50 protein-coding genes and 1 pseudogene (2 of these 51 only partly in view) are annotated in these 56594 nt (G+C 65.9%); 18 read left to right on the forward strand and 33 right to left on the reverse strand.

Translation table 11 applies throughout. From position 1 onward, the window contains the following. Window positions 1–842, forward strand: the 3' portion of a protein-coding gene (cysS, locus tag BMY03_RS12305; protein WP_038705999.1) for a cysteine--tRNA ligase. It extends 541 nt beyond the left edge of the window; 842 of the gene's 1383 nt are visible here — the last part of the coding sequence; the start codon falls outside the window, past its left edge; its stop codon occupies window positions 840–842. A 118-nt stretch (window positions 843–960) separates the two neighbouring features. On the opposite strand, the gene BMY03_RS12310 is transcribed toward cysS, so the two are convergent. The 5 genes from BMY03_RS12310 to BMY03_RS12330 form a co-directional block, all read right to left on the reverse strand. Continuing rightward, entirely contained in the window at window positions 961–2352 is a 1392-nt protein-coding gene (locus tag BMY03_RS12310; protein ID WP_094011208.1) for a sensor histidine kinase, read from the reverse strand. Next, window positions 2330–3010, reverse strand: a complete 681-nt coding sequence (locus BMY03_RS12315) for a response regulator transcription factor (protein WP_038706001.1) — start codon at window positions 3008–3010, stop codon at window positions 2330–2332. The genes BMY03_RS12310 and BMY03_RS12315 overlap by 23 nt, the downstream gene beginning before the upstream one ends. Window positions 3011–3181: 171 nt before the next feature. Beyond that, window positions 3182–4201, reverse strand: a complete 1020-nt coding sequence (locus BMY03_RS12320) for a branched-chain amino acid aminotransferase (protein WP_038706002.1) — start codon at window positions 4199–4201, stop codon at window positions 3182–3184. A 120-nt stretch (window positions 4202–4321) separates the two neighbouring features. Then, a complete protein-coding gene (locus BMY03_RS12325) occupies window positions 4322–4675 on the reverse strand; it encodes a hypothetical protein (RefSeq protein ID WP_094011257.1) in 354 nt (117 codons plus the stop codon). Further along, on the reverse strand, window positions 4672–5040 hold the full coding sequence (locus tag BMY03_RS12330; protein WP_038706003.1) for a glyoxalase superfamily protein: 369 nt from the start codon (window positions 5038–5040) through the stop codon (window positions 4672–4674). The genes BMY03_RS12325 and BMY03_RS12330 overlap by 4 nt, the downstream gene beginning before the upstream one ends. Window positions 5041–5323: 283 nt before the next feature. Between BMY03_RS12330 and BMY03_RS12335 the strand changes: the two genes are divergently transcribed. The 12 genes from BMY03_RS12335 to BMY03_RS12390 all read left to right on the forward strand — a co-directional run bounded on the left by BMY03_RS12335 (window position 5324) and on the right by BMY03_RS12390 (window position 15388). After that, complete coding sequence (locus BMY03_RS12335) at window positions 5324–6157, forward strand: urease accessory protein UreD (protein WP_038706004.1); 834 nt, start codon at window positions 5324–5326, stop codon at window positions 6155–6157. A gap of 10 nt (window positions 6158–6167) precedes the next feature. Next, entirely contained in the window at window positions 6168–6470 is a 303-nt protein-coding gene (locus BMY03_RS12340; RefSeq protein WP_038706005.1) for an urease subunit gamma, read from the forward strand. 10 nt (window positions 6471–6480) lie between these two features. Continuing rightward, window positions 6481–6798 carry an urease subunit beta gene (locus tag BMY03_RS12345; RefSeq protein ID WP_023632872.1) on the forward strand — a complete coding sequence of 106 codons (318 nt, stop codon included), beginning with the start codon at window positions 6481–6483 and terminating at the stop codon, window positions 6796–6798. Next, window positions 6795–8498 carry an urease subunit alpha gene (gene ureC / locus BMY03_RS12350; RefSeq protein ID WP_038706006.1) on the forward strand — a complete coding sequence of 568 codons (1704 nt, stop codon included), beginning with the start codon at window positions 6795–6797 and terminating at the stop codon, window positions 8496–8498. Before BMY03_RS12345 ends, ureC begins: the two co-directional genes overlap by 4 nt. A 10-nt stretch (window positions 8499–8508) precedes the next feature. Next, window positions 8509–8994, forward strand: a complete 486-nt coding sequence (gene ureE, locus BMY03_RS12355) for an urease accessory protein UreE (protein WP_038706007.1) — start codon at window positions 8509–8511, stop codon at window positions 8992–8994. 19 nt (window positions 8995–9013) lie between these two features. Then, window positions 9014–9559, forward strand: a complete 546-nt coding sequence (locus tag BMY03_RS12360) for a HupE/UreJ family protein (protein WP_038706008.1) — start codon at window positions 9014–9016, stop codon at window positions 9557–9559. After that, window positions 9559–10233, forward strand: coding sequence for an urease accessory protein UreF (locus tag BMY03_RS12365; protein WP_094011209.1), 675 nt, complete (start codon window positions 9559–9561; stop codon window positions 10231–10233). The genes BMY03_RS12360 and BMY03_RS12365 overlap by 1 nt, the downstream gene beginning before the upstream one ends. A gap of 11 nt (window positions 10234–10244) precedes the next feature. After that, the gene (gene ureG, locus BMY03_RS12370; protein WP_023632538.1) at window positions 10245–10868 is read left to right on the forward strand and encodes an urease accessory protein UreG; all 624 of its coding nucleotides are present in this window, start codon (window positions 10245–10247) and stop codon (window positions 10866–10868) included. 232 nt (window positions 10869–11100) lie between these two features. After that, window positions 11101–11337: a hypothetical protein gene (locus tag BMY03_RS12375; RefSeq protein ID WP_023632539.1), complete on the forward strand. Its 237-nt coding sequence runs from the start codon at window positions 11101–11103 to the stop codon at window positions 11335–11337. Between the two features lie 141 nt (window positions 11338–11478). Further along, window positions 11479–11994, forward strand: a complete 516-nt coding sequence (locus BMY03_RS12380) for a sigma-70 family RNA polymerase sigma factor (RefSeq protein ID WP_094011210.1) — start codon at window positions 11479–11481, stop codon at window positions 11992–11994. Further along, window positions 11991–12938, forward strand: a complete 948-nt coding sequence (locus BMY03_RS12385) for a FecR domain-containing protein (RefSeq protein WP_094011211.1) — start codon at window positions 11991–11993, stop codon at window positions 12936–12938. Before BMY03_RS12380 ends, BMY03_RS12385 begins: the two co-directional genes overlap by 4 nt. Before the next feature lie 65 nt (window positions 12939–13003). Next, window positions 13004–15388, forward strand: coding sequence for a TonB-dependent receptor (locus BMY03_RS12390; protein WP_094011212.1), 2385 nt, complete (start codon window positions 13004–13006; stop codon window positions 15386–15388). A 3-nt stretch (window positions 15389–15391) separates the two neighbouring features. Here BMY03_RS12390 and BMY03_RS12395 read toward each other — a convergent pair whose 3' ends face one another. The 7 genes and pseudogenes from BMY03_RS12395 to BMY03_RS26985 form a co-directional block, all read right to left on the reverse strand. Further along, window positions 15392–16003: a cell wall hydrolase gene (locus BMY03_RS12395; RefSeq protein ID WP_094011213.1), complete on the reverse strand. Its 612-nt coding sequence runs from the start codon at window positions 16001–16003 to the stop codon at window positions 15392–15394. A gap of 46 nt (window positions 16004–16049) precedes the next feature. Then, on the reverse strand, window positions 16050–16967 hold the full coding sequence (locus BMY03_RS12400) for an AEC family transporter (RefSeq protein WP_094011214.1): 918 nt from the start codon (window positions 16965–16967) through the stop codon (window positions 16050–16052). A gap of 133 nt (window positions 16968–17100) precedes the next feature. Beyond that, complete coding sequence (locus tag BMY03_RS12405) at window positions 17101–17964, reverse strand: LysR family transcriptional regulator (RefSeq protein ID WP_094011215.1); 864 nt, start codon at window positions 17962–17964, stop codon at window positions 17101–17103. 68 nt (window positions 17965–18032) lie between these two features. Further along, a complete protein-coding gene (locus BMY03_RS12410; protein WP_046855806.1) occupies window positions 18033–18881 on the reverse strand; it encodes an ABC transporter permease in 849 nt (282 codons plus the stop codon). After that, window positions 18878–19888: an ABC transporter substrate-binding protein gene (locus BMY03_RS12415; RefSeq protein WP_094011216.1), complete on the reverse strand. Its 1011-nt coding sequence runs from the start codon at window positions 19886–19888 to the stop codon at window positions 18878–18880. Before BMY03_RS12415 ends, BMY03_RS12410 begins: the two co-directional genes overlap by 4 nt. A 167-nt stretch (window positions 19889–20055) precedes the next feature. Further along, a complete protein-coding gene (locus tag BMY03_RS26980) occupies window positions 20056–20811 on the reverse strand; it encodes a methyl-accepting chemotaxis protein (protein ID WP_371041468.1) in 756 nt (251 codons plus the stop codon). A gap of 102 nt (window positions 20812–20913) precedes the next feature. Beyond that, window positions 20914–22203, reverse strand: a pseudogene (locus BMY03_RS26985) (methyl-accepting chemotaxis protein); the annotation flags it as partial. Window positions 22204–22465: 262 nt separating this feature from the next. Here BMY03_RS26985 and BMY03_RS12425 point away from each other — a divergent pair. Further along, window positions 22466–23785 carry a Na+/H+ antiporter family protein gene (locus BMY03_RS12425; protein ID WP_094011217.1) on the forward strand — a complete coding sequence of 440 codons (1320 nt, stop codon included), beginning with the start codon at window positions 22466–22468 and terminating at the stop codon, window positions 23783–23785. 108 nt (window positions 23786–23893) lie between these two features. Here BMY03_RS12425 and BMY03_RS12430 read toward each other — a convergent pair whose 3' ends face one another. Then, window positions 23894–24895 (reverse strand): FecR family protein, encoded by a 1002-nt coding sequence (locus tag BMY03_RS12430; protein WP_094011218.1) that lies wholly within the window; start codon window positions 24893–24895, stop codon window positions 23894–23896. A gap of 352 nt (window positions 24896–25247) precedes the next feature. Between BMY03_RS12430 and ilvA the strand changes: the two genes are divergently transcribed. Beyond that, window positions 25248–26810, forward strand: coding sequence for a threonine ammonia-lyase, biosynthetic (gene ilvA, locus BMY03_RS12435; protein ID WP_094011219.1), 1563 nt, complete (start codon window positions 25248–25250; stop codon window positions 26808–26810). 82 nt (window positions 26811–26892) lie between these two features. After that, window positions 26893–28041, forward strand: coding sequence for an L-threonine dehydrogenase (gene yiaY / locus BMY03_RS12440; RefSeq protein ID WP_094011220.1), 1149 nt, complete (start codon window positions 26893–26895; stop codon window positions 28039–28041). A gap of 227 nt (window positions 28042–28268) precedes the next feature. Here the strand turns inward: yiaY and BMY03_RS12445 are convergent, their stop codons facing one another. The 4 genes from BMY03_RS12445 to BMY03_RS12460 all read right to left on the reverse strand — a co-directional run bounded on the left by BMY03_RS12445 (window position 28269) and on the right by BMY03_RS12460 (window position 35426). After that, entirely contained in the window at window positions 28269–29462 is a 1194-nt protein-coding gene (locus BMY03_RS12445; protein ID WP_094011221.1) for a hypothetical protein, read from the reverse strand. An 87-nt stretch (window positions 29463–29549) separates the two neighbouring features. After that, complete coding sequence (locus BMY03_RS12450) at window positions 29550–30017, reverse strand: VOC family protein (RefSeq protein WP_038706019.1); 468 nt, start codon at window positions 30015–30017, stop codon at window positions 29550–29552. A gap of 143 nt (window positions 30018–30160) precedes the next feature. Further along, window positions 30161–31780 (reverse strand): NADP-dependent glyceraldehyde-3-phosphate dehydrogenase, encoded by a 1620-nt coding sequence (locus BMY03_RS12455; protein ID WP_094011222.1) that lies wholly within the window; start codon window positions 31778–31780, stop codon window positions 30161–30163. Window positions 31781–31877: 97 nt separating this feature from the next. Continuing rightward, the gene (locus BMY03_RS12460; RefSeq protein WP_094011223.1) at window positions 31878–35426 is read right to left on the reverse strand and encodes a dermonecrotic toxin domain-containing protein; all 3549 of its coding nucleotides are present in this window, start codon (window positions 35424–35426) and stop codon (window positions 31878–31880) included. A gap of 148 nt (window positions 35427–35574) precedes the next feature. Between BMY03_RS12460 and BMY03_RS12465 the strand changes: the two genes are divergently transcribed. Beyond that, window positions 35575–37818 carry a putative bifunctional diguanylate cyclase/phosphodiesterase gene (locus BMY03_RS12465; RefSeq protein ID WP_483312746.1) on the forward strand — a complete coding sequence of 748 codons (2244 nt, stop codon included), beginning with the start codon at window positions 35575–35577 and terminating at the stop codon, window positions 37816–37818. A 79-nt stretch (window positions 37819–37897) separates the two neighbouring features. Here the strand turns inward: BMY03_RS12465 and BMY03_RS12470 are convergent, their stop codons facing one another. From BMY03_RS12470 to BMY03_RS12545, 16 genes are read right to left on the reverse strand one after another with little or no spacing between them, the layout of a single operon-like run. Beyond that, complete coding sequence (locus BMY03_RS12470) at window positions 37898–38677, reverse strand: ChbG/HpnK family deacetylase (RefSeq protein WP_038706022.1); 780 nt, start codon at window positions 38675–38677, stop codon at window positions 37898–37900. After that, entirely contained in the window at window positions 38649–39821 is a 1173-nt protein-coding gene (locus BMY03_RS12475; RefSeq protein WP_094011224.1) for a GNAT family N-acetyltransferase, read from the reverse strand. The genes BMY03_RS12470 and BMY03_RS12475 overlap by 29 nt, the downstream gene beginning before the upstream one ends. A gap of 4 nt (window positions 39822–39825) precedes the next feature. Beyond that, a complete protein-coding gene (locus BMY03_RS12480) occupies window positions 39826–40515 on the reverse strand; it encodes a GNAT family N-acetyltransferase (protein WP_023632340.1) in 690 nt (229 codons plus the stop codon). A 34-nt stretch (window positions 40516–40549) separates the two neighbouring features. Further along, entirely contained in the window at window positions 40550–42460 is a 1911-nt protein-coding gene (locus tag BMY03_RS12485; protein ID WP_094011225.1) for a hypothetical protein, read from the reverse strand. Then, complete coding sequence (locus BMY03_RS12490) at window positions 42457–43761, reverse strand: oligosaccharide flippase family protein (protein ID WP_094011226.1); 1305 nt, start codon at window positions 43759–43761, stop codon at window positions 42457–42459. Before BMY03_RS12490 ends, BMY03_RS12485 begins: the two co-directional genes overlap by 4 nt. Next, a complete protein-coding gene (locus BMY03_RS12495; protein ID WP_094011227.1) occupies window positions 43758–44768 on the reverse strand; it encodes a polysaccharide deacetylase family protein in 1011 nt (336 codons plus the stop codon). The genes BMY03_RS12490 and BMY03_RS12495 overlap by 4 nt, the downstream gene beginning before the upstream one ends. Before the next feature lie 9 nt (window positions 44769–44777). After that, entirely contained in the window at window positions 44778–45914 is a 1137-nt protein-coding gene (locus BMY03_RS12500; RefSeq protein WP_094011228.1) for a glycosyltransferase, read from the reverse strand. Further along, window positions 45907–46872 (reverse strand): glycosyltransferase family 2 protein, encoded by a 966-nt coding sequence (locus BMY03_RS12505; protein WP_038706028.1) that lies wholly within the window; start codon window positions 46870–46872, stop codon window positions 45907–45909. Before BMY03_RS12505 ends, BMY03_RS12500 begins: the two co-directional genes overlap by 8 nt. Further along, window positions 46869–48239 (reverse strand): O-antigen ligase family protein, encoded by a 1371-nt coding sequence (locus tag BMY03_RS12510; RefSeq protein WP_038706029.1) that lies wholly within the window; start codon window positions 48237–48239, stop codon window positions 46869–46871. Before BMY03_RS12510 ends, BMY03_RS12505 begins: the two co-directional genes overlap by 4 nt. Then, window positions 48236–49342 carry a glycosyltransferase family 4 protein gene (locus BMY03_RS12515; protein ID WP_244891317.1) on the reverse strand — a complete coding sequence of 369 codons (1107 nt, stop codon included), beginning with the start codon at window positions 49340–49342 and terminating at the stop codon, window positions 48236–48238. Before BMY03_RS12515 ends, BMY03_RS12510 begins: the two co-directional genes overlap by 4 nt. Beyond that, entirely contained in the window at window positions 49339–50913 is a 1575-nt protein-coding gene (locus BMY03_RS12520) for a GumC family protein (RefSeq protein ID WP_023630804.1), read from the reverse strand. Before BMY03_RS12520 ends, BMY03_RS12515 begins: the two co-directional genes overlap by 4 nt. 14 nt (window positions 50914–50927) lie before the next feature. Next, window positions 50928–51947: a polysaccharide biosynthesis/export family protein gene (locus tag BMY03_RS12525; RefSeq protein WP_094011229.1), complete on the reverse strand. Its 1020-nt coding sequence runs from the start codon at window positions 51945–51947 to the stop codon at window positions 50928–50930. 22 nt (window positions 51948–51969) lie between these two features. Next, on the reverse strand, window positions 51970–52617 hold the full coding sequence (locus tag BMY03_RS12530; protein WP_023630803.1) for a CpsD/CapB family tyrosine-protein kinase: 648 nt from the start codon (window positions 52615–52617) through the stop codon (window positions 51970–51972). 1 nt (window position 52618) lies between these two features. Continuing rightward, window positions 52619–53365 carry a sugar transferase gene (locus BMY03_RS12535; protein WP_023630802.1) on the reverse strand — a complete coding sequence of 249 codons (747 nt, stop codon included), beginning with the start codon at window positions 53363–53365 and terminating at the stop codon, window positions 52619–52621. Continuing rightward, entirely contained in the window at window positions 53362–54426 is a 1065-nt protein-coding gene (locus BMY03_RS12540; RefSeq protein ID WP_038706031.1) for an NAD-dependent epimerase, read from the reverse strand. The genes BMY03_RS12535 and BMY03_RS12540 overlap by 4 nt, the downstream gene beginning before the upstream one ends. After that, window positions 54423–55772 carry a UDP-glucose dehydrogenase family protein gene (locus tag BMY03_RS12545; protein WP_023630082.1) on the reverse strand — a complete coding sequence of 450 codons (1350 nt, stop codon included), beginning with the start codon at window positions 55770–55772 and terminating at the stop codon, window positions 54423–54425. Before BMY03_RS12545 ends, BMY03_RS12540 begins: the two co-directional genes overlap by 4 nt. A 384-nt stretch (window positions 55773–56156) precedes the next feature. On the opposite strand from BMY03_RS12545, the gene BMY03_RS12550 reads away from it, so the two are divergent. Then, window positions 56157–56594, forward strand: partial view of a sulfatase-like hydrolase/transferase gene (locus BMY03_RS12550; RefSeq protein WP_094011230.1) — the 5' portion only. It continues 1272 nt past the right edge of the window; only the first 438 of its 1710 coding nucleotides appear in the window; its start codon is at window positions 56157–56159; its stop codon lies beyond the right edge, outside the window.

A 56594-nucleotide genomic window follows, 5' to 3' on the forward strand; every position in this document is an offset into this window, starting at 1 on the left:
TCGTGCTGTGGAAGGGCGTCAAGCCCGGCGAACCCTACTGGGATTCACCGTGGGGTCCGGGCCGTCCGGGCTGGCACATCGAGTGCTCGGTAATGTCCACCTGCTGCCTGGGCGAGAGCTTCGACATCCACGGTGGCGGCAGCGACCTGGAGTTCCCGCACCACGAGAACGAGATCGCCCAGAGCGAGGCGGCCACCGGCAAGCAGTACGCCAACGCCTGGATGCATTGCGGCATGATCCGTATCAACGGCGAGAAGATGTCCAAGTCATTGAACAACTTCTTCACCATCCGCGATGTGCTCGACAAGTATCACCCGGAAGTGGTGCGTTACCTGCTGGTGGCCAGCCACTACCGCAGCGCGATCAACTACTCCGAGGACAGCCTGCGCGACGCCAAGGGCGCGCTCGAGCGCTTCTACCATGCGCTGCGTGGCCTGCCGCGCGTGGCTGCCCAGGGTGGCGAGGCATTCGTCGAGCGTTTCACCGTGGCGATGAACGACGACTTCGGTACACCCGAAGCCTGCGCCGTGCTGTTCGACCTGGTGCGCGAGATCAACCGCCTGCGTGACAGCGACCCCGAGGCCGCCGCCGGCCTGGCAGGTCGTCTGCGCGAGTTGGGGGATGTGTTGGGTGTGCTGCAGCTGGAAGCCGATGACTTCCTGCGCGCCGGCGCCGAGGGCAAGGTCGATGCCGCTGAAGTGGAGGCGCTGATCCAGGCGCGTCTGCAGGCGCGCAGCGACAAGAACTGGGCTGAATCTGACCGCATCCGCGACCAGCTGGCCGCCATGGGCGTGGTGCTGGAAGACAGCAAGGGCACCACTACCTGGCGCCTGGCTGACTGATACTGCAACCGGGGCCGTTGTGCGGCCCAATCGCGGGGCAAGCCCGCTCCCACGTCGACGCATCTGCAATCGGGTGTCAGCGTGGGAGCGGGCTTGCCCCGCGATGCTTTTCAGGCTGCTACTTTACCGGCCCCGCCAGCGGGCAATGCAGCACCAGCCTTGCCCCACCCAGCGCACTGCTGGCCACCTCCAGCCCGAAGCCGTGCAGGTCGACGATCGCCGCGACGATCGACAGCCCCAGCCCGAACCCTGCGTGGCGATGGCCTTCCTCACTGCGGTAGAAGCGCTTCAACACGGCCTCGCGCTCATCCGCCGGAATCCCCGGCCCACTGTCCTCGACAGCAATATGCACGCCGGCCTCGTCCTCGTTGGCGACGATACGCACCTGTCCGCCCTCGGGGGTGAACTTGATCGCGTTGCCCACCAGGTTGGCCAGTGCTTCGAAGAGCAGTTCCCGGTCGCCATGTAGCGCCGCCAGCTGCGCAGGCTGCTCCAGGTGCAGACGGATGCCGCCATCCTCGGCCAGCGGCAGGTAGAAGTCATGAAGCTCCGCCAGCAACCCTTGCGGGTCGAGCCGGACGAATCCGGCGCGGCGCTGGCGGTCTTCCAGTTCGCTGATGCGTAGCAGCCCGCGAAAGCGGGCCATCAGCGTGTCGGTCTCGCCGATCGCCTGGTCCAGCGCCGCGCCTTCGGCGGAGTCGCTGCCGCTTTGCTGGCGGATGCGGTAGAGCTGGGCACGCAGGCGCGTCAGCGGGGTGCGCAGGTCGTGGGCGATATTGTCACAGACGCCCTTGACCTCGTGCATCAGCCGCTCGATGCGGTCAAGCATGGCGTTGACGATGGCGGCGAGCATGTCCAGTTCATCGCGCCGGGCCGACAGGGGCAGGCGGTGGGTGAGGTCGCCGGCGACGATCAGCTCGGCTTGGGCCTGGATCGCGCGGATGCGCTTGAGCGGCCTGCGCCGTAGCAGGTACCAGCCGGCGAAGCCCGGGATCAAGGTCAGCGAGATACCCCAGAGCAGAGCGTCGAGGATGATCCTCGTCACCACGAACAGCGAGCCGTTGTCGCGCACCAGCACCAGCCAGCGACCGTCCTGCACCTTGATCGCCACGGCATCGCAGCTGTCGCGGGGCAGATGGGGATCGTCGGCGTCCAGGCAACGCTTGAGCTCATGGACCTTGCCGTCCAGGCCCAGCTCCGAGGGAATTGCACGGATGCGCCCGCCGATCGGGTTGAGCTGGGTATCGAACAGGCCGTAGGCGTCGAAGCTGCGCTCCTCGAAGGCCTGGCTGGCGACCAACGCGTCGTCCAGCTGCTTGCCGCTCATGTGGGCGAACAGGTGCTGGCGTTGCAGCATCGAGTGGCGGGTGAGCTTGTTCAGGTAGCTGGTGACCTCGAAGTACAGCACCCCCATGAGGATGCTGCTCCAGGCCACGAACAGGAAACTGTATAGCGCCAGCAGACGGCTGGTGGAGGAGCTCCAGCCCTTAGACGGGTTCGGCAATGGCATAGCCGGAGCCCCGCACGGTGCGAATCAGCGGGTTCTGGCCGGGCGAGTCGATCTTCTTGCGCAGGCGGCCGATGTGCACGTCGATCAGGTTGGTGCCGGGGTCGAAGTGGTAGCCCCACACCTCCTCGAAGATCATCATCCGGGTGATCACCTGGCCGGAGTGGCGCATCAGGTACTCGAGCAGCTTGTATTCGGTGGGCAGCAGGTTCAGCGCCTGTTCGCCGCGGCGGGCTTCGTGGCTGATCAGGTCAAGCTCGAGGTCGGCGACCTGCAGGCGGGTCTGGGTCATCGGCACGCTGTTGCGGCGCAGCAGCACCTCGACCCGGGCGGCCATTTCGTCGGAGGCGAACGGTTTGGTCAGGTAGTCGTCACCGCCGGCGCGCAGGCCGCGCACGCGCTCGTCGACGTCCGACAGCGCGCTGATCATCAGGATCGGCGTGGCGATCTTCAGGTTGCGCAGGGTGGTGACGATGGTCAGGCCGTCGACCTCGGGCAGCATGCGGTCCAGGGTGATCAGGTCGTAGCCGCCGGCGATGGCCTTGGCCAGGCCTTCACGGCCATTGTCTGCCCAGTCGACTTCCAGACCGTGGCTGGACAGTTCGGCGACGATTTCCTGGGCGGTGACAGCGTCGTCTTCGATAGTCAGTACGCGAGGCATGCTGGTTCCTGGGCGGCGAGTGGAGACCTGATTGTGCCAAAGAATAGACAACCGGCGATTTAAGAAAAATTCATCTAGGCAATACTGCCGCGGCTGACGCTCAGATGGCGCAGCAGTAAAAAGAAAGGGGCGTGCCATTGCTGGCACGCCCCTTCTCATGACGGCACGGGCTTAAACGACCTTGACGATCCAGCCCGCTGGCGCCTCGACATCACCGCTCTGGATGCCGGTCAGCTCGGCATACAGCTTCTGCGTCACGGGGCCGACTTCGGTTTCGCTGTGGAATACGTGCAGCTTGCCGTTGTACTGGATGCCGCCGATTGGCGTGATCACCGCAGCGGTACCGCAGGCACCGGCTTCGACGAAACGGTCGAGCTTGTCGATTTCCACGTCGCCTTCGATGACCTTCAGGCCCAGGCGCGATTCGGCCAGTTCCATCAGCGACAAGCGGGTGATGCCCGGCAGCACCGAGACCGACTTCGGCGTGACGAATTCGTTGTTGGCGGTGATGCCGAAGAAGTTGGCCGACCCGACTTCCTCGATTTTCTTGTGGGTCAGCGGGTCAAGGTAGATGCAGTCGGCGAAGCCGGCTTTCTTGGCTTCATAGCCCGGCTGCAGGCTGGCCGCGTAGTTGCCGCCGACCTTGGCCGCGCCGGTGCCCTGCGGGGCGGCACGGTCGAAGTCGGAGATGAGGAATTTGTGCGGGGTCATGCCGCCCTTGAAGTACGAGCCGACCGGGATGGCGAAGACCGAGAAGATGAATTCAGGGGCGGTGCGCACGCCGATGTTGTCGCCGGTGCCGATCACGAATGGGCGCAGGTACAGGGCGCCTTTGCCGTGCGGTGGGACAAACTTCTCGTTGGCCTTGACCACCTGTTTGCAGGCTTCGATGAACTGTTCGGTCGACACCCGTGGCATCAGCAGACGGTCGCAGCTGCGCTGCATGCGCGCGGCATTCTGGTCCGGGCGGAACAGGTTGATCGAGCCATCCTTGCAGCGGTAGGCCTTCAGGCCTTCGAAGCACTGCTGGCCATAGTGCAGGGCGGTGGAGCCTTCACTGATGTGCAGCACGTTGTCTTCGGTCAGGGTGCCCTTGTCCCACTCGCCGTTACGCCATACGGACAGGTAACGCTTGTCGGTCTTGATGTAGTCGAAACCCAGCTTGTCCCAGTTAATGCTTTCGTTACTCATGACACCCTCATTGCTCTTGCCCGAACACGGCGGGCTGCTTTTATATGCGCACCCCGCCACCTTAATACATCCGGCGCGGATCGGGAACTGTAGGAAATCTGTAGGAGCGGGGCACATGGTTCAACGCAAGCGCCGGTTCCAGTCCCCGCCATGATCGCGCCAACATGCCTCCTCGCTGTCGAAGCGCACATGCCAGGCGACATGGTCCAGTTCGAAGCCTGCGTCACGCAGCGCCTGGGCCGTCAGCGCGATCATCCGCGCCTTGTCCGCGCCGGCCAGCGCGCGGGCCTTGTCGGTGTCATCGGTGAACACCCAGGTGATGCGCAGGCTGGCGGGGAAGTCGTCGAGGTCCACCTGGTGGGTGAGCCAGGCGAAACCGACGATCTCGCCCTGGGCAGTGGCGCAGGCTTCGGTCAAGCAGGCGACCATCTCCCGCTCCAGGCGCGCCAGGGCGCGCTTGCCGCTGGCCATCAGACGTTGTCGATCTGCTGGCAGAAGCGCAGGCGGTTGCCGAACGGGTCGGCCACCTGCATTTCCAGGCCCCAGTCGACCGCCTCGGCCTGCGGGCGGGCGTAGCCGTAGCGCTTGGCCAGCAGTTCGCACTCCAGCGCCTTGAGGTCCTCGACCCGGGCAAACACCGCCGAGCCCGGCGTGGCGTCGCCGTGGTGTTCGGACAGGTGCAGGATCAAGCCGTCGCGGTGGATCTGCATGTACAGCGGCAGGTCCGGGGCGAAGCGGTGTTCCCAGTCGAGCTGGAAGCCCAGGAAATCGAGGTAGAACTCCCGGGCCTTGTCGACCGAGAAGATCCGCAGGATCGGAATGGCGGGTGCGAATTGCATGGGGGCGTCCTTGGCTCGAAAAGGGGCAGGGTGGTCACTTTAGCCTACTTCGCCACGCCGGCAGGCACTTGAATCGCGCGTCCGGGCGTAGCCGCTCTGGCCCGCAGCCTTGCGGCATGACTGACGGTCCGAAAGTTTCATCATCGTTCATCTGCGCAGTTGGCCCGCTCCCTGCTATATCCCTCCAGCGAATATTGATCGAGTGGTCAGCCCGGCGCGCCTGCAAGCGCCCCGCGCAGGGCCCTCATCCGGCCGTCAGGCCATGGATTTCAGGGGTTTGAGGATGTCGTCGGCGCAACAGATCGACCCGCTACAGGCAGAGCCAGGCTGGCGCGCCCACCTGCGGTTGCGCTTCGTCCAGCGTGACGGCGTGACCCGGCTTGGTGCGCGCCATCATGTCGGACCTCTTTTGGTGCAGCGGCCTTTCTATCCGGAGGGAGCACCATGCCATGTCTATGTGCTGCACCCTCCAGGGGGCATCGTCGCCGGCGACCGTCTCGAGCTTGACGTCCACCTTGAGCCCGGCAGCCATGCCTTGCTCACCATGCCTGGCGCAAGCAAGTTCTACCGCAGCATCGGCCCAACAGCGCGGCTGGGCCAGCGCTTTCACCTCGCCGCCGGCAGCACCCTGGAATGGCTGCCGCAGGACAGTATCTTTTTCAACGGCGCCCGCGCTGGCCTCGACAGCCGTTTCAGCCTTGAACCCGGCGCGCGCCTGCTGGCCTGGGAGACGCTGTGTCTGGGCCGTCCGGTGATGAACGAGTGCTTCGAAGAGGGCGCGCTGGACAGCCGCCTGCGCATCGAACTGCCCGGCGAGCCGGGCCTGCACGAGCGCCTGCGCATCGAGGGTGGGCTGCTGGACAAGGTCGCCGGGCATCCGTTGCTCGCCACCTTCTGCGCAGTACCCGCCGACCAGACGGTGCTGGAGCGGGCGCGGCAGATCCTCGACGAACTCGAAACCCCAGCCGGCGCGACGCTGCTCGGCCCGCTGCTGGTGATCCGCCTGCTCGACCACGACAACCAACACCTGCAACGCAACCTGCAGCGCCTCTGGCACTTGCTGCGCCCGGCCGTGCTCGGCCTGGCACCGTGCCCGCCGCGCATTTGGGCCACCTGAGAGAGCCGCCATGGAGCTGACCCCGCGAGAGAAAGACAAATTGCTGCTGTTCACCGCCGCCTTGCTGGCCGAGCGACGACTGGCCCGTGGCCTGAAACTGAACTACCCGGAGGCGGTGGCGCTGATCAGCGCCGCAGTGCTCGAAGGCGCCCGCGATGGCCGCACGGTGGCCGAGCTGATGAGCCTCGGTCGCGAGGTGCTGGTGCGCGAGCAGGTGATGGCCGGCGTGCCGGAAATGCTGCACGACGTTCAGGTCGAGGCGACCTTCCCCGACGGCACCAAGCTGGTGACCGTGCATGAACCCATCGTTTGAGGAGGCCGGCATGATTCCAGGAGAAGTCCAGGTCGCCGCAGGCGACATCGAGCTAAATGTCGGTCGCCTGAGCGTCAGCGTCAGCGTGGCCAACCATGGCGATCGCCCGGTACAGGTGGGCTCGCACTACCACTTCTACGAAGTCAACGATGCCCTGGTGTTCGAGCGCGGGCCGACCCGAGGCTTTCGCCTGGACATCCCGGCCGGCACCGCGGTGCGCTTCGAGCCCGGGCAATCACGCACCGTGCAGTTGGTGGCTTATGCCGGCAAGCGCGAGGTGCACGGCTTTCAGGGCAAGGTGATGGGCGTGCTGGAGGAAAGGGCATGAGCCGCATTTCCCGCCAGGCCTACGCTGATATGTTCGGGCCTACCGTTGGTGACCGCGTGCGCCTGGCCGATACCGCGCTGTGGGTGGAGGTCGAGAAGGACTTCACGATCTATGGCGAGGAGGTCAAGTTCGGCGGCGGTAAAGTGATCCGCGACGGCATGGGCCAAGGCCAGATGCTCGCCGCCGAGGCCATGGATCTGGTGCTGACCAACGCGCTGATCATCGATCACTGGGGCATCGTCAAGGCCGATATCGGTGTCAAGCATGGCCGTATCGCCGCCATCGGCAAGGCCGGCAATCCTGATGTGCAGCCCGGCGTCACGGTACCGGTGGGGCCGGGCACCGAGGTCATCGCCGCCGAAGGCAAGATCGTCACCGCTGGCGGCATCGACTCGCATATCCACTTCATCTGCCCGCAGCAGGTGGAGGAGGCGCTGACCAGCGGGGTAACCACCTTCATCGGCGGCGGCACCGGCCCGGCCACCGGCACCAACGCCACCACCTGCACCCCAGGGCCCTGGTACCTGGCGCGCATGCTCCAGGCCGCCGACTGCCTGCCGATCAACATCGGCCTGCTGGGCAAGGGCAATGCCTCGCGGCCCGAAGCCCTGCGCGAGCAGATTGCCGCCGGCGCCGTGGGCCTCAAGTTGCACGAGGACTGGGGCTCGACACCAGCGGCCATCGACTGTTGCCTGGGGGTGGCCGAGGACATGGACATCCAGGTGGCGATCCACACCGATACCCTCAACGAGTCGGGCTGCATCGAGGACACCCTGGCGGCCATCGGCGAGCGCACCATCCATACCTTCCACACCGAAGGGGCGGGCGGTGGCCATGCGCCGGACATCATCCGCGCGGCCGGCCAGGCCAATGTGCTGCCATCCTCGACCAACCCGACGCTGCCCTACACCGTGAATACGGTAGACGAGCACCTCGACATGCTCATGGTCTGCCACCACCTGGACCCGAGCATCGCCGAGGACGTCGCCTTCGCCGAGTCGCGCATCCGTCGCGAGACCATCGCCGCCGAGGACATCCTCCACGACATGGGCGCCTTCGCCATGACCTCGTCCGACTCCCAGGCCATGGGCCGGGTCGGCGAGGTGGTGCTGCGCACCTGGCAGGTTGCGCACCAGATGAAGCTGCGCCGCGGCCCGCTGGCCCCGGACAGCGCCTACAGCGACAACTTTCGGGTCAAGCGCTACATCGCCAAGTACACGATCAACCCGGCGCTGACCCACGGCATCGCCCACGAGGTCGGCTCGGTGGAGGTGGGTAAACTGGCCGACCTGGTGCTGTGGGCACCGGCGTTCTTCGCGGTCAAGCCGGCGCTGGTGGTAAAGGGCGGCATGATCGCCACGGCGCCGATGGGAGATATCAATGGCTCCATTCCAACCCCGCAGCCGGTGCATTACCGGCCGATGTTCGGCGCCCTGGGGGCGGCGCGGCATGCCACGCGCATGACCTTCCTGCCCCAGGCCGCCCTGGACCGAGGCCTGCCCGCAGAGCTGAAACTGCAGAGCCTGATCGGCCTGGCCCACGGTTGCCGGCAGGTGCGCAAGGCCGACATGGTCCACAACACCCTGCAACCGCTGATCGAGGTCGACGCCCAGACCTACCAGGTGCGTGCCGACGGCGAGCTGTTGGTGTGCGAGCCGGCGCACGAGTTGCCGCTGGCACAGCGTTATTTCCTGTTCTGAAGGAGCGAACATGATTGTCCTCACACGCCGGATCACTGCAGCCCAAGCCATCACCGGCAGCGTCACCCTGAATGTCGACAGCCGCATCAAGAGCCGCCTGCGCGTCACCCTCGACGACGGCCGCGAGGCCGGGCTGATGCTCGAACGCGGCCACCTGCTGCGCGGCGGCGAATTGCTGGCCGATGCCGATGGCCAACAGGTCATTCGCGTGCTTGCCGCCCCCGAGGCGGTCTCGACTGTGCGCTGCGCCGATCCTCACCTGCTGGCCCGCGCCGCCTATCACCTGGGCAATCGCCATGTGCCGTTGCAGATCGAGCCGGGTCTGTTGCGCTTCCAGCACGACCATGTGCTCGACGACATGCTGCGTGGCCTGGGGCTGGAAGTGATCGCCGAACAGGCGCCATTCGAGCCCGAGGCCGGTGCCTACCAGAGCGCCCCCCACAGCCATTCCCATGGCCACGATCACCCGTTCGTGCGTCTTCCTGCCCATTCCTGACTTCATCCCGGAGCCCACAATGAAAAAGACTTTCGCCCTGGTTTTGCTGATGGTGGCCTTGCCGGCCTTCGCCCATCCTGGCCACGACAGCAATCCGTTGCAGGATGGCCTGCTGCACCCGCTGACCGGCCTCGATCACTTGCTGATGCTGCTCGGCACGGGTGTGCTGGCCGCCCTGACGGGGCGCAGCCTGACCTTGCCATTGGCGACCCTGGCGGCGATGTTCGGCGGCGCGGTCTGCGGCCATCTGTTCGGCGATGTGGTCGGCATGGAGCAGATGATCCTCGGCTCGCTGCTGGTGGCGGCCGCGGCCATGTTGGTGCCGAGTCGTCAGTTGCTGCTGTCGCTGATCATGCCGGTGTTCGCCCTGTTCCACGGTTGGGCCCATGGCGTGGAAGCCACCCCTAGCGCGTTCTGGCAATTCAGTGCCGGTTTTGTAACGGTCAGCGGCCTGCTACTGGCGGCGGGCTTTGGCGTAGGCTGCCTGCTGCGGCGCCATGCCGCCCTGCAGAAGGCTTTCGGCGGCGGCCTGCTGGCGGGCGCCGCGCTGGTGCTGGCCGGCTGATGCACACTGATCTGGCGCTGCTGCGCTTGCTGCAGTTGGCCAGCCCGGGTTTGCCGGTGGGCGGCTTCACCTACTCGCAAGGCCTGGAGTGGGCCGTGGAAGCCGGTTGGGTGAAGGATGCCAAAGGCTTCGCCGCCTGGCAGCGCGAGCAGTTGCACGACACCCTCGGCCACCTCGACTGGCCATTGCTGGCGCGCCTGTACAAGGCCTGCCAGGCCGAAGATGCCGACGCTTTCGCGCACTGGAGCCAGTTTCTTTTGGCCAACCGCGAGACCGCCGAACTGCGCCTGGAAGAACGGCAGCGCGGCAGCGCCCTGGCGCGTCTGCTCGATGGCTGGCAATTGGGGCAGGAGCCAGCCTGGCGCGCCAGCCTCGAGCTCAGCCAGCTGGGCGGCATGGCCTGGCTCGGGGCGCACTGGTCGATCCCGTTGCGTCAGCTCGCCCTGGGCCATGGCTTCGCCTGGCTCGAGGGTGCGGTGATGGCGGGGGTGAAGCTGGTGCCCTTCGGCCAGCAGGCCGCGCAAACCCTGCTACGCGACTTGGGCGAGGAACTGCCTGCCGTGCTTGATCATGCTCTGGGCCTTGACGACGACCAGCTCGGCGGCGGCCTGCCGCTGCTGGCCATCGCTTCATCGCGCCATGAAACCCAATACACCCGTTTGTTCCGTTCCTGAGGACAGCCACGATGCAAAACTATCAGCAACCCCTGCGTGTCGGCGTCGGCGGCCCGGTCGGTTCCGGCAAGACCGCGCTGCTTGAAGCCCTGTGCAAGGCCATGCGGGATCACTACCAGATCGCCGTGGTGACCAATGACATCTACACCAAGGAAGACCAGCGCATCCTTACCGAAGCCGGGGCCCTGGAGCCTGAGCGCATCGTCGGCGTCGAGACCGGCGGTTGCCCGCACACGGCGATCCGCGAGGACGCCTCGATGAACCTGGCGGCCGTCGAGGCGTTGGCGCGCCAGTTTGGCAACCTCGAGGTGATCTTCGTCGAGAGTGGCGGTGACAATCTGAGCGCCACCTTCAGCCCGGAGCTGGCCGACCTGACCATCTATGTGATCGATGTCGCCGAGGGCGAGAAGATCCCGCGCAAGGGCGGACCGGGCATCACCAAGTCGGACTTCCTGGTGATCAACAAGACCGACCTCGCGCCCTATGTGGGGGCGTCGCTGGAGGTGATGGAACGTGACACCCGGCGCATGCGCCCGGAGCGGCCGTGGACGTTCAGCAACCTGAAGAAAGGCGAGGGGCTGCAGGCAGTGATCGATTTCATTGTCGAGCGCGGGATGCTGGGGGTTGCGCGCTAGCCATGAGACCGAGCGCAGCCCACACCGCGCTGCGTTAACGGTTGCGGCGCTTCACCTGGGTGCCAGTACGTCCTCAAGGACGATTTCCTACGAGTTAATGAAGCGCTTTCACGTGGCGAAGTGACTTCTTCCTAACGCTGCCTGGCAGGAACAGAAGATAGAGTCAACCGGGCTGCAGGAGGAGCGCTTCGCCTGTGCAAATCAAACCGGGAAATCACTGAAAGGACACTGTATGAAAAAGATCGTACTGGTCGCGTCGCTGGCAGCCGCAAGCTTGACCCAGATGGCTTATGGCAGCCAACCGGCGGGCTCTCCAAAGGGCACCCCAGCGCTCATCCAAAGCAGCATGGCGGCAAAAAGCCTGCCGGTTGACGCCCCGTTTATTGGTGACATGGGATCAAGCGCATGCCCGGGCAGGACCGCCCGCACTTCTACCGGCGACTGCCAGCCGCCTGCTGAATTCGATTGATAAAGCGTGGCGCGGACCGCCTTGTGAAATACCCGACCTGCGGTGAATCCAGCCCTATGCCCGGCCAGCGCGATGCTATTGGCCAATGCATTGAGGTCAATTAGAATAAATATCATTTACACCTGCAGCAGCGTGCCATTGATGACTGAGTCCACCGCGGCCCCTGAACCCACGCTAAGCGCTCTTTATCGGGCACATCGCGGTTGGCTGCACGGCTGGCTCCTGCGACGCCTGGGCGACACCTGGACGGCTGCCGACCTGACCCAGGACACCTTCCTGCGCGTGCTGGCCGCTCAGCAGTCCCAGACCCTGGCCAGCCTGCGCGAGCCCAGGGCGTATCTGCTCACCGTAGGCCGTCGGCTATTGGTCAACCACTTTCGACGACGTTCGCTTGAGCATGCCTATCTCGAGGCGCTGCGCCAGTTGCCCGAGGCGCTGGCGCCATCACCTGAGCAGCGCTGGGTGCTCTTAGAGACCCTGCAGGCCCTTGATGAACTGCTGGATGGCTTGCCCCGCCCGGTGCGCCAGGCGTTTATCTGGTCACAGCTGGAGGGCCTGGACTACGCCAGTATCGCCACCCGCCTGCGGGTCAGTGAGCGCACGGTCAAGCGCTACATGGTCAGGGCCTACGAGCATTGCTTGCTGGTGGCGCTGTGAACGCGCGCACCGATGACGCGGCGCGGCGCCTGGCTCGCGAGGCGGCGCAATGGCTGGCCTTGCAGGATGCCGGTGGCTTGAGTGCCGAGCAGCGCGACAGCCTGAGTCGCTGGCGTGAGCGCAGTGCTGCCCATGAGGCGCTGTGGCAGAAGGCCGAGGCGCTGCGCGAGCGCTTCAGCCAGGTGCCGGCACCGTTGGCGGCGACCTGCCTGGACCGCCCCGATCCAGACCGCCGTCGCTTGTTGGGGCAGGCCCTTGCCGTGGGCACCCTGGTGCCACTGGGGTGGTTGGGTTATCGGCAATTGCCGGTCGATAGCTGGCGTGCCGACCTGCGCACCGCCACCGGCGAGCGTCGCGGCCTGACGTTGCCTGATGGCAGCCGCTTGCAGTTGAATACGGCCAGCGCGGTGAACCTCGATTTCAGCCTCGGTCGGCAGCAGGTGCAACTGGTCGCCGGCGAGATCGCCGTGGACAGCGCCGGCTCGCTGCAGGTACAGACCCGGCAGGGCTTGTTGCGCGCAGGGGGGGCGAGCTTCTGCGTGCGCCTGGGCGGGCGGGGTTGCACCGTTTCGGTCAGCCGTGGCCAGGTCGATCTGCAACCGTTGTCCGGCCCAGGCGCGCGGGTGGATGCCGGACAGCGTGCGCTGCTCGGGGCCAGCGGCATCGGTGCCTTACAGCCATTCGATGCGCAGTTGCCAGGCTGGCAGCAGGGATTGCTGCTGGCCAACAACCAGCGGCTGGGCGAGTTGTTGCGTGAGCTTCGCCGCTATCGCCCTGGTTTGCTGCGTTGGGACCCGGCGTTGGAGCGCCTTGCGGTGACCGGCACCTTCCAGTTGGACGACACTGACCGCATCCTTGCATTGCTGGCCGCGAGCCTGCCGTTGGTGGTGCATTACCGCACTCGTTACTGGGTGTCGCTGACACCGCGCGAAAATACTGCCTGACGGCTGTCCCTTTTTTCCTGCTCACCGGTCATTCAGGGCATCACCCTCCAACAAGAGCATTGCGGATGTCCCTGAACCCTCTGATTCGCCCCTTGTCCACGCCTGTGCTGTTGCTTGCCCTGGGTTTGCCGGGGATGTCCTGGGCCGATGACGCGCCACGGCGCAGCTACCAGATCCCGGCAGGCAGCCTGGCCGCTGCGCTGACTCGCTTTGCCGGCCAGGCCGGGGTCAACCTCTCGGTAGACCCGGCGCTGGTGGCCGGGCACGGCAGCAATGGGCTTGCCGGCGAGTACGCTGTCGAAGAGGGCTTCACGGCATTGCTGCGGGGCTCGGGCCTGCACCTGGTGCCCGCCGGGCAGGGCGGCTACACCCTGATGCGCCAGATAGCGCCGGGTGACGGCGCCCATGAGCTGCCCAGTACCACTATCAATGGCCAGGGCATCGGCTCGGCCAGTGATTCCTACGCGGGCGGCCAGGTGTCGCGGCGCGGCAGCCAGGGCCTGCTGGGCGAGCGAGACTACATGGACACGCCTTTCAACATCACCTCCTACACCAGCGAGCTGTTACAGAACCAGCAGGCGCGGACCCTGGCCGACGCGGTGGCCAACGACCCGTCCGTACGCACCACCAACCCGTCCGCCGGGCGCTTCGAGCAGTTCTCGGTGCGCGGCTTCAGCCTGTACAACAGTGATGTCGCCTACGGTGGCCTGTATGGGGTGCTGCCCACCTACTCCATCGACATGGAAATGGTCGACCGCGTCGATATCCTCAAAGGGCCCGGTGCCTTGCTGGGCGGGCTGGCACCCAATGGCAGCGTTGGCGGAGGAGTCAACATAGAACCCAAGCGCGCGGGCGAGACGCCGCTGACCGAGTTCACCGCGCTGTATGCCTCGGCCGGTCAGGGGGGAGGGCATGTGGACATCGGCCGGCGTTTCGGCGAAGGGCAGCGTTTCGGCCTGCGTCTGAATGCGGTGCGTCAGGCCGGCGATACAGAATGGGAGCACCAGCGCCTGGAGCGCGAGGCCTCGGTGCTGGGCTTCGATGTGCGCGGCGAGCGCCTGCGCCTGTCGCTGGATGTCGGGCATCAGCAGCGCGATGTCGACGCGCCTATGGAGCGGGTTGGCCTGAATCCTGGGGTCAATGTGCCGCACGCCAAGGCCATCCACCACAACTTCGCCCAACCTTGGAGCTACTCGCGGGCCGAGGACACTTTCGGCGCGGTGCGCGGCGAATACGATGTCAGCGATAACTGGATGGTCCATGGCGCGCTGGGGGCGCGCAAAGGTGACTACGACTTCCTGCGCCACGCGGTGCAGGTCACCAATGATGCCGGGCGCTTCAGCGTCAGCCCTCGGGCATTCCAGCGCGAGGAAAAAGTGATCACCGGTACTGTCGGGGTGCGGGGCTGGTTCGATACCGGCGCGGTCGGCCATACCCTGAACATCAGCCTCAATCGCTTCGACATGACCTTCGACAATAGCGGCGCGCGCTATGCCGCAGGTGTGAGCAATCTGTTCGACCCGGTGGCCCTGGCTGCGCCCGGCACTACGACGGCGCTGGACAACCCGACCCACACCAAGACGCTGCTCTCCAGCCTGGCTCTGGCCGACACCCTGAGCCTGGCCGAAGACCGCGTGCTGCTCACCCTCGGCGCCCGGCTGCAGCGGGTCGAGGTCGACAGTTCCGAGCCTGGCGAGCCCGACCAGCGTTACGACGAACATGCCACCTCGCCGGCCCTGGGGCTGGTGTGGCGCAGCAGCGAGCGGTTGTCGCTGTATCTGAACTACATGGAGGGGCTGACCCAGGGCCAGGTGGCGCCGGAGACGGCGAACAACGCCGGCAAGGTGTTCGCGCCCTATCGCAGCAAGCAGGTGGAGGTGGGCGCCAAGTACGACGCCGGCAGCTTCAGCACCACCCTGAGCCTGTTCCGTATCGACAAGCCGGCCTACTACACCGATGCGCAGGACAACCTGCGGGCCGATGGCGAGCAACGCAACCAAGGGCTAGAACTGAACTTGTTCGGCGAACCCCTGGCCGGCGTGCGCCTGCTCGGCGGGGCGATGCTGCTGGACGCCGAACAGACCCGCACCGCCGACGGGCGCAACGATGGCAACCGGGCCATCGGCGCGCCGATCGTCAACGCCAATCTGGGCGTGGAGTGGGACCTGCCGGCGGTGGCCGGGTTGACGCTCGGCGCCCGGGTGATCCACACCGGCAACCAATACCTGGATGCGGCCAACCAGCAGAAGATCGATGCCTGGCAGCGCTATGACCTGGGCGCGCGCTATGCGCTGAAACTGGGCGGCAAGGCGATCACCTTGCGCGCCAGCGTGGAAAATGTGCTCGACAAGACGTACTGGGCTTCGGCGAACGTGCCGGAAGGCACCGCCACTGGCCTGACCTTGTCGACGCCACGCACCTGGCTGGTATCGGCGACGGTCGGGTTCTAATGTCTAGCGGGCCAGGGCCTGGTTCGGTTTGTAGAACAGGAAATGCGTGGTCTGGGCCGTCTTGCGATAGGCCTTGGCCCAGTCGGGGCGGACGCTGCGGTCATGGAAATACAGGGCGCCGCCGGTGGGGTCCTTGAGCTGCTGGTTGAGTGCCTTGCGGGCGATTTCCTTGGCCACCGCGTAGCGCTCCGCTTCTTCGACCTGGTCGGGGCGCCCGTCGCACCACCAGGAAAACTGGCAGCTCTTGCTCTCCACCCCCTGCTTGACCACCGCGCAGATGCTGTCGGGAAAGCCTTCGTGGCCGAGGCGATTGAGCACCACGCTGGCCACCGCGCTCATGTCCTCGGCGTCGGCGCCCTTGGCTTCCCAGTAGATGGTGCGGGCCAGGCAGGTGATGCTGTCGTCCATCGGCGCCTGGCCTGCCGGGTCGACGGCCTGGACTTCACCGGGGGTCAGGGTTTCCTGTTTTTTGGGAGGTGGGGCATCCTCGACCACCTTCTCCTCGAGCACCTGCGCCTTGTCTTCGGCAACCGCGGCCTGTTGGTTGTCGGCGGCGAGGAGGGGGCCTGCAAACAGGGTCAGGGACAGACCGAACAGCATCCACGCAAGGCGCATGATCGAGACTCCGCGAGAGGGCTGTCCACAGTCTAGCCGTTCGGGTTCAATTCAGTGTCAGGCTCAGCACCAGGGGCAGGGTCGCGGCGGCGGCGATGGTCTGCAGGGCGATGATGGTGGCCATCAACGGGGCGTTGCCGCCCATCTGCCGGGCCATCACATAGGACGACGAGGCGGTGGGCAGCGCCTGGAACAGCACCGCCACCACCGCGGCCTGGCCACTCAGCCCGAGCAACCGGCACAGGCCCCAGGTGGCCACCGGCATGACCAGGAACTTGAACAGCGACGCGGCCAGCACCGGTCTGAGCTGCTGCCCCAGCCGCGCCCCGCCGAGCGCCGCGCCCACGCACAGCAGGCCCAGCGGCAACGCTGCCTGGCCCAGGGCCTTGACCGTGGGCTCCAGGCCGGCCGGCAGGCCGAGGGCGGTTACCCGCAGCAACAGGCCAGCCGCGCAGCCGATGATCAACGGGTTGGCGAAGATCGCCTTGAGCACCGTGGTCGGTGAGCTGTGGCGTGCGCTGAAGCGGGCGAACACCAGTACGCAGAGCAGGTTGACCAGCGGCACGATGGCTGCGTTGGCCACCGCCGCGAGGGCGATGCCGGCAGTGCCGTAGAGGCCGGAGGCCAGGGTCGCGCCGATATAGTTGTTGAAGCGCACGCCACCCTGGAACACCGAGGTAAAGTCGCCGCCGTCATGGCTGGCGACGCCTTGGTAGAGCACCAGCAGCAGGGCGCCGAGCAGGGTAGAGAGCATCAGCACGCCGACCATGCCCAGTACCGGCACGCCGTCGAGGTTGGCGGTGGCCAGGCCGTGCAGGAACAACGACGGCAGCAGTACGTAATAGCTCAGGCGTTCGGCGCCGGGCCAGAAGGTTTCGGCGAGAAAGCCACGGACCCGCAGCCAGGTGCCCAGGGCGATGAGCAGGATGATCGGGACGAGCGTAGTGAGCAGCAGGTGGAGCATGGCGGGTGGTCCGTGGCCGGGTACGGGCACAGACTAGCGGAGTTGAGTGAGCAGAAAAAACGGTGTTTTTCTTGAGTGACCGTTGAGAAAAAATGCATTGTTCATGACAGCTGCGCGGCGCTTTCGCCAGCGTTCATGCCTCGAGTGCGGTCTTCAATACCGCACTCAGGTGTCGCCGCTGGCTCTTTTCATGTTCCAGCAGCACCATGCGCCGGGTCAGTTGCGGTTCACCGAAGGGCAGCACGGTGGCGGCTGGCAGCCGTTCGAGGTCGTCGTCGCTCATGGGGATCACCGCCACCCCGAGCCCCATGGCCGCCATTCGCGCCAGGGCCTCCTGGCTGTCCAGCTCCATCTGCTCGTTGACCTGCAGGCGCTGACGACGCAGTTCCTGTTCGATCTGGCGGCCGGCCCAGGCGCGTTTGTCGAAGCGCAGGAACGGCTGGCTGGCGAGCAGCGCCGACAGGCTCTGGCCCGCCAGATCCGGGCTGGCGATGGCCCAGAAGCGGTCCTCGAACAGCGGCGTGTACTGCAGGCTTTGCGGGTAGGGGCTGACCGGTTCGGTGGTGATTGCCGCGTCCAGCTCGCCATCTTCGACCCGCCGGGCGAGTTCCGCAGACATGCCCGACACCACGCTGACATGCAGCTCGGGGTGGTGAGCCTTGATCCACACCAGAGCCCTGGGCAGGCGCCGGGCGAGCACGGTGTGGATCGCCCCGATACGCAGGCGACCGCGCAGGCTCGGGCCGCTGGCCAGGGTGTCGGCCAGTTCGTCGTAGGCAGCCAAGATGCCTTCGGCGCGGGCCACCGCCAGCTGCCCGGCCTCGGTCAGCATTACCTGGCGGCGGCTGCGGTCGAACAGGGCGACCTGCAATTCGTCTTCCAGGGTCTTGATGTGCAGGCTCACCGCCGAGGGCGTCAGGCTGAGCAGGTCGGCGGCGCGGGCGAAGGTGCCATGGCGGGCGATGGTGACCAGGGTGCGCAGGGCTTTGAGGGACACGCGGGGCTCCGGTTCTTGACGTGGCAGGCTCACCTTGTCGAGGGCGCTACGATACGCGAATGCGCGCCTCAACGCCCGGGGCGTCCGTATGCCTGGCTGATGCGGTCGATCACCATGGCCAGCGCGACGATCGCCAGGCCCGCCTCGACGCCCTGGCCAACGTTCAGGGTCTGGATACCGGCCAGCACGTCCTCGCCCAGCCCGCGGGCGCCGATCATCGAAGCTACCACCACCATCGACAGGGCCATCATCACCGACTGGTTGAGCCCGGCCATGATGCTCGGCAGGGCCAGCGGCAGGGCGATGCGCCGCAGCCGTTGCCAGCGGCTGGCGCCCAGGCCATGGGCGGCCTGCAGCAGCGACGGGTCGATCTGCGCCAGGCCCAGTTCGGTCAGGCGCACCAGCGGCGGCAGGGCGTAGATCAGCGTGGCGAACACCGCCGGCACCTTGCCCAGGCCGAACAGCATCAGCACCGGAATCAGGTAGACGAAGGCCGGCAGGGTCTGCATCACGTCGAGGACCGGCAGGATCAGGCGCCGGGCCAGCGGGCGGGTGGCCAGCAGGATGCCCAGCGGCACCCCGATCAGTACGCACAGGCCGGTGCTGACCAGCACCAGGGCGAGGGTCTGCAGTAGCTTGTCCCACAGCCCGAGCATGCCGATCAGCGCCAGCAGCAGTGGCAGCATCAACGCCCGGGCCAGGCTGCGGCTGGCATGCCAGGCCAGCAGGCCGACCAGCACCAGCAGCAGCCACCAGGGCAGCAGCCGCAGCAGGTTTTCCAGGCCTAGCAGCAGTTGCAGCAACTGGTCGGAGACGGTGCGCAGATGATCGCCATAGTGCAGTACCAACCAGTCGACCAGACGGTTGACCCAGGCGGCGAAAGAGAATTGCAGGGCTTCGGGAAAACCACCGCTCACAGGCCGGCCTCGACCTTGGCGGCGTGTTCGGCGGGCAGCCAGGCCTTCCACACCGCAGGGTTGTCACGCAGGAAGGCGATCGCCGCGTCGCGGGGTTTCTGCCGGGTTTCGCTCATGCGGGCGAGTGCCTTGTTCAGGGTGTCGATGGGCAGGTCGACCTTCTCGAACACGGCGACCAGTTCCGGGTGGGCGTCACGAAACGCCTTGGACACACCGATGGAGAGCTTGGCCGGCAGCGATTGGCTGCCTTTGGGAGCAGGATTGGCGGGATCTGTGAGGGTGGCCCAGGCGGCTGCATCGAACGGAGGTTCTTCGAGGCGTACCAGGTCGTAGCGGCCCATCAGCGGAGTAGGGCTCCAGTAGTAGAACAGCACGGGCTTGCCGAGCTTGATCTTGGCGGCGATCTCGGCGTCGAGCGCCGCGCCGGTGCCGCTGCGGAAGTTGTTGTACAGCCTGTCCAGGCCATAGGCCTTGAGTTTCTGGCTGTTGACGGTCTCGGAAGTCCAGCCGCTGGGGCTGTTGAGGAAGCGGCCCTTGTCGGGCGCCTCGGGGTCTTTGAATACCTGGGGGTAGCGCTTGAGGTCGTCGACGCTGCGCAGGTCCGGCGCTAGCGGTTCGAGGTTGCGTGCCGGGTCGCCCTTGATGACGTAGGCCGGTACCCACCAGCCTTCCTGCGCGTTCTTTACCGTGTCGCCCAGGGCGAACACCTGGCCGGCCTGCTCGGCCTTGACCCAGGCGGGGCTGCGCCCGGCCCATTCCTCGGCGATCACTTGCAGGTCGTTGCGCGCCAGGGCCACTTCCATGCTCACGGTGCTGCCGGGCAGGGTGTCGGTGGGGTAGCCGTAGCCACGTTCGACGATCAGGCGCAGGATCTCGGTGGTCAGTGCACCGCTTTCCCAGCCGATGGCGCCGAAGTGGATGGGTTGCTCGGCCGCAGCGGCGGAGTCGGTGCTGGCCAGGCCGAAGGCAAGGAGCAGGCTGGCCAGCAGGGTAGGAACTTTCTTCATCGGGGCCTCGTCGGTGCCGGTCCGTGGGTTCCGGCAAGAGTGTAGACGACGAGGTTTTTCAGCTATGGGCGATGGGCTGCGGGGTGTGGCGATAGCTTTGTAGTGCCTGTCAAATCGAGCGCCGCCCGCGCGGCGTTCGGTCTGACAGGCACTGCAACTCTAAAGGCTTAAACGCGGAACTGATCCATCAACCCCTGCTGCTGGTTGGCCAGGCTGTTGAGCGATTGGCTGACCCGCGCCGATTCGTTGGCCTGGCCGCTCAGCGACTCGGTCACGTCACGGATGGTGGCGACGTTGCTGTTGATCTCCTCGGCCACCGCGCTCTGTTCCTCGGCGGCGCTGGCGATCTGCAGGTTCATGTCGGTGATCACGGTCACCGCCTGGCCGATGCGCTGCAGCGCGGTAACGGCCTGGCCGACCTGTTCAACACCGCCCTGGGCCTGGCGATGGCTGCTGTCCATGGCGCCCACCACTTCCTGGGTGCCGGCCTGCAGGGCCTCGATCACCTGGCGGGTTTCCTCTACCGACTCCTGGGTGCGGCGCGCCAGGTTGCGCACTTCGTCGGCGACCACGGCGAAACCGCGGCCAGCCTCGCCGGCGCGGGCCGCTTCGATCGCGGCGTTGAGCGCCAACAGGTTGGTCTGCTCGGCGATCGAGCGGATTACCTCGAGCACCGAACCGATCTTCTCGCTGTTGCGTGCCAGGCCCTCGACCTGGGCCATGGCGCCGCTCATGTCGGCGGCCAGGGTGTCGATGCTGGTGGTGGTGCGGTCGATCACCGCCAGGCCTTCGCGGGTGGCCTGGTCGGCTTCACGCGCGGCCTGGGCGGCCTGGGCGGCGCTGCGGGCGACATCCTGGGCGGTGGCGCTCATCTCGTGGGAGGCGGTGGCCACCTGGTCGACCTGGCGGTATTGCTGCTCCATGCCGGCGCTGGTTTCGGCGGCGATGGCCGCGGACTGGTCGGCGGTGCCGCGCGCGGCCTGGACCGAGCGCTTGACCTCGGCGATGGTCGGCTGCAGCTTGTCGAGGAAGCGGTTGAACCAGCCGGCCAGCTCGCCAAGCTCGTCCTGCTTGTCGTATTGCAGGCGGCGGGTCAGGTCGCCCTCGCCGCTGGCGATGTCCTTGAGCATGGCTGCCACGCCAAGAATCGGCCGGGTCACGCCGCGGGCCATCAGCCACACCAGCAGCAGGCCGGTGATGGCGGCGGCCAGGCCCAGGCCCAGTTCGAGCAGGGTGCCGCTGGTGTTGAGGGCGTCGAGTTCAACCTTGAGCGCCTCGGCCGGCCCGGTCAGGGCACTTTCCGGCACGTCCAGCAGCACGCCCCAGGGCTTGCCGCCAGGGATCGGCTCGAACGCAGCCAGCACTTTCAGGCGCTGCTGATCGTGGAGGATCTGCAGTTTGCCTTCGGCGAGCTTGCGCACCAGTTCCGCGCCCTGGGTCCGGTCGACCTGATCGAAGCGCTGGGCCAGCTTGCCGGCATCGGCGCTGTAGCCGGCCAGCAGGCCCACGGGGCTGAGGATGCCGACCGTGGTCTGGCCCTCGTAGAGGCTGCGGCTGGCGGTCTGGCTCAACGCCTGCAGGCTATTGAGGTTGATGTCGATGGACAGGGTGGCGATGACCTTGTCGCCGGCCTTGAGCGGGAAGACGATGCTGGTCATCAGCACGCGCTGGCCGTCGATGTCATAGAAGTACGGCTCGACCACGCACACGGTGCCGGTACTGCGCGGGCACACCCACCAGGTGTTGGCCGGCTGGCCACTGGGGCCGATCTCGGTGTTGGCCATGTCGTGCTCGGGCAGCGCCATCGAGGTCAGCTGGCCGACCCGCGGCTGCGACCAGTACAGGGCGAAGCGCCCGGTCTCGTTGCTGCCCAGTTCGCCCTGGCCGGCGAACAGCTTGTCCTTGCCATCCAGCGCGCCCGGTTCGAACACCAGCGACAGGCCGAGCAGGTCGGGGTTGGCCTGCAGCGCGGCACGCACCTGGGCGGTCATGTCCTGGCGCAGGTCGTAGGCGTCGAGGAAGCGTTTCTCGGCCTGTTCACGCAGGAACAGCACCTGACGGGCGAAACCGGCGCCGTACTGGTAGGCGTCCATGAACTGACGGCGGATGTTCAGGGCCTGGACCTCGCCCTGGGACTCGATGCGCGACTGCGCCGAGTCGGAGAGCATGCGCATGCTGCTGGCTTTGACCAGGTCCGAACTGTGGTCCATGCGGTACAGCGAAAGGCCGACGAGGAGGGTGACGATGGCCGCCAGGCACAGGCCCGCCAGCAGGGTGATCTTCCATTGGATGGAGAGTTGTCGCAGCAAAGGCATGGGGAAAATCCCTTGTAATAGGTTTGATGCTGCCGACTGTGTCGGCGTGCTCGGATTTTTCTTTATTCAAACGTTCAATTAAACCCTGCGACTTTCGTCTATTTCCTACATAGGGCCGCGGCGCAGACGCTTTTGACTTCTGCCGGTCTGTGCTTCAGAGTGTGCGCCCTTCATAACAACATCCCCTGGTCCGGCCACTGCCTGCGCGCAGTCTGTCGCCGGAATACCCGCTTTTTGTCTGTCGTAACGAGGTTTGCACACCATGAATGCAGTGATTGCCGCGGTCGGGCTCATGCTGATCCTGAGCCTGTCCCGCGTGCATGTGGTCATCGCCCTGATCATCGGCGCCCTGGCCGGAGGCCTGGTCGGTGGGCTGGGTATCGAGGGCACGCTCAAGGCCTTCAATGGTGGCCTGGGTGGCGGTGCCACGGTGGCTTTGTCGTATGCGTTGCTCGGCGCCTTCGCGGTGGCCATCGCCAAGTCGGGCCTGGCCCATGCCCTGGCCGATCGGGCGCTGGCGATGATCGATCGCCAGGGCCATGCCGACGGTGGCAAGGTCAAGTGGCTGCTGATCGGCCTGATGCTGGTGGTGGCGGTGTCGTCGCAGAACATCCTGCCGATCCACATCGCCTTCATCCCGTTGCTGGTGCCGCCGCTGCTGTACGTGCTGACCCGTCTGCGCATCGACCGCCGGCTGATCGCCTGCGTGATCACCTTCGGCCTGATCACCCCGTACATGTTCCTGCCGGTCGGTTTCGGCAACATCTTCCTCAACGAGATCCTGCTGGCCAACGTCGCCCGCGCCGGTGTCGACGTGAGCGGGGTCAATGTCACCCACGCCATGGCCATTCCCGCCGCAGGCATGCTCGCCGGCCTGTTGCTGGCGGTGTTCTTCAGCTACCGAAAGAAACGTGACTACGACCTGGCGCGGATCGAGCAGGTCGAGCAAGTCAGCGTGCAGTACAACCCGGTGACCCTGCTGGTGGCCGCGGTGGCGATCGCCGCGGCATTCATCATCCAGCTGTGGCTGGACTCGATGATCATCGGCGCGATGGTCGGCTTCCTGATCTTCTCGCTGTCAGGCATCGTGCGTTGGAAGGACACCGACGACCTGTTCACCGAAGGCATGAAGATGATGGCGATGATCGGCTTCATCATGATCGCCGCCTCCGGCTTCGCCGAAGTGATGAAGGCCACCGGCGAGGTGAAAAGCCTGGTGGAGACCTCGGCGCAGTGGATCGAGCACAGCAAGGGCATTGGTGCCTTGCTGATGCTGCTGGTGGGTCTGTTGGTGACCATGGGCATCGGCTCGTCGTTCTCCACCGTGCCGATCCTGGCGGCGATCTTCGTGCCGCTGTGCGTGCAGCTGGGCTTCGATCCGCTGGCCACCGTGTGCATCGTCGGTACTGCCGGTGCCCTGGGTGATGCCGGTTCGCCGGCTTCGGACTCGACCCTGGGGCCGACCTCCGGGCTGAACGTGGATGGCCAGCACCACCATATCTGGGACACCGTGGTGCCGACGTTCCTGCACTACAACCTACCGCTGCTGGCGTTTGGCTGGTTTGCGGCGATGACGCTCTGATTCCGAGGGGCCAGCGTGGGAGCGGGCTAGCCCCGCGATCACCGGCGAAGCCGGTGCCATATGGTGCATCGCTCCCACGCGCCGCTGGGGAGCACAGGCGGCCCCTGGTCAGCCGCGGGTCGGCGCTGGCACGATGCGGTTGAGGACGGTACTGCCGTCCTTGCTGCGGGTCAGGTACACCGGCAGCACCTTGGGCAGCGTGTCGACCAGGCGTTCGACCTCGCGGGTGCTGTAGACGCCACTGATGCGAATGCTCGCGGTGCTGTCGTCGGCCAGCATCAGCGGCTTGTCCAGGTAGCGATTGATCACTGGCAACGCCTGGCCGAGGCTGAGGTTGTCCAGCACCAGCCTGCCACTGCGCCAGGCCAGGCTGTTGGCGTAGTCGTCGCTCTGGTTCAGCTCGGGCTCGAAATCGCCCTTGTGGTAGCTGGCCTGCATGCCCGGGCCAAGGCGATAGCCGCCGGCGTTGCCACCGCTGCTGACCAGCACCGAACCTTCCACCAGCGTCACCTTGACCTGGTCTTCGTATTTCCACACGTTGAACTGGGTCCCGGTGACCCGGGTCTGGCCGTTTGCGGCGTGGACGATGAACGGGTGGCTGCTGTCGTGGGTGACCTTGAAGAACGCCTCGCCCTTGATCAGGGTGACTTGGCGCTCATCCTTGAAGTTGAGGAAGCGCAGCTCGCTGTGGAGATTCAGCTCGACGCTGCTGCCGTCGCTCAGACGCACCTGCCGCAGGTGGTCGCTGGCTTCGAAATGCTGGTAGCTGTTGGGCAGCCAACCCTGTTCCCAGCCGACCCAGCCGGCCAGCGGCAGGGCGAGCAGGGCGACAGCTGCGGCGGAGGCGAACGGGCGCCACTGGCGCGTCGCCACCGGGCGCCGCACGGGCAGCGGGACCACCTGGGCGCTGCGCGGCAGCAGGTCGGCGGTGTCCCAGATCTCCAGCATCGCCTGGTATTCCTCGGCATGCCGCGGGTCGGCCGCCAACCACTGGCCGAACGCCTCGCGCTCGACCGCCGTGCAATCGTCGGCGTGCAGGCGCATGCACCAATGCGCGGCGGCATCGGTGATTGCATCGTCTTCGCTTGGAATGTGGCGGTCGTGGTTCATCGCGGCTCCCGGTTTTGCGGCATTCTACCCCCGGGCGGGGGTTCCGAGAACGAGTTAATGGCGAATGACTATCAATTGTGCAGTTTTTCGTCGTATCTGCGGTTGGATTTCATCTGCGACTGGGCAGGCACTTCGTGAGCATCGACAAGGGCGGTAGCGCCAAGCCTTGACTTTTTCTCGCGCCACACGCTAGTTTCCCAGCCCATGAACCTATTCCCGCAGTACAGCGCCCTCAGCATTATTACCGCCATTATCAGATTGGCGGGCTAGCGCACACATGCACTGAACCCGCCCTGGAGGCGGGTTTCTTCTCTCTGACTCCTGGGCACGACAAAAAAACCAGGAGTCATCGATGACCAGTTTCAGCGCCACCCCTCGCACCCCGGCAACCCCCCGGCAACTGCTGTCCGAGCAAGTGCGCCGGATTCTCTCGGCGCCGGTCTACGACCTGGCCATCGAAACCCCCTTGCAAGCGGCGCCGGCCCTGTCGGCCAGCCTGGGCAACCAGGTCCTGCTCAAGCGCGAAGACCTGCAACCGACGTTCTCCTTCAAGATCCGCGGCGCCTACACCCGTCTGTCACGGCTGACTCCCGAACAGCGCGCCCGCGGCGTGATCACCGCTTCGGCCGGCAACCATGCCCAGGGTGTGGCCCTGGCCGCGTCGCACCTGGGCATCAAGGCCACCATCGTCATGCCGACCACCACCCCTTCGCTCAAGGTCGAAGGCGTGCGCTCACGGGGTGGCCATGTGGTGCTGCACGGCGAGAGCTTCCCGCACGCATTGGCCCATGCCCTGCAACTGGCCGATCGCGACGGCGCCACCTTCGTACCGCCGTTCGACGATCCCGACGTCATCGCCGGCCAGGGTACCGTGGCCATGGAGATCCTGCGCCAGCACCCGGGCCCGTTGCATGCGATCTTCGTCCCCGTCGGCGGCGGTGGCCTGGTCGCCGGGATCGCCGCCTACGTCAAGTACCTGCGCCCGGAGGTCAAGGTGATCGGCGTCGAACCGCAAGACTCCAACTGCCTGCAGGCCGCAATGGCCGCAGGCGAGCGGGTGGTCCTGCCGCAGGTCGGCACCTTTGCCGACGGGGTGGCGGTGGCGCAGGTGGGGGCGCACTGCTTCGAGCTGTGTCGCCACTTCGTCGACGAGGTGGTGACGGTCGGCAGCGATGAACTGTGTGCCGCGATCAAGGACATCTACGACGACACCCGCTCGATCACCGAGCCTTCCGGGGCCCTGGCAGTGGCCGGTATCAAGCGCTACGTGGCGCGCGAAGGGCTGCAAGGGCAGACCCTGGTGGCCATCGACTCGGGCGCTAACGTCAACTTCGACCGCCTGCGCCACGTGGCCGAGCGCGCCGAACTGGGCGAGCAGCGCGAGGCGATCATCGCCGTGACCATCCCCGAGCGTCCCGGCAGTTTCCGCGCGTTCTGCCTGGCCCTGGGCAAGCGCCAGATCACCGAGTTCAACTATCGCTACTACCCTGGCAAGGAGGCGCGCCTGTTCGTCGGCGTGCAGACCCACCCGCAGCAGGATCCGCGGCAACAGTTGCTGGCCAGCCTGGGCGAACAGGGCTACCAGGTGCTCGACCTGACCGACAACGAACTGGCCAAGCTGCATGTGCGCCACACCGTCGGCGGCCACGCGGCACCCGGCGCCGGCGAGCGCGTGCTGCGCTTCGAGTTCCCCGAGCGCCCGGGCGCATTGCTGGGGTTCCTCGAACGCTTGGGCAAGCGCTGGAACATCAGCCTGTTCCACTACCGCAACCACGGCGCGGCACAAGCGCGGGTGTTCGCCGGGCTGGAAGTGCCCGAGGACGAGCTGGCCGGGCTGCCACGGGCACTGGACGAGATGGGGTACCAGTACTGGGACGAGACGGAGAACCCGGCGTATCGGTTGTTCATGGGGTAGGCCGGCTTGCGCTGGATCAATGCCCACCTGTCCATTCCGGCGGATGCTGACAACCTACCGTCAGCCTGAGAGGACCCCGGCCATGAGCAGAACGTTCTTCATCCCCGCCGTAAACATCATGGGCATCGACTGCCTGGAAGAGGCGATGGCGGCGATTGCCGGCTACGGCCTGCGCAAGGCGCTGATCGTCACCGACGTCGGGCTGGCCAAGGCCGGTGTGGCCGAGCGCATAGCCGGCATGCTGGCCATGCGCGACATCGATTCGCGGGTCTTCGACGGCGCCAAGCCCAACCCGAGCATCGCCAACGTCGAGACGGGCCTGGCGATGCTGCGTCGCGAGGGCTGCGACTGCGTGATCTCCCTGGGCGGTGGCTCGCCCCACGACTGCGCCAAGGGCATCGCGCTGTGCGCCACCAACGGCGGGCATATCAGCGACTACGAGGGCGTTGACCGCTCGAGCAAGCCGCAGCTGCCGCTGATCGCGATCAACACCACGGCGGGCACCGCCAGCGAGATGACTCGCTTCTGCATCATCACCGACGAGGCGCGCCACGTGAAAATGGCCATCGTCGACCGCAACGTCACGCCGATCCTGTCGGTGAACGATCCGGCGCTGATGGTCGGCATGCCCAAGGGGCTCACCGCGGCCACGGGCATGGATGCCTTGACCCACGCCATCGAGGCCTATGTGTCCACCGCCGCCACGCCGATCACCGATGCCTGCGCGCTGAAGGCCATCAGTCTGGTCAGTGCCAACCTGCGCCAGGCGGTTGCCGACGGCGGTGACCTGGTGGCGCGGGAGAACATGGCCTACGCCCAGTTCCTCGCGGGCATGGCGTTCAACAATGCCTCGCTGGGCTATGTACATGCCATGGCCCACCAGCTGGGTGGCTTCTACGACTTGCCCCATGGCGTGTGCAACGCGGTGCTGCTGCCCCATGTGCAGCGCTTCAATGCCAAGGTCAGCGCCGCGCGCCTGCGTGATGTGGCCAAGGCCATGGGGGTGAAGGTCTGCGCGCTGGACGCCGAGCAGGGGGCCGGCGCTGCGATTTCGGCCATCGAGCACCTGGCGGCGGCCATCGGCATCCCGGCCGGGCTGGCGGAACTGGGGGCCAAGGTCGAGGATGTACCGGTGCTGGCGGCCAATGCGTTGAAGGATGCCTGCGGGCTGACCAATCCACGGGTGGCCAGCCAGGTGGAGATCGAAACGATCTTCAAGGCGGCGTTCTAGGGTCTGTACGAAATGTGTCTGCGCGAAGGCCAGACAAGGCGAAACGGGGGAGGAACGGCCGGGGTCGCGCCCGACTGTACTGGAGTACATGAGCATTCCGAGCCCCGTTTCAATGCAGTATGGGCGAGTGCAGATGCATTTCGCACAGAGCCTGGCCTGGTCGAGTCATCGCGGGGCAGGCCCGCTCCCACAAGGGCCGCGAGGGCTGGCTCTTGTGAGACTTCCCTTCAGCGTTCGCGCATGAAGAACCCGGCCACATACTTGCGGAAGGTGTCCAGGCTCTTGAAGTCGGCATAGCGCTTGAAATTCTCGGCATCCGGCTCGGGCCCGATCGGCTGCTCCAGCAGCGACACCGACAGTACCCGGTCCTGGTCCGACGTCAGCACCAGTTCATCCATCACCTGGCCGCCGATCACCGGGCGGCGCATCAGCACCTTGACGCCCTTGCCGGCCATCCAGTCGATCAGCGACACCAGCGCCTTGAGCGGCTCGCGTTCTTCATCGCGGTACACCGGGAACAGATGCCCGCGCGATAGCACCGGCACGCTGGCGACGTGGATCAATTCGTAGAAATGGCTGCCGGCGGTGGCCGGAGAGTACAGCGCAAGGGCCAGCAGTGGCCCGCTGGCGCGGTTACCGCCCCAGTACTGGTGGTGGCCCTGGAAGTCGAAGCCATCCTCGCTGCGGTTGTTGAACAACTTGCGCCCCTTGACTTGGTCCACGCAGTCGAGCAGCAGGCCGTGCCGACGGTGGTTGCCGAACACCGTGGCCTCGCGCAGGCGCGCCTTGAGCATCATCATGTGCTTCATGTCCAGGCGGGTTTCCAGGTAGTTGCTGGCGGGCACCCGCTCCAGCAGCGGGTAGCGGCTGGCGACAGTGCGCAGGTCGGCGAACTGCGCGGTGAGGTCCTTTTTTAGGTGGGTGGCGTAGACGTTCAGGCCGCTGGCCTCGATCCAGGTCAGCAGCAGCGACAGCAGGCGCTGCTGTTCGCGGCGCTCGCCGGGCTCGCGCGGCGTTGCGGGTGCCTCGCCGTCACTGGCGCGGCGATAGTCGCCGAGCAGGCGCAGTGGCGCATCCGGCGCCAGCCAGGCGGCCGGGGCGGCGTTTTCATCGGCGCGTTCGCCGGCCTCACGCTCATCCTTGCTGAACGGGCAGCCTGGGGTGTGCTCGGGAGTTTCGGGGTTGTTGCGCAGGAACAGGGTGCCGGTGCTGCCGTTCAACGAGACGTTGAGCACCGGCAGGGCATCCTTGCGGCAGTCGCAGGCCAGCCATTGGTTGGCGCTGCGTATCTTCATCAGCCATTGGTTAGCCTGCAACAGGCGCGGGCCGGTGAGGGTGCCACGGGCAAAGTCCACCAGCAGTTCGTCCTCTGCCGGGGTCAGGCTGCGCACCAGGGCGCCGGATTTTTCGATGATTCGCATTGAGGGGCAGCTCCAAGCTACAAGCCTCAAGCTTCAAGCAAAGCGCGGCGGCTTTCAACTTGAAGCTTGCGGCCTGGAGCCCGCCGCTCACTGGCCGCCGAACAGTTTGGCGGCACGGGCACGGATTTCCTCGGGGCTGAGGTCTTCCTTGTGGGTGGAGACGAACCACATGTTGTTGAACGGATCCTTCAGGGTGCCGCTGCGGTCGCCGTAGAACTGGTCCTGGACTTCACGTATTGCTATCGCGCCAGCGCTCAAGGCCTGGGCATAGACTTTGTCGCAGTCCTCGACATACAGGTGCAGACCGACTGCGGGAGTCTCGATGGTCTCGCTGGGCTTGAGGCCGCCCTCCATGTCGCAGGGCGAGCCGAGCATCAGCGAGGAGTCGCCGATTTTCAACTCGGCATGGCCTATGCTGCCGTCAGGGCCTTCGAGGCGGAACATCTCGACGGCGCCAAAGGCCTTCTTGTAGAACTCGATGGCCTTGGCGGCGTCCTTGATGCCGAGATACGGGGTCAGGCTGTGCTGGCCTTCGGGGATGGGCTTGGCTGCCATTTGCGTAATCTCCTTTCACGTGGGGTGGGTTGCAACGCCGTGGTGATTAGAGTCGCTCATGAGCCTGGAAAATCGACACTTGCTTTATATCGATTCTCTATAAAAACAATGGGCTGCGCAGCACCCCCGATCAGGCGAATTGTTCAGAAGATGTAGTCGGTGGTCAGGAAGCTCGACTGCCGGTTGCGGATAATCTCGCTGATCAACTCCTTGTTCGCTTGCTGGAACTTGGTAGCGACCAAGGTGCGAATGGAGAACACGCGCAATGCGTCATGCACCGACAAGGTCCCTTCGGCGCTGTTCTTGCGGCCGTTGAACGGATAGGTATCCGGCCCACGCTGGCACTGGGCGTTGAGGTTGATCCGGCCGACCTGGTTGGCGAAGGTATCGACCAGCGCGCCGATGGTCTGCGGGTCGTTGCCGAACAGGCTTAGCTGCTGGCCGTAGTCGGAGTCGAGCACGTAGTCGATCACAGTCTGCAGGTCACGGTAGGGCACCACTGGTACCAGCGGGCCGAACTGCTCCTCGTGGTAGACGCGCATGTCCTGGCTGACAGGGTAGAGCAGGGCGGGGTAGAAGAACGAGCCTCGGCTTTGCCCACCCCCTTCATTGAGCACCCTGGCACCCTTGGCGGTGGCATCGGCCACCAGGCTGTCGAGGTAGTCGAGCTTGCCGGGTTCCGGCAGCGGCGTCAGCGCCACGTCGGGCTCCCAGGGCATGCCGGGCTTGAGCGCGGCGAGCTTGCGCTGAAACTTGTCGAGGAATGCCTCGACCACGTCCTCGTGGACGAACAGGATCTTCAACGCGGTGCAACGCTGGCCGTTGAACGACAGGGCGCCGGTGACGGCCTCTTCGACGGCGTTGTCGAGGTCGACCTGGGGCAGGACGATGCCGGGGTTCTTGGCGTCCAGGCCCAGCGCCGCGCGCAGGCGGTGCGGGCGTGGGTGGAGCTTCTTCAAGTCGCTGGCGGCCTTGTGGGTGCCGATGAAAGCGAACACGTCGACCTTGCCGCTGGCCATCAGCGCACTGACGGTCTCGCGGCCGCGCCCGTAGATGACGTTGATCACCCCGGGCGGGAAGCTGTCACGGAAGGCTTCGAGCAATGGGCGGATCAGCAGCACGCCGAACTTGGCCGGCTTGAACACCACGGTGTTGCCCATGATCAGCGCCGGGATCAGCGTGGTGAAGGTTTCGTTGAGCGGGTAGTTGTACGGGCCCATGCACAGCGCCACGCCCAGCGGGGCGCGGCGGATCTGGCCAAGGGTGCCCTGTTCGAGCTCGAAGCGGCTGGAGCGACGGTCGAGGTCCTTGAGCGCCTCGATGGTGTCGACGATGTAGTCGCAGGTGCGGTCGAACTCCTTCTCCGAATCCTTGAGGTTCTTGCCGATCTCCCACATAAGCAGTTTGACCACCGCCGTGCGCTGCTCGCGCATGCGCGCCAGGAAGGTTTCGACATGCCCGATACGCTCGGCCACGCGCATGTTCGGCCAGGCACCGCGGCCCTTGTCGTAGGCGGCCACGGCCGCGTCGAGGGCGGTGAGCGCCGTTTCGGCGTCGAGCAGGGGGGCGCTGCCGAGGATGACCTGGCGCTCACTGCCGCCTTCCTTGAGCCAGACCGGGCTGCGCACGGTGGCCAAGGGGCCGTCCCAGTGCCGCAGCTCACCGTTGACCAGATAGTCACGTTGCTCCAGGGGCGAGCCAAGGCGCCAGGCTTCGGGGATATCCTCGAGGGTGGGGAACAGCGAGTCGAGCAGACGGTCCATGGGTAATGCACCTCTCAAATCCGGATGATGAAACGCTTCAGCTTGCGAGCATGCGCCGACCATCATCAAATTACCAGCCTGGAGCCGTCGTTGCCGATCATTCCTCGAACGGCGGCGGGAACGTCTCGGCCTCCAGCAGCCTCATGGCACCGATCGCCAGGCCATAATCCATGACTCGCGGATCTGCAAAAGTGCGCAGCCGCTGCCACAATCGGGCTTGATCATAGTCCGGCTGATCCTGCAGTCCACGTAGCTCGCGCCGGTATTGCAGCGGCAGTGCGTTCCAGATGGTCCAGTCGCCGGCATCGGTATGCTCCAGCATTTCCTCGTAGTCGGCGTCGGCAACCAGCAAGTCGATACCATGCTGTACGTAATAGGCCTGGATCTGCTGGCTGACCCGCTCGCTGAGGTCGGGGCTTTCCAGCCACAGGTTCTGGGCCGCCACCCTCGATAGCTGAAGATCCTGCGGCAAGCTGGCGAAGCGGTTGTCTCGCAGGTCGAAGACGACGGGTCGCCAATCTTCATCGCTACGAATACCGTTGGGCCAATCGACGAGTTCGCAACTGTTGAGGTTGAGCACATCCAGTTCGCGCAGGCGGTTGAGGTCGGGGCTGCGGGCCAGCGGGTTGTGCGACAAGTCCAGCATTCGAAGCGCGCCAAGACGATCCAGAGCGGCTTGGTTCGCGTCGTTCCAGACCAGGTTGTTACCCTGCATGTCGAGCCACTCCAATGTCTGCGGCACGGCAATTGCTGGCAACTGCTCGAAACCGCAACCGACCAGATGCATGCGTTGCAACCTTGGGAACCGTTCCAGAAACTCGGCAGGCAATTGGCTCAAGCCGGGGTTCGCGCCCAGGTCGACTCGCTCGATATGGGTAAAACGGTCTGGCAATGCCAGGGCCGCCAAGTCCTCGTTGGTCAGTGCCAGGTCGACCAGGCTGATCTGGTGAATGGCAAGCCGTTCCTCTTGGGAAAACTCCGTCATGCGCTGCCAGTTGCTGACCAACCTTCGCCCGGCGGCATGGCGCAATGGGTCATTGCCGGCCCAATCGCGCATCTGGTCACGGAACTCCCGCAACTGTTGTTCTAAATCTCCAAGTTGCCGTTCCGGACTCAGGCCGGCCTCGAGCCACTGGCTCAACTGTTCGTTGACCTGGTAGTCCGCGGCCTCAGGGTACAGCTGTCGGTAGCGGCGAAAGAGCGCGCCGACTTCGATGCGGGGGGGCTCAAGCGCTGGCTCCTCCATGCCGCCAGGTAACCGGCCGCGCTTGCCCCATCCAGGCAAATGACTGCCCAGCAGGCGTCTGGCCGCGGCGGGCTCGGCCAGGACCAGGCGGTGAATCCGTCGGCGCAGTTCATCGACTCCGCTGGCGGCCATGCCCAGGGCCTGGCGGTCAACCGAAGACAACGCTTGCAAGATCGCTCGACACAAATCGGTGTCTTGCCTGAGCGCGACAGGGCGCTCGCCCAGGTAGGCTTCGTAACCGTCACCTGTCTTGAGCACAATGCAGGTACGGCTGGCATTTTCGGCTCCGGCGCTAAGCAGCACAGGCCCTGCGGGGGACGCCGCGCGTAGCTCGAGGCGCAGTTCGGTGGGCCAGCCCGGTAGATCGGCCATGGCCATCACGATCAAACGCTCACTGTGCACGTTGGCCAGCTCGGGAATGTGCAGGCCTTCCAGTGCGGCTTGCTCGACGCCTTCACTGGCCTTGGCATGGGGCAGGCGTTCGAGTGTCGCGCGCAGTGCGGTGGGGGGTGGGTTGTTTGCCAGGTGCAACTGGCGTAGAGCTGCGGTGTTCAGGCCATTGGCCCTGGCAGCGCCTTCGAGCGCCGCGTCCGGTAAGTGTTGCAGGCGGCTGTCCAGGCGCCGGACCAAGGTCGCCAGCGCCCAGTCGCGGGGTTGCTCATGGCTGCCGCGCCAGGCGCCGGCGCCATTGTGCTTGAGGGGCGGCTGGAAGGCGGCGCCGTCTTCGGGGTGCACGATGCGCCATTGTGCCTGGCGAATATCCAGGCGCTGCTCGTAGAGGTGTCCATCCATGCGCATGAAGTGCCGGCCCTGGTGCAGGAACTGCCCCTGTGCATTGGCTTCGAGTTCCGCCGGCAGCACCACCGCACTGCGGTAGTGGGTCAGGTCGGGTCGCCACAGGCGTTGGCTGCCGTCTTCGAGCATGACCGGGTCAAGGCTCTCCAGCAACGGGCTGGTTGCCAGGCGGCTCAGCGCTTTGCCCGTCATGTGCAGCCCGCCGATCACCGCCAGGTTGAGGGCTACCGACTTGAGATGGCCGAAGGCTTGTTCCCGGTCACCGACCTGCCATGCCTCATAGCCTTCGTAGGCTTCATCCAGCAGTTGATAGGCCACCACTGCGGTCATGATCGTACCCAGCATGGGGACGAACAGGCCGGCGATCATCAGCATGTCGAGGCCGGCGCTGTCCCAGAGTGCCTCGCGCGCTTTGCGGGCCTGCTCGTCGGCCAGTGCGGTGGGCACTGCCACTTGCAGGGCTTCGTGCTTCAAGCGTGACACGTGATCATCGTGAAGAAACTCATACAGGTTGGCATTGATCGGTACGCGGCGCATGTGCAGGTCGCCCCCGGCATTCTGTCGCAGCCGGCTGGCAAAGGGGCCTTGCGCCTCGCGGGGCACATAGTCCATGAAGCCTTGGCGAAACGACGGCTGCTGCAGTTCGCTGTGCAGTTGCCGGTGCAAGGCATCGAGGTTGTCGAAGCCGCGCAGGCTGTCGACGTGACCCGGTAGAAAGAGCAGCATGCCCGCTGTACCGGCATCGATCAGGATTGCCTCGTGCAGGGTGATGCCGAGCAGGCTCAGTTGACTGCAGGCCAGCGCCTTCCCATCGTCGAGCAACGCCTGTACCGCGTCCCAACCTTTACCGTCCAGCTGATTGCGTAGGCGCGCCAAGTCTGCCGCCAGGCGCAGGCGGGCCTTATGAACGGCGCCCGCCGCCTGGTGAACGGGCGGGGGCGTGAACAAGGCATCGAGATGGGCCTGGTAACGCTGGCCGATATCCAGTTCACGGCAGGTGGTGGCAAAGGCCGCTGGTGACAGGGCAAGCGGCTTGATCCGGACCTGTTCGCTGGGCAACTCGATATCGACTTCGGTGTCGCTGTCGCCCAGCGTGGTCTTACCGGTGACGAGGCCCTCGCGCACTTGCCAATCGCCTTCCAGGGCCAGCGCGCTGTGGCGATCAAAGGTGAAGGTTTCAGCGAAGTTCTGCAGGGCGGCCTGCAGCAGGCCACGGTGTTCGTGGCGCGTGGTATAGACCTGGAAGGTATAGAGTCGCTTGACCACGATCAGTGATGTACTGCGCAGCGGCGTGATCAAGCCGTGCTGCATGCGCAGGCGTTCGGTGAGCAGAGGTTCGGCGAATTCGGTGATGTTCTGCAAACCCCGCAGATGCCTGGCTAATGTGCGTTGGCTGCGCATCAGGCTAGCCTGGCTGACCTCGACTGCTTCGCGCAGATGCGGCGCGGCGTTGGCGAACCAGGCCGCCTCGCTGTCGGGCAGGCCCTGGGAAGGCAGGATGCTTTCGTGCAGCCGCTGCCAGTGTTCCGGCGTGGCCTTCCGTGTCCAGGCCGGCAGGCGGCGCTCAAGGATGTGCTGGTGCGGGTTGGGGGTATCCACTGTCATGTTCGGCTCCTCGCAAAACGCACATCAAAGCTGTCGCGGTGCCAGCGTCGGTGGTGCATATGCATCCCGGACCGCGGCCTGGCAAAACGGGGCTCAATAATGGCCGCGCAACGCCGATAACCCCTAAATCGACTGCCATCGCCTGCCTATGACCATTCCCCAGAACCCTTCTGAACCGACGCACCTTCCATCCGGAACCTTGCGTCGCACGCTAAACCGCCTGCTGCCGGTCGGCCTGGCGCTGGTGGGCATTGGCCTGTCGGTCGCCCTGGGCCACCTTGACGCGCAGCGCGAACGCAGTGAGCAACTGGGCAACCTTGCGGCCCACCTGGCGGGGATGCGCGGTGCGTTGGAGGCACAGTTGGGCGCGGCGTTCGGCGAGGCTGAAGGTATCGCCCAACTGATCAGTGCCGACGGCGGCATCAGCCCCGCGCACTTTCATGGAATGGCCCGCGATGCCTTGCAGTCGGTGCGCTACATGCGCCATATCGCGCTGGCGCCGGGAGATGTGATCAGCGACGTCTACCCGTTGTCCGGCAACGAGCGGCTGATTGGGCTGGACTACCGTCAGCTGCCGGACCAGTTTCCCCTGCTGCGCGCGGCCCGCGACCAAGCCCATCCGGTGCTGGCCGGGCCGCTGCAGCTGTATCAGGGCGGGCGGGTGCTGATCTACCGACGGCCGGTGTTCGTCACCGGCAAACGGGGTGTGCGGTTCTACTGGGGCAATGTGTCGATCGTTGCCGATATCGACCGTTTGCTGCTTACCGCCGGATTGCGCCCGGATACCGAGTTCGAGCTGGCCGTGCGCGGAGGCGACGGCAAGGGCGCCGAAGGTACGCTGATCTGGGGCGATTCACGGCTGTTCGACGACCCGCAGGTGAAAACGACGGTGGAGGTGCCGGGTGGGCTCTGGCAACTGGTCGCCGCGCCACGCGGTGGCTGGTCGGGTCTGGACTTGTTCGGCTCGCCGCTGTTCTTGTTCGCCTTGGGCTGCACAGGTGTGTTCAGCCTGTTCGTCGCGCAGCTCAATCGCAAGCAGCGGCTGCTCGAACAACGTAACCGCGAGCTGCACCGCTACCAGGCCCAGCTTGAACGCCTGGCCCACTACGACACCATCACCGGGCTGCCCAATCGCATCCTGTTTCAGCAGCAACTCAGCACAGCCATCCTGCAGGGCCATGGCCTGGCGGTGCTGATGCTCGACATCGACGGATTCAAGCAGGTCAACGATAGCCTGGGGCACCCGATGGGCGACCTGCTGTTGCAGCAGGCGACCGCGCGCTTCCTCCAGGAACTGGACAGCCAGGACCGGCTCTGCCGCCTGGGCGGCGACGAGTTCGTGTTCATGCTGCAAGGTGCCCAGGGGCAGGTGAACCAGCAGGTTCGCGCCTTGCTGCGGTGCCTGCAGCGGCCATTCGACCTCAATGGCAACGCCGCCTTGGTCACCGGCAGCATCGGTCTGGCCTGGTGCCCGCAACATGGCGAGGACGCCGATAGCTTGTTGCGCCATGCCGACACGGCCATGTACGCCGCCAAGGAAGCCGGCCGCGATGCCTGGCGGCCTTATCACCCGGACATGACCGAGCGCCTGCAGCAGCGTCTGGAGCTGGAGCGCAATCTGCGCCGGGCGCTGGAGCACAACGAGTTCGAGCTGTGGTATCAGCCCAAGGTCGATCTGTTCAGCGGGCAGCTAGAAGGCGTCGAGGCCCTGTTGCGTTGGCGCGACCCGGAGCATGGCCTGGTCTCGCCCGGGGCGTTCATTCCCCTGGCTGAGCGCACCGGCCTGATCATCCCTCTCGGAGAGCGCGTGCTGGAGCTTGCCTGCGCCCAGTTGGCCGAATGGCGTGCCGATGACGGCTTGCCCGGGCCGCTGGCGATCAACGTTGCGGCCCTGCAGATCGAGCGCAGCGACTATGTGACCAGCCTCGCCTCGGCGCTGGAGCGCCATGGTCTGCCAGCCAACCTGCTGGAAGTGGAAATCACCGAGAGCCTGTTGATGGAGAGCCAGCAACAGGCTTGCGCGGTGCTGGCGCAGCTGCAGGCCATGGGCGTGGCAACGGCGGTGGACGACTTCGGTACCGGCTATTCGTCACTGGCCTACCTGCGCGCGCTGCCAATCGACCACCTGAAGATCGACCGCGCCTTCATCAAGGACCTGCCCGGGGACGACGACGCGGTGGCCATCGCCCGGGCGATCATCGATCTCGGGCATGCCCTGGGGTTTCGCATCACCGCCGAAGGCATCGAGACCCAAGAGCAGTACGACTTCCTGCGCCACGCCGGTTGCGACCAGGGGCAGGGTTTCCTGCTCGGGCGGCCGATGCCGGCCGAGGCGTTGCGCGGTTGGCTGGCCGAGAACCACGAGCGCCGGCATCGGCCGCCGGGGCGGTAGCGATAGGGTTTCCGTCGACACAGGTTTGCCGCTCGGTTTCACAGGCGCAGCACTTCTGACGTCGGACACCCGGCGGCCATCAACTCATCTCCTCCTGCATGCCCAGGCTCGCATAGCCCACCCGCGGCACTTGCCCCAGGCGCTGCTCGACCAACGCCAGCAGCGATTCGCCGCTGGCCAGGTAGGCATCACCGAAGTCGTGCCCGCCCAGCGCGCTGGGATGGGCTACGACCTCCAGCACGCCGTGCGAGGGGGCCAATCCGGCCTTGAGGTCGGCCGGGGTGCAGACGAAATCGGCGGTGCTCCCGGCGAGCTGGCGCAGGCGGCGGTTGAGCAGGCTCTTGAACAGGCGCTTGGCCGGCCCGATGTTGTGCCCCACATTGCGCGCCAGCCGGATCGGAACCCCTTGGGCGCGGGCGAAACGGGCGACAATGACGCCCACCGGCCAGATGTTGTGCACGTGTTGGTGGGAATCCAGGTGGCTGGGCATCAGGCCATGGTCAAGGCAGTGTTGCCACTGGGCCTGCAGCTCTGCTTGCACGGCGGCCCGCTCGCGTCGCGACAAGCGCAGGGTGCGTTGTTTAAGGCGCAGGTCGAATTCGCCATGGGGCGTGCACAGGCGCGGCTCGGCGAGGATCGCCTTGCTCAGCGGGCGGCCATAGGTGAGGTTGAAGTGCAATCCCACGCGTCCTTTGAGCGTTGGTTGCTGGGCCAGCGAGCAGGCGCTAGCGAAGGCCGGCATGTTGGCCATGGCGGTGGCAGAGCTGATCAGCCCGGCCTGGAAGGCATGAAGGATGACTGCGTTGGTGTGGGCGCTGAGGCCGAAATCGTCAGCGTTGACTATGACCTGGGATGGCATCCGGGCGCTCCTGTGGCGGGGTGGGGGCGACAATGTCGGCTGCGGGGTGTGGCGGCTGTCTGCGCAAGCGGGGTTTGAGCCAGTGCCAGCAGCGAAGCGCCAGGCCCAGTAGCACGCCGTCGGGGCGCCAGCTGTAGCTGCTCAGACGCCACTGTTCGACCTGACCGGTCATGCGCTCGTGCAACTGGTGGCTGGAGTTGTCCAGGCTGACCCGCGAGGCGTCGACCCACTTCCAGTCTTCGTCCAGGCCCCAGTGGATCCATTCCTCGAGCAGCACGCGGCCGCTGCCCAGGTCACGGTGTTCGGGGACGAAGGCTAGGTTGTAGTCGTAGATTCGGCCGCGCTCCAACAGGCCCAGGCGGTAACTGATGCAGCGCCCCTCCAGTTCCAGCAGTACCAGGCACACCAGGCCCTCTCCGGCCAGGGCGGTGAAGGCCTTGTACATCCATGGGCGACGCAGGGGGCCGGAGAAGATGCCGACCTCGTCGTCGCCTTTCCAGCTGGTCGCTTCGACGGCGCTGATGGCGTCGAGCAGTTCACCCATGTTCTCGGGAGTGGCGACGACCCGGCGCACGCTGGCACCGCAGGCCTTGATGCGTTTGCGCGCGCGGCGCAGCTTGTAGCGCGGGTCGCCGCTGACTTCCTGGCGGTCCTGCTCGTTGATGCGGTGCACCGGCACCCGGCAGGTCAGGCGCTGCTGCCAGGTCGAGCTGGCGCCGGCCCACTGGCGCAGCCAGCCATCGTGCTCGGTGTTGTCCGGTACCTCGCTCAATTGCAGCAAGGCATGCGGTAGCCGCTTGCGTATGGCCTGCAGGACCTGCTCGGCATATAGCGCCGGCAGGTCGATGAGCAGGGCAATGCGGTCGCTCAGTGGGTACCCCAGGTGGCGCACCACTGGGGCGAACAGCGGGCCGAAGGGTTCGCGCGCGCGTATCAGCGGCAGGCACAGGCACAGACGCTCGTCCTGATAGCCGAGCAGCACCTGCAGGCATTGGCCTGGCAGCAAGGCGGCCTCGGCGGCGCGCAGCCAGCCGAGATGGTTGAAAGGCGTACTGCCGGGCAGGCGCCTGCGCAGCGCCTCGTAGTCGGCGGCGGGAAAGTCGCCGGCGCCAAGCGAGGCGCACCATTTCAGTTGCAGGCCCATGGGCTCACCCTGCCGTGGCCGAAGAAGCCGGAGCCTCCGGCTTGCGCAACGGCTCCAGACGCGAGGTGATGTAGTGGCTTTCGCGGAAGAATTTCCAGCGACCAAACAGGCAGTAAACGTTCATGATCCGTCCTTGCTCCTGATAGCCCATGCGCAGGTGCAACTTGAGCGCCGGGATGTTGTGCTGTTCGCACACGTCCACCACCTTGGTGCAACCTTGGGCGGCCATGGCCTTCCACAGCTCCAGCTGCAGGTCCACCGACAGCTCGGTACCCCAATACTTGCGGATCAGCTCGCCGCCGAACTCGAAGAACTCCCCCGGGCCGACCGGGAACCAGCAACCATAGTAGTGGCGGTCGTGGTAATGGCGGCTACTGCCCCAGATGAAGGCCACGGCGTCGTTGTCATCGTTGAGGAACATCAGCCCGGTATGGCCTTCGGCGGCCAGCTCGCGCATGGTCTCGACCCGATCGCCGAAGTGGCGGGCGAAGGCACGCACGTTGTGCACGGTGATGTGCTCGACCCGCAGCTCGCCATAGGGTTTTAGCCGGTGCGGCGGCACCGGGCTGTCCAGGTCGCGTTCCATCCACAACAGTTCCCAATGATAGAAGACGTAATGCCGGAAGGCGCTACGGAAGGTGTCACGCAGTCCCTTGCGCTTGATACGGTCCTGGATCTTGGTGAATGCAGTCATGGTGCCTCCTGGGCATGGCTGAACGTAGTGCGTCTCATGACGCGCTCCAGGTCAGGGCGAATACGGTCTGCCCTGGCAGTTGAAAACGAACCTGGCCCTCCCTGCAGCTGAAGCTGGCGCGGCGGCTCTGGTTGTCGGGACCGAACAGTTCAAGCTGGCCGTCGGGGCAACCGTCGAGGCTCAGCGCCACCTGCTGCAGGCGCTCGGCCTTGTTCACCCCCAGCACGCTGCGCTGATGCTGGCGGGCCATGGCCAGGGCATCGACCTCGAAGGCGTCGTTGTCCAGGGCCAGAACCTGGTCCAGCCAGTGGCGCTGGATGAACTGCTGGGCCAGGCCCACCGGCTTCAGTTCGTAGCGTTGGCCGCCGGCATCGCGCAACATGCCCTTGGGCCATTCGGGCTCATCGGCGACGTGGAACCAGTTGAGCATGTCAAGCAGGCCGTCACTGGCGGCATTGATCACCACCGAGGTCCACCACAGGCCGGCGTAATGGGTGTCCTGTTCGTAAGGGCTGAGGCTCGAACCGCTGGACAGGTTGGTCTGGTCCAGCAGCAGCGCCTTGCGTGGCCGGCCCTGGCCGTCCAGGCCCACCAGGTCGGCAGCTTGGCGCACGCTGTCGCGGTAGCTGCGGGTGGCGAGCAGGTCGCGGACCATCCATTCGTGCCAGGCCAGGGCATCGATCTGCGCGCCTTGCTCGGCCAGCAGGCGTCGTGCCCAGTCGATGCCGCGGCGCTGTTTGCCGTCGTCGCTGAAGGGCCCGCCGAGCAGGCGCGAGGAGGCCGGCATGGCGATGCGTACGCCAGCGTCGCGGGCGCCGGGGTAGTCGCGCACGCGCTTGGCCATGGCCTGGAAGAAATCGCGGTAGCTGGCGTAGTCGCGATAGTTGAGGTTCGGCTCGTCGGCGAAGGCCAGGTAGTGGGTGCCTTTGCCGCCGAGTGCCTTGGTCGCCTCGAGCCAGGCACTCAACCCATCGGTGCTGGTGCGGTCGCTCCAGAGGTCGGCGACTCGGGCGCTGCCGGCCAGCAGGGTGATGTCCTGGAGGATGCCGAAGCGCTCCTGATAGAGCTTGCGCCAGGCGTTCTCGAAGTCTGGCTGGCGTTGCAGTACGTCGACGAAACTGTAGAAGCCGGCGGCCTGGGGGCGCAGGGCGTCCAGCGCGGCGAAGCTCGAGGCTGGTGGCAGCACGTAGGGCAGGGCAACCCCTAAGCGTGGGGTGGGGCCGAGCACCTTGTCACCCAGGGCAAGGGTGACCTGACCGGGAAGTTGCGGCAGCTCGCCCAGGTCTGCGGGGCGTTGGGCGAACAGGTTGGCGCTGCCGTCGAGCCAGAACGCTGCCTTGCCACTGCCCTGCAGGCCCAGACGCCAGGTCTCGTCGCGGCCGCTGGTGGGCAACGCCTGTTGATCGAAGCGCCAGTAGGCGCGGTAGGGCTTGAGCGGCAGCTGGATGCGACGGCCGTCGCTGAGGCGTTCGGCGAACAGGCCATGAACCCCGCCATGGTGCTTGCCGGCCAACACCGCCTGCTCGCCGGCCTTGACCCGGAAATACAGCTCGACACCTGGCCCGACTTCGGCGCAGAAGTGCACCTTCGCCGGAGTGAACAGCGCGCGGGTGCTGGCATCGTGCTGGATGCGGTAGTCGCGGAAACTATAGCCGGGCACCTCCAACCGATAGGTGCCGCCGTTCGCGGGCAATGGCCAGCGTTGTTCGCCGCGTACCTGGCCGGCTTCGATGCGCCGTTCGCCGGCCAGGCGGCCGTGGCCGTCCAGCAGATACAGGCGTTCAGCGTTGGCGTCGGCCTGCCAGGCCGGACGCCACTGGATGCGCAGTTCATCGGCGCGTGCTGGCAGCAGGTACAAGCTGCCGTCGCGCAGATCCCCCCACTGCACAGGTGCGGCGAACGCACCTTGGGCCAGCAGCGCGCCGCACAGCAATGCCGCTTTCATGCCGCCCTCCGTTGCAGCATCTGCCGCAGCGGTGCCAGGTCGGCGGGCAGGATGACCAGGGTCTGGCCCAGCGGCACGCCGCTCAGGCGGCAGTACAGCACCAGCATGGCCACGGTGACCGCCAGGTAAGCAATGGAGGAGGCCGCGGCCGCGCCGACGATGCCCCAGGCCGGGATGAGCAGGATGTTGAGCACCAGATTCAGCGCAGCACCGGCGCCCATCATCAGCGATACCGTGCCGGGGCGGTTCTTGCCCAGCAGGTCCAGGCGCAGGATGCTGGCATAACACAGGCCCAGCAGGCCCGGCAGCAACGCCAGCAAGGCCGGGTAGGCCGGGGCGTAGTCGGCGCCGAACAAGGTGACGATCAACCAGTGGCCGATCAGCGCCATACCCAGGCAAGCACCGAGCATCACCGTGGCGGTCAGGCGCAGGGCCAGGGGGGTGATGCGCTCCATGCCGGCATCCTGCTGCAGCAGGCGCTTCATCAGCGGCGTGGTCACCGCCTCGGGAACGATCAGCAGCAGTTCGGCGGCGGCGCTGGCCATGGCGTAGTGGCCCAGGGCGGTGCTGCCGAGCAGCGCGCCGATGAACAGGTAGTCCGAGCGCAGGATCAACTGCTGGAACAACAGGTCGGGGTGGCTCTTGGCGCTGTAGCTGAGCAGCTCGCGTTGGCCGCCACGGTCCCAGCGCAGCGCCAGCGGGTGCTGACGGCGCAGCCACCACAAACCGAGCGCCAGGACCAGGGCGATGCCGCACAACCAACTGATCAGCGCCGCCTCCAGCGCTTCGTCGCGCCACATCCAGAACAACCCGAGGAACAGCAGCAGCGGTGCCAGCGATTCGGTCAGGCGCAGGGCGTTGAAGGCGCCGACGCCGCCGCTGGCGTTGTGCAGGGTCAGCAGGCCGCTCTTGAGCACGGTCATAGGTACCGCCAGCAGCAACAGCCAGGCCAGCAGGCCCAGTTGCACAGTAACCTCAAGGTCGGCGCCGAACTCGCGCACCAGGAACACGCAGGCCAGGGTCAGCACGCCGGCCAGCAGGCAACCGTAGACCAGTACTTGGGTCAGCAGCAGGCCCATGTCGCGCTGCTTGGCGGCCTGGTAGCCGACCGCGCTGTTGAGCCCACCGCTGGTGGCGGCGCTGATCAGGTCGGGCAGGGTACTGAGCAGGGCGAACAGGCCACGCTCGCTGGGCCCGAGGATGCGCGCCAGCAGCACGTTGCGCAGCAGGCGCAGGGCGATCATCGCAAGTTTTGTTCCCATGCTCAGCGCCAGATGGCGCAGGTAGCTGTTGCGGTTCATCCTCGTTCTCCGCGACTGATGCGCCAGGCCAGCAGCGAGGGCCGGCTGGCATTGCGCTGGCTGACGCCGATGCGCGGCAGCGCCAGGGGGTCGTCGTGGCCCTGGCAGATGCCCGGGCGGGTGCTCAGGGCGTAGGGGTAACGATGCGCGGCGACCTGGGCGCGCACGCGTTCGTCGTGGTCGCCGTTGGGATAGCAGTACACCGGCAGCGGCGCGCGGCAGCCTTCGTTGAGTGCCGCATGGCTGCGGGTCAGTTCTTCGTTGAGGCGATGGTCGTCCAGGTAGGGCAGCAGTGCATGGCTGGCGCCATGCGGGCCGAAGCGCACCAGGCCGGAGTCCTCCAGGGCGCGGACTTGCTGCCAGTCCATGGCCTGGGGCAGCGATTCCGTGGGGCAGGCGTCGGTCAGGACGTGCAAGGCCTGGGGGCTGAGGCTCTTGAGGGTTTGCAGGTAGCGTGCCAGCACCAGGCTGCGGGCCTTGCTGTGGTCGTGCATGAAGTAGGCCGCCGGTAGCGGGCGGCCGAGCTTGCGCAGGCGTTCGATCAGTTGCCGCCGGGCCTCTTCGCCATGGCTGCCCCACAGGGTCTCGCCGACGCTTTCCCACCAGAAACGCTGGCGGCTGCCGATGTAGTCGGTGGACAAAAAGATACTTGCCGGCACCTGGTGGCGCTGCAGCAGGGGGAAGGCGTTGACGGCGTTGTCGCGCCAGCCATCGTCGAAGGTCAGGGCCACCTTGGGGCGGCAGTCGCCGCGGGGTGCCTTGTGGCTCTGCAGCAGGTCCATGAGGCTGACGCAATCGAAATGCCGGGGCAGCCAGCGCAGCAAGCCTTCGAAGGCCCGCGGGCCGACGCACAGTTCGTTGCGGTGGGGCAGCGCGGCGCTGGCGTCATCGGCCAGCACCCTGTGCAGCATGAGGATCACCCCGGCGCCGCGCAGTTCGGCGCGTCCGCGTGGCGAATTGAAATAGAACCAGCCGCTGGCCTGCTTGATAGGGGTCTTGATCGGCATGTCCGTCGCTCATCGATTCTGGTCGGGGTTCCATTGGCTGTAGCTGTGCCCGCGCAGGAATTGCCACAGGCCCACGCTCATGCCGGCGAGGGTGACCAGCACGAAGGCGGCAAGGCGGAACGGGCGGGGCAAGCGCCGACGGGCGTCGAGCAGGCCGGCGATGGCCGCGGCGTAGCCGAGCAGTTGCAGGGCCAGGGTCAGGCGGTAGAAACCGGGCTCGGCGGCCAGCCACAGGTTGGCCAGCAGCAACGGCAGCAGCAGTACCGGGGCCAGACGCCGGAGCAGCTTGTGGCTGATCAGGGCAATGGCGTACAGGCCGTGGCGCGCCGGATTGAGCAGTTCGCGGCGGGCGGCCAGGCTCAGCAGGCCACCGACGGTGACGCGCTGACGGCGACGGAACTGCTTGTCGGCTTCGTCCACGCCCTGGTCGAGGACCACCGCCTCCGGCACGTAGACAATGCGCAAGCCGGCAGCGGGCGCGCAGGTGCTGATGAAGAAATCGTCGTTGACCTGTTTCGGAATCGGCTGGTACAGCCCCCGACGCAGTGCGAGCAGGGCGCCGTCGGCCGAGACCATGCAGCCGGTACGGTTCTCAACCTTGCGCACCCAAGCTTCGTAATGGCGGTACAGGCTGTCGCCGATGCTCAGACCTTTGCCCGGGTCGGGGATGATCATATGGCCTGCGGTGCCGCCGACTGCGGCGTCGGCGAAAGGGGCCAGCAGCAGGCCGAGGGTGTCGGTCGACCACTGGTTGTCGGCGTCAGTGAAAACCAGCAGGTCGCCGGTGCACACCTGCACGGCTCGGTTCAGCGCCTCGGCCTTGCCCAGGCGCGGCAGGTCCAGCACCTGCACGCGGGGATCGCCCAGGGCTAGGGCTAGCGCCACGGTGCGGTCGCTCGAGCCGTCGCTGGCCACGACCACCTGCAGTGCGGCGGCCGGATAATCCTGGGCCAGCACGCTGGCGAGCTTGGCTTCGACATGCCGCTCTTCGTTGTGCGCGGCGATCACCACGCTCACTCGCTGCGGCGGCAATGGTGAATGGGTGCGGCGGGCAAAGAACGGTGCGGCCAGGGTCAGCACCAGGGGGTATCCGACCCAGGCATATAACGGCAGCAGCAGGCATAGCCAGAAAATGAACTCAGCCACGGGCGGGCCTCCTTGCGGTGCGGTTGAACAGGCTGAGGATGAAGGCCGCGCCGGCGAGGTGCAGGCGCAGCCAGTGCAGGCCCCAGAGCTGCAGCGTGAGCAGCGGGTCGCGCTGCCTGCGGCTCTGGCGCAGGCTGAGGAGCAGCGCGGGCACGGCGCTGACCAGCAGGAAGAACAGGGCGACATGGGGGAAGCCGTCGAGCAGCGCCGACAGGGCCACGGCGTCCAGCACCCAGGCGCCTATCGAAAGTATCGGGAAACGCAGCAGGCGCAGGCTCACGCCATGGCTGCGCAGTAATTGCAGGTGGCTGCCCTGGCGCCACATCTCCTTGCCCAGCCATTCGCGCCAGTTGGCCTCGTAGCCCCAGTGCAGCACCGCAGGCTGGCGCAGTACCCGCAGGCGCGCCCCGGACTCGTGCAGGCGCAAGGTGAAGTCCTTGTCTTCGCCGGTACGCAGGCGCTCGTCGAAGCCGCCGACCTGCTCGAACCAGCTGCGCCGCATCAACAGGTTGGGGGTGGGCAGCCATGTGCAGTCCTGCACCGTCTGGCCGGTACGCAGGGTGCGCCGTTGCCAGGCCTGGGCGAACCACGGCGCGTGGCGCGGGGTGTCGCAATCGAGGGCGAAGACATCGCCCTCGCCACGGCGTTGCAGGTCCAGCAGCAGGTCCAGCCAGTGTTCCGGGACCTCGATGTCGGCATCGAGGAAGGCCAGCCAGTCGCCTTGGCTGGCGTTCACGCCGGCATTGCGCAGGGCGCCGATGGCCACGCCCGGCACGCTCAGCACCTGGGCGCCATGGGCGCGGGCGATCGCCGGGCCGTCGTCGTTGGAGCCGTTGTCGACCACGATCAGCTCGCAGGCCAGCCCCGCCGCGCTGGCCGAGCGCCTTGCGGCGTCGAGGGTGCGGCCGATATGGCGGGCTTCGTTGAACATCGGGATGACGATACTCACCCGGCTCATCGGGCCACCTCCACGGGCTGCTGCTCACGTGACTGGCCGAGCAGCACGCTGGACAGCGCCAGCATCAGCCACAGGTACTTGTGGCTCGGGGCGCTGAGGAACATCAGGAACAGACCGATCGCCAGCATGCTCATGGTCAGGTGGGTCATCAGGTCGGCGCGATCCGGGTCGCCGGCCTCGCGGAAGGCCGCGCGCGCCTGCCAGAAATTGCGCAGGGCCAGCACGATCATGCCGACGAACAGCAGGCCCGCCGGCAGCCCGACCTCGCTGAACAGCTCCAGGTAGGTGTTGTGGGCGCGGCGGTAGAGGTCGGTGGTCTTGCTGTTTACCGGGGCGAAGGCCTTGGAGAAACCGGTGTCGGCATAGTGCAGCGGGAAGGTACCCGGGCCGGTGCCCAGCAGCGGGCTATGGCTGATCATTTCCTTGCCTACGACGAGGTAGGAGGCGCGCCGCCCCAGCGATTCGTCCTGGTGCGCGTTGACCCCGGACTTGAGCAGCATCAGTGACTGGATGCGGTCGGCGTAGCCAGCGGGCATCAGGGCCACGCCCAAGGGCAGGACAATGGCCAGGCCGAGCATGGCGAAGCCCAGGTGGCGTGGGCGGATGCGCGTCAGCTGCTCGCGGTAGTTGTGCAGCACGATGCCCAGGCTGATCAGCAGTACTACCAGCCCCGAGCGCGACTCGGTCTTGGTCATGCCCACCAGCAGCAACAGGCAGCAACCGGCCCAGAACAGCTTGACCGGGATCTGCCGCGCCTTGATCGCCAGCCACAGGCCCAGGGGCATGGCGATGGTGATCAGCAGGGCGAATGCGTTGGGGTCGAGCATGGCCGAAGCGCGGCCCTGCTCCTGGTACTTGGTGGAGAAGATCGCGAACAGACAGGTCACGCACACGCTGACGGTGATCAGCCGTGCCAGCATTGGCAGGTTGAGGTCACGGCCGACCAGCAGGGTGATGACGAACACCACCAGGCCCACCAGCAGTTCACGCAGGTGCCCGCCCGACAGGCCCATGTCGTCGCTGGTCCATAGGCTCATCAGGTACAAGGCCATGAACGGCAGCAACAGACGCCATTGATTACTGCGCAGGCGCTCGCCGGGGAGTTGGCGCACCGCCAGTTGCAGGCTGAGGATCAGCACCAGGCCGATGCCCACCAGCTTGGCGCCGGACACCAGGCCGTCCTTGAGCAGGCCCTCCAGCGGCACCAGGGTAGCGATCGCCAGCAGGCCCCAGGCCGGCTTGCGGTACAGCACCAGCACGCCGGCCAGGCCGATCACGCCGCCGGGGGCCAGGAACGGATAAGGGCTGGCCAGCAGACCCAGGCTGAGCAAGGCCACTACGGCCACCAGCGACAGGGGAATGATCATGCGACAACCTCCTCGGCCGTGCCCCGATACACTCGGGCCCAGCGTTGTGCCAGGGTCGGCAGGTGGTAGTGTTGGCGTTGAGTCTGGCGGGCTCGGGCAACCAGTTCGGCGGCCTGCTCGGGGTCTTGCAGTAGCGCTTCTAGATGCTCGCCCAGTTCGGTCGTGGCCAAGGGACGGGCAAGCAGGCCGTTGTGGCCGTGCTCGATCACGTCGGGGACACCGCCAACGCCGAAGGCCACCACCGGCACGCCATCTTGCATGGCTTCGAGCAGGATCATCGGCGTGCCTTCGGTGCGCGAGCTGATGACCAGCGCATCCAGGCGTTTCATCCAGCCGCGCATGTCGCGCTGGAAGCCCGGCAGGGTGATGCGCTCGCCCAGACCGGCAGCGTTGATACGCTGCTGCAGGGCTTCGCGCTCAGGGCCTTCGCCAAGCATCACGGCGTGGACCTGTGGGTGGCGCTGGCACACCGGGATCAGCGTGTCGAGGAACAGGTCGGGGCCTTTTTCGCTGGAAAGCCGGCCGACGTAGGCAGCGAGCCAGGGAGCGCCGCCTGGCTGTGCCGCGCCCACGCCATCCTTTGCCTGCGCTTCATAGATCTCGGGCAGCCCGTTGGGTATCACCTGCAGCTTGGCCGCTGGCACCCCGGCATCGCGATGGATGCGGGCGATGCTCTCGGCCACGCACACCACCGTCTCCACCCTCGGCGTGCGGCACAGTTGCAGGCTCAGCCAGGTGTAGAAGCGCTGCTTGCGGCTGCGCGGGGTAAATCCATGCTGGGTGCTGACCATCGGCAGGCGCAACAGGCTGGCGCCGATCCAGCCGAACAGCTGCCCCTTGAAGTTATGACTGTTGACCAGCGGACGTTCGCCGCGCTGCGCGCCAAGCGCCTTGAGCACCGCCCCCAGGCCCTGGCAGGTGTCGCACTCGACACCCGCCTCGCGAAAGCGCGCCACCAGTTCGGCCGGGGCATCGAGAAACAGCACCCGATGCCGCCCCGGGGTCGCCTGGCAGTGGTCCAGGAGCATGCGCTCGGCGCCGTAGAATCCGCCGCTGCTCAGCAGGTGCAGGATCGGCCGGCCGGCGTGCAGCGCGGCGTTCAATTGCGCACCCAGTGCCACAGGCGTGGCAGCGACCAGCTTTTATGCGGGTTGGGCAGCGCCGGAACCTGATCGTTGATCACCAGCAACACTGGCAGGCCCAGCTCGTGGTTGATTTGTGCCGGATGCTTGAAGCGGTGGTCGAAGAACTCCCTGACGTAGACCACGGCAATGGCCAGCAGCAGGCCGGTGACCAGGCCGAACGGGATGATCAGGCCGGGTTTCGGGAAGCTCGCCGCGGTGGGCTCGTAGGGGGCGCTGAGGATGCGCGCGTTGGACTGGCTGCCATCGAGCAGGCCTTGGCCGCGGCTTTCCTCGTAGCGCTGGGCGTAGGTGGAGAAGGCCTTGTGCAGGGCGTCGATCTCGGTATCCAGCTGACGCGTCTTGCTCTGGGTCTCGCGCAACTGGAGGATGCGCTTGCTGTAGTCGGCGATGCGCTGGGTCTTCTGCTCGATCACCTGTTGAGTCACGGCCAGGTCCTGCTGGCGTTCACGAATGCGGTTCTCGACGATCTTGAGGAACTGCGCGCGCAACTGGGCAATCTGTTGGCGGGCCATCACCATCTGGTCGGAGCCTGGCTGGAACACCGTGGCGTCTCCGTTGTAGCGCGCCAGCTGGGTGGTCAGTTGCTCACCGAGTTGCTTGATCTCGCGGTCTTCGAAGGCGACGTTGTCGACCGTGGTGGTGAAGGTGTAGGGGAAGGCGTAGTCGGCCATCTTCGCCTTGTTGGCCGCGGCCAGGCTGCTTTGCAGGTAATCCAGCCACTTCTGGTTCTGCAGCTGGCGGTCACGTTGCAGGTTGAGCGCCTGCTCTTCGGTGTTGATGGCGTTGAGGCGGAAGGTGATCTCCTCTTTGGGATCCGAAGAGCCGATGGCAGTGAGCAGCCCCAGGCGCTGGCTTTCCAGGTCGCCCAGGCGGGCCTGGTAGTGCAGCTTCTTCTGCTCGTAGAAGGCCTCGGGCAGTTCATTGGACTGCAGGTCCTGGCGGTTGGCCAGGAAGTTCTCCAGCAGGCGGCTGACGAACAGCGTGCCAAGCTTCGCGTCATTGGCGCTGTAGGTGATGGAGATCACGTTGGAGCCGGGCAGGGTCTCGACCTTGAGGTCCTTGACCGCCTGGTCGGTGAGGGTGTCGAGCTGGGTGTCGCGATCGTCTGCCACGGTGTTGCCGAACAGCTGGTGCAGGGGCTCGATCACTGCGTGACGCAGCGGGTCGAGCACGGTGCGCCGCAGCAGGCCGGGCTCGTCCGGATAGTGGCCTTCCTTGCGCAGCTCGCCGATGGTCTGGCGGATCAGGGTTGGCGAGCGCAGGATGTTGCTCTCGGTCTCCATGTCGGCCAGCGACGGCGGGATGAACTGGTCGGCCTGCTGGCTGAGCGCCGAGGTGGTGTCACTCTGCGAGAGTTTCTTGGACTGCACGATGACTTCGGCGGTGATGTCGTAGCTCTGCTTGAGCACCAGCGGCAACAGCACGGCGATCACCGCGAACACCAGGAACACCCGTTTCACCAACTGGCGGTTGGCGAAGAAGATGCGGAAGAACTCATGCACATAGTTTTCTTTCGGTTGCGTGGTCATGGTCCGTTCCCCGGTCAGTTGTTGCTTTCTTTATTGTCGACGCGGTAGCTGAAGCTGAAGCCGAAGCCCTGGAACAGCACCACGTCGGCCAGTTGCCGGGACAGCTCGGCGGCGCTGGCCAGCTTGGTCTTGGGTACGTAGAGCATGTCCTCGGGCTGCAGGTAGGCGAGCTTCTGGCTGCCGCCGGAGAGCGCCTGGTCGACGTCGTAGTTGACCGCATGCACGGTATTGCCCTCGCGACGCATGATCACCACCGAGCCGAGCTTGGCCTTGAGGGTCGGGCCGCGGGCCAGGGTCAGTGCCTCGAGCACAGAGATGGGGCGGCGGATCTGGAAGGCGCCGGGCTGGCCGACTTCGCCGAGCACGTAGATCTCGTTGGCGGCGGTGGACTTGAGCAACACATCCACGCTCATGCGGCCCGGCAAGCTGGCATAGCGTTCGTTGAGGTAGTCGCGCAGCTGGTTGACGGTCATGCCCTGCAGCGGCACCGAGCCGATTTCCGGGAAGGTGGCGCGGCCGTCGTTGCCCACGGTGATGTCGCGGCTCATGCCGGTGCCGGGGTGACTGAGGGCGTTCTTCAGGTTGACCTCGTCGGTCATCGGGCTGATCACGCGCACGGTGACCTGGTCACGGTTGGGCTTGAACACCCGCTTGTCCTGGTAGGCCTGGCGGATGGCGCTTTCGGCTTCGCCCGGGGTCATGCCCTCGACGCGCACCGCGGCGTTGGTGCTGGGCAGGGTGATGGTGCCGTCGGGCTGCACCAGCTGGTTGCCGTTCAGGCCGCTGGCGGCCATGAAGTTCAGGTCCAGGGTGTCACCGGACTGGATCCGGTAGACCCCGGCCGAACGGTTGCTGACGTGGAAGATCACTTCCAGCACGTCCTGCGGGCGCAGTACCTGCTCGCGGCGGGCGACTTCGGTGGCCTGGCTTTCGGCGGGAGGCGCGGTGAGGATCTGCACCGGCATCTCGCGGTTTTCCTGGCTGGCGCAGCCGGCCAGGGCCAGTACGCACAGGGCAATCGAGGGATATCTCATGGCGTTCATCCTGTGCGGCCTCTCAGAGATTTTCGTACAGCCACTTGGGCATGTAGTACTTGCGCTTGTTGAACACGCTGCCGATCAGCCGCGCGCCGGCCTGGGTCAGGCGCTGGCTGGCGGCCTGGGCCACCTCCCAGCGGGTCTCCTCGGCGCACACCACCAGGATCACGCCGTCGACCAGGGTGCCGATCACCAGGCTGTCGGCGCTGGCGTAGATGGCCTCGCCGTCGATCACGACGAAGCGGTACTGGTTGCTTAATTGGTGCAGCAGCACGCGCAACTGCTCTGGGTCGAGACGGTCGCGGCCGCGTTTCCACGTGCCCACCGGCAGCACGTCGAACGGCTGATCGGACAGGCGCACGATGCAGTCCTGGGCTAGCGGTGGGGTGTCCTGATTGAACAGCAGGTCACTGTAGCCGCGCAGTTTGGCCAGCCCCAGCTGCTGGCTGAGGCCGCCAGGCGCCAGGCTGGCATCGATCAACAGCACGTTGCCCGCGCTCATGAGGGCCAGTTGGCTGGCGAAGGCCAGGGCGCTGGTGCTGGTGCCACTGCCGGTGTTGGCCGCGGTCAGCAGCAAGGTGCGCTGGTCGAGGTCGAGCACGGTGGCGGTCAGGTTGGTCTCGCTTGGGGTAGCGATAGTCAGGCTTCTCGAGGATGAACCGTCCATCTCAGCTTGCTCCGTGGCCAGTGAAAACTTTGAACGGGGTCTTGAGCAGGATCTTCAGGTCCAGCATCAGGCTCTGTTCGTTGATGTAACTCAGGTCCAGCTCCACACGTTGGTCGAAATCGATATCGCTGCGCCCGGAGATCTGCCACAGGCCAGTCATGCCCGGGTAGATCGACAGCCGCGCCAGGTGGTTGTCGTGGTAGCGGTAGGCGTTGAAGGAAGTGGGGCGCGGGCCCACCAGACGCATGTCGCCGGTGACCACGTTGATCAGGTTCGGCAGTTCGTCCAGGCTGCTTCTGCGCAACCAGCCGCCGACCGAGGTGATGCGCGGGTCCTTGTCGATCTTGAAGTCGATGGCATCGGCGCCATGCTTGTTGAGGTGGCGTACCGAATCCTTCAACGCTTCGGCGTTGGCCACCATGGTGCGGAACTTGAACATGCCGAAGGCGCGGCCGCGGTAGCCGGTACGTTTCTGCACGAAGAACACCGGGCCCGGGCTGGACTGCTTGATCAGCAGCGCCAGTACCAGGAACAGCGGCGACAGCAGCAGCAGCAGGGTCAACGCGGCCAGGCACGACAGCACGCGGTTGGTGCGTGACAGGGTCCAGGGGCGGCCACCGACGCGGCCGGTGATCCAGCCGCGGCCCTGCATGTGGATGGCGGCATCGATGCGCTGCCGGTGCGCCGGGTCCATGCGTTTGTCCTGGTATAGCGCCTGCAGTTGCGCGCTCTTGGGTTGTCCTGTCATACCGCCCTCCGTTGATCTGGCTGCTCGCCCGTGGGCGCCGCTTCGCTGGCGGCGGGCGAGTAGTAGCTCTTGAACCAGGCGACGAAGCGCCTGAGCCCCTCATCGAGGCCTATCTGTGGGGTGAATCCGGTTACCCTGGCCAGGGCGCTGGCATCGGCGCAGGTGGCCAGGACATCTCCTGGTTGCAGCGGCAGCAGTTCGATCACCGCGTTGCGCTGCAGGTGCTTCTCCAGCAGCGCCAGGTAGTCGAGCAGCTCCACCGGACGCTGCCCGCCGATGTTGTACAGCCGCCACGGTGCGTGGCTGCTGGCCGGGTCCGCAGCGAACGCATCCCACTGCGGGTCGGCGGCCGGGGGCAGGGGGATCAGCCGTACCAGGCTCTCGACGATGTCGTCGATATAGGTGAAGTCGCGCTGGTGGCGGCCATGGTTGAACAGCTGGATCGGCCGCCCTTCGCTGATCGCCCTGGCGAACTGCATCGGCGACATGTCCGGGCGGCCCCAGGGGCCGTACACGGTAAAGAAGCGCAGGCCGCTGCAGGGAATTGCGTACAGGTGGCTGTAGCTGTGGGCCATGGCCTCGTTGGCCTTCTTTGTGGCGGCATACAACGACAGCGGGTGGTCCACGGCGTCTTCGACCCGATACGGCGTTTGCTGGTTTGCGCCGTACACCGAACTGGACGAGGCGTACAGCAGGTGCTGGACCGGGTGCCGGCGGCAGCCTTCGAGCACGTTGAGGAAACCGGCCAGATTGCTGTCCAGGTAGGCCTGCGGGTTCTGCAGCGAGTAGCGCACCCCGGCCTGGGCCGCCAGATGCACCACGACGTCCGGGCGTTCGCTGGCGAATAGCCGGGCCATGCCGTCGCGGTCGCCCAGTTCCAGGCAGTGCAGCGGGAAATCGCCCGCCGTCTGGCGTACCCAGTGCACGCGGGCATGCTTGAGCGACGGCTCGTAGTAGTCGTTGAAGTTGTCCAGCCCCACCACTTGGTGCCCTTCAAGCAACAGCTGGCGGCAGGTGTGGGCACCGATGAAACCGGCCGCGCCGGTGACCAGCACTTTCATGGCGCATCCGCCTGCGGACGAACCTGACGCAGGCCGATGCCGCTGTAGTGGAGGCCGTGGGCGGCCACCTGCTCGGGGTTGTACAAGTTGCGACCATCGATGATCACCCGCGCGCGCAGCTTGCTGGCCAGCATCGAGAAGTCCACTACGCGGAAGTTCTTCCACTCGGTGCAGATCACCAGGGCGTCGGCGTCCTGCAGCGTGTCATCGCGGGTGGCGCACAATTGCAAGTCGTCGCGGTAGCCGTACAGGCGCCGGCATTCATCCATGGCTTCGGGGTCATAGGCGCGCACCGTGGCGTCTTCGGCCCACAGTGCTTCCATCAGGTAGCGGCTGGGCGCTTCGCGCATATCGTCGGTGTTGGGCTTGAAAGCCAGGCCCCACAGGGCGATGGATTTGCCCGCCAGGCCGCCGAGGCGTTGCTTGAGCTTGGCGAAAAGGATGCGCCGTTGCTGGTCGTTGACCTCGCTGACACTCTGCAGCAGGCGTAGCGGCATGCCGCTGTGGGCCGCGGTGTGAAGCAGGGCCTTGATGTCCTTGGGGAAACACGAACCGCCGAAGCCGCAACCGGGGTAGATGAAGTGGTAGCCGATGCGCGGGTCGGAGCCGATGCCGCGGCGTACCGCCTCGATGTCGGCACCCAAGTGCTCGCTGAGGTTGGCCAGCTCGTTCATGAAGCTGATGCGGGTGGCGAGCATGGCGTTGGCGGCGTACTTGGTCAGTTCGGCGCTGCGGTTGTCCATGAACATCAGTTTTTCGTGGTTGCGGCAGAACGGCGCGTACAGTTCGGCCAGCTGGTCATGGGCAACTTCGTCGAGGGTGCCGACGATGATGCGGTCCGGGCGCATGCAGTCGGCCAGCGCACTGCCTTCCTTGAGAAACTCAGGGTTGGATACCACGCGCACTTGCAGTTGCCCCTTGCCCAGGCGCTGTAACTCGTCGCGGGCCAGCGCCATGACCTGGTCGGCGGTGCCCACCGGCACGGTGGACTTGATGATCAGGGTGTGGTCGGTTTCCATCAGCGCGGCGATCTGCCGGGTGACATTGAGCACATGGGTCAGGTCGGCCGAACCGTCCTCGTCGGGTGGCGTGCCGACGGCGATGAAGATCAGCTCGGCATGGCTGACGGCGTCACTGGCCTGGGTGCTGAACAGCAGGCGACCTTCCTTGATGTTGTCCTCGAGCAGGTCCGACAGGCCCGGCTCGCTGATCGGCGGCACGCCCTGACGTAACTGGTTGATCTTGTGGGTATCGACATCCACGCACAGTACCCGGTGACCTACGTCCGCCAGGGCTGCTGCCTGTACCAGTCCGACATAACCGGTGCCAAAAACGCTCACGTCCATGCGCGGTGCCTCGAATGGATGAGTAAGGGAGATGAAACAGTGGTGTGAATTGGGTATAGCTCAGCTCGGTGGAATTGCGTCAAAGCAATGGCATGTTTCGTCGCATTTACAGACGCCAAGCAAAAGGGCCATCTGCCATCAACCCGTTTCCAATCCGTGTGTTAGCGAACATAGCTAGTGGCAATTGGCCGTTCGGCGAACCGATGAACGGTCCAATCCAGCGTAATAAGCGGGTTGTGGACGATAGAGATAATCAACAACAGGTTGCGAGAGGTGCCAGATTCCGGTGTCGGTATGTCGTCGGAATTTTGACTTTTCTGCGTTGTGGTTTGTTTCACAGCTGCTACGGTTTGAGAAGAATTCCATGACCGGAGTGGCCGAAACATGCGCGGATGGATCAAGTTTTTACTGCTGTTGGTCTATCTGGCCAGCTTTCATGCCTATTACCGTGAGCGCATAGAAGCGTTGGGTATTGGCGTGCCGCTAGTGTTGTACTTGGGCGTGTTCGCGGTACTGGCCGTGGCGTTGCTGCTGGCGGCGTTCACTCGCCCAGGGTGGCTGCGCTGGGGCTTGGCCTTGGCGTTCACGATCAGCGCGATCTTCCTTGATACTTATGACCGCATCACCGATTCGTACCTGACCTATAGCGCCTTCGTCTCCATGGTCTATGCGGGTGGTTTCGTGCAAGAGGCGCTGCAGCAATATCATTACGCCATAACCCTTGCAGCGGCACGGGCGTTGCTGTTGCTGCTGGGCATTGGCCTGCGCCCCGGGCCGACGCCGAAGCTGCCGCGCCTGCTGCCACCACTGGCGCCGGCACTG

Source organism: Pseudomonas soli (assembly GCF_900110655.1).
GTDB classification, from domain to species: domain Bacteria; phylum Pseudomonadota; class Gammaproteobacteria; order Pseudomonadales; family Pseudomonadaceae; genus Aquipseudomonas; species Aquipseudomonas soli.

What these genes read in the sequence shown, in the direction of transcription:
- BMY03_RS12310 (WP_094011208.1), bottom strand. Translation starts at nt 2,352, where the DNA reads ATGCCATTGCCGAACCCGTCTAAGGGCTGGAGCTCCTCCACCAGCCGT.
- BMY03_RS12315 (WP_038706001.1), bottom strand. Translation starts at nt 3,010, where the DNA reads ATGCCTCGCGTACTGACTATCGAAGACGACGCTGTCACCGCCCAGGAA.
- BMY03_RS12320 (WP_038706002.1), bottom strand. Translation starts at nt 4,201, where the DNA reads ATGAGTAACGAAAGCATTAACTGGGACAAGCTGGGTTTCGACTACATC.
- BMY03_RS12330 (WP_038706003.1), bottom strand. Translation starts at nt 5,040, where the DNA reads ATGCAATTCGCACCCGCCATTCCGATCCTGCGGATCTTCTCGGTCGAC.
- BMY03_RS12335 (WP_038706004.1), top strand. Translation starts at nt 5,324, where the DNA reads ATGTCGTCGGCGCAACAGATCGACCCGCTACAGGCAGAGCCAGGCTGG.
- BMY03_RS12340 (WP_038706005.1), top strand. Translation starts at nt 6,168, where the DNA reads ATGGAGCTGACCCCGCGAGAGAAAGACAAATTGCTGCTGTTCACCGCC.
- BMY03_RS12345 (WP_023632872.1), top strand. Translation starts at nt 6,481, where the DNA reads ATGATTCCAGGAGAAGTCCAGGTCGCCGCAGGCGACATCGAGCTAAAT.
- ureC (WP_038706006.1), top strand. Translation starts at nt 6,795, where the DNA reads ATGAGCCGCATTTCCCGCCAGGCCTACGCTGATATGTTCGGGCCTACC.
- ureE (WP_038706007.1), top strand. Translation starts at nt 8,509, where the DNA reads ATGATTGTCCTCACACGCCGGATCACTGCAGCCCAAGCCATCACCGGC.
- BMY03_RS12360 (WP_038706008.1), top strand. Translation starts at nt 9,014, where the DNA reads ATGAAAAAGACTTTCGCCCTGGTTTTGCTGATGGTGGCCTTGCCGGCC.
- BMY03_RS12365 (WP_094011209.1), top strand. Translation starts at nt 9,559, where the DNA reads ATGCACACTGATCTGGCGCTGCTGCGCTTGCTGCAGTTGGCCAGCCCG.
- ureG (WP_023632538.1), top strand. Translation starts at nt 10,245, where the DNA reads ATGCAAAACTATCAGCAACCCCTGCGTGTCGGCGTCGGCGGCCCGGTC.
- BMY03_RS12375 (WP_023632539.1), top strand. Translation starts at nt 11,101, where the DNA reads ATGAAAAAGATCGTACTGGTCGCGTCGCTGGCAGCCGCAAGCTTGACC.
- BMY03_RS12380 (WP_094011210.1), top strand. Translation starts at nt 11,479, where the DNA reads ATGACTGAGTCCACCGCGGCCCCTGAACCCACGCTAAGCGCTCTTTAT.
- BMY03_RS12390 (WP_094011212.1), top strand. Translation starts at nt 13,004, where the DNA reads ATGTCCCTGAACCCTCTGATTCGCCCCTTGTCCACGCCTGTGCTGTTG.
- BMY03_RS12395 (WP_094011213.1), bottom strand. Translation starts at nt 16,003, where the DNA reads ATGCGCCTTGCGTGGATGCTGTTCGGTCTGTCCCTGACCCTGTTTGCA.
- BMY03_RS12400 (WP_094011214.1), bottom strand. Translation starts at nt 16,967, where the DNA reads ATGCTCCACCTGCTGCTCACTACGCTCGTCCCGATCATCCTGCTCATC.
- BMY03_RS12415 (WP_094011216.1), bottom strand. Translation starts at nt 19,888, where the DNA reads ATGAAGAAAGTTCCTACCCTGCTGGCCAGCCTGCTCCTTGCCTTCGGC.
- BMY03_RS26980 (WP_371041468.1), bottom strand. Translation starts at nt 20,811, where the DNA reads ATGGAGCAGCAATACCGCCAGGTCGACCAGGTGGCCACCGCCTCCCAC.
- BMY03_RS12425 (WP_094011217.1), top strand. Translation starts at nt 22,466, where the DNA reads ATGAATGCAGTGATTGCCGCGGTCGGGCTCATGCTGATCCTGAGCCTG.
- BMY03_RS12430 (WP_094011218.1), bottom strand. Translation starts at nt 24,895, where the DNA reads ATGAACCACGACCGCCACATTCCAAGCGAAGACGATGCAATCACCGAT.
- ilvA (WP_094011219.1), top strand. Translation starts at nt 25,248, where the DNA reads ATGACCAGTTTCAGCGCCACCCCTCGCACCCCGGCAACCCCCCGGCAA.
- yiaY (WP_094011220.1), top strand. Translation starts at nt 26,893, where the DNA reads ATGAGCAGAACGTTCTTCATCCCCGCCGTAAACATCATGGGCATCGAC.
- BMY03_RS12445 (WP_094011221.1), bottom strand. Translation starts at nt 29,462, where the DNA reads ATGCGAATCATCGAAAAATCCGGCGCCCTGGTGCGCAGCCTGACCCCG.
- BMY03_RS12450 (WP_038706019.1), bottom strand. Translation starts at nt 30,017, where the DNA reads ATGGCAGCCAAGCCCATCCCCGAAGGCCAGCACAGCCTGACCCCGTAT.
- BMY03_RS12455 (WP_094011222.1), bottom strand. Translation starts at nt 31,780, where the DNA reads ATGGACCGTCTGCTCGACTCGCTGTTCCCCACCCTCGAGGATATCCCC.
- BMY03_RS12460 (WP_094011223.1), bottom strand. Translation starts at nt 35,426, where the DNA reads ATGACAGTGGATACCCCCAACCCGCACCAGCACATCCTTGAGCGCCGC.
- BMY03_RS12465 (WP_483312746.1), top strand. Translation starts at nt 35,575, where the DNA reads ATGACCATTCCCCAGAACCCTTCTGAACCGACGCACCTTCCATCCGGA.
- BMY03_RS12470 (WP_038706022.1), bottom strand. Translation starts at nt 38,677, where the DNA reads ATGCCATCCCAGGTCATAGTCAACGCTGACGATTTCGGCCTCAGCGCC.
- BMY03_RS12475 (WP_094011224.1), bottom strand. Translation starts at nt 39,821, where the DNA reads ATGGGCCTGCAACTGAAATGGTGCGCCTCGCTTGGCGCCGGCGACTTT.
- BMY03_RS12480 (WP_023632340.1), bottom strand. Translation starts at nt 40,515, where the DNA reads ATGACTGCATTCACCAAGATCCAGGACCGTATCAAGCGCAAGGGACTG.
- BMY03_RS12485 (WP_094011225.1), bottom strand. Translation starts at nt 42,460, where the DNA reads ATGAAAGCGGCATTGCTGTGCGGCGCGCTGCTGGCCCAAGGTGCGTTC.
- BMY03_RS12490 (WP_094011226.1), bottom strand. Translation starts at nt 43,761, where the DNA reads ATGAACCGCAACAGCTACCTGCGCCATCTGGCGCTGAGCATGGGAACA.
- BMY03_RS12495 (WP_094011227.1), bottom strand. Translation starts at nt 44,768, where the DNA reads ATGCCGATCAAGACCCCTATCAAGCAGGCCAGCGGCTGGTTCTATTTC.
- BMY03_RS12505 (WP_038706028.1), bottom strand. Translation starts at nt 46,872, where the DNA reads ATGAGCCGGGTGAGTATCGTCATCCCGATGTTCAACGAAGCCCGCCAT.
- BMY03_RS12510 (WP_038706029.1), bottom strand. Translation starts at nt 48,239, where the DNA reads ATGATCATTCCCCTGTCGCTGGTGGCCGTAGTGGCCTTGCTCAGCCTG.
- BMY03_RS12520 (WP_023630804.1), bottom strand. Translation starts at nt 50,913, where the DNA reads ATGACCACGCAACCGAAAGAAAACTATGTGCATGAGTTCTTCCGCATC.
- BMY03_RS12525 (WP_094011229.1), bottom strand. Translation starts at nt 51,947, where the DNA reads ATGAGATATCCCTCGATTGCCCTGTGCGTACTGGCCCTGGCCGGCTGC.
- BMY03_RS12530 (WP_023630803.1), bottom strand. Translation starts at nt 52,617, where the DNA reads ATGGACGGTTCATCCTCGAGAAGCCTGACTATCGCTACCCCAAGCGAG.
- BMY03_RS12535 (WP_023630802.1), bottom strand. Translation starts at nt 53,365, where the DNA reads ATGACAGGACAACCCAAGAGCGCGCAACTGCAGGCGCTATACCAGGAC.
- BMY03_RS12540 (WP_038706031.1), bottom strand. Translation starts at nt 54,426, where the DNA reads ATGAAAGTGCTGGTCACCGGCGCGGCCGGTTTCATCGGTGCCCACACC.
- BMY03_RS12545 (WP_023630082.1), bottom strand. Translation starts at nt 55,772, where the DNA reads ATGGACGTGAGCGTTTTTGGCACCGGTTATGTCGGACTGGTACAGGCA.